Genomic DNA, 56335 nt, shown 5'->3' on the forward strand with positions numbered 1-56335 from the left:
CCGCACCGGCGCAAGGAGATCGGCGGTCTGATGCTGTCGGTGGCGCTGACCTCGTTCGTGACGGGCATCACCGAGCCGCTCGAGTACTCCTTCCTCTTCATCGCGCCCCTCCTCTACGCGGTGCACGCGCTGCTCACGGGCGTGTCGATGGCGGTGACCTGGGGGCTGGGCGTGCACGACGGGTTCAGTTTCTCGGCCGGGCTCATCGACTACGTCATCAACTGGAACCTGGCGACGCGGCCTTGGGCCATCGTCCCGATCGGCCTGTGCTTCGCGGCCGTCTACTACGTGATCTTCCGCTTCGCCATCACGAGGTTCGATCTGAAGACCCCGGGCAGGGAGCCGGAGGACGAGGTGGAGGACGTCACCAAAGCGTAGTTCTCCGGTTGCGGAATTGACGGGTTCCTTATAACGCCCCCATCGTGTACAACAGGTCTACACCACTGAGTGGTGTAGACCACCACCGATGGAGGAAGTATGACAACCGCCACCACAACGGCGGCTCCCACAAAGAAGTGGGGATCCGGTCTGTTCCAGGGCCTGCAGAAGATCGGCCGCAGCCTCCAGCTCCCGATCGCCGTACTTCCGGCCGCTGGGCTCCTGATGCGCCTCGGCCAGCCTGACGTCCAGGCGAAGCTCCATCTTCCGACCGACGTCGCAAAGGTCTTCGCCGGCGCCGGCGGCATCCTCTTCGACGGCTCGTTCGGGCTGCCCCTGCTGTTCTGCATAGGGGTGGCCATTGGCTTCGCGAAGAAGGCCGACGGCTCGACGGCGCTCGCGGCCCTGGTCAGCTTCCTCACCTACTACGCGGTGATCCACCAGTTCCCGATCAAGGACGGACACGACGGGGCCACCTACACGTCGGTCGCCCCCTTCGGCGGCTTCTGGCAGAAGGGACACGAGGCCGCGACGGCCGCGACCTTCCAGAACCCGGGCGTACTCGGCGGCATCATCATCGGCCTGCTGACCGCCGTACTGTGGCAGCGCTACCACCGCAAGAAGCTCGTGGACTGGCTCGGCTTCTTCAACGGCCGCCGGCTGGTGCCCATCATCACGGCCGTCGTCGGTGCGGTCCTCGGTGTCCTGGTCGTCCTCGGCTGGCAGCCCATCGGTGACGTCATCACCAGCTTCGGCGAATGGATGACCGGGCTCGGTGCCTTCGGCGCGGCGCTCTTCGGTCTCATCAACCGCGCGCTGATCCCCATCGGCATGCACCAGTTCGTCAACTCCGTGGCCTGGTTCCAGATCGGCGACTACACCAACTCCGCCGGCACCGTCTTCCACGGCGACCTGCCGCGCTTCTTCGCCGGCGACCCGAGCGCCGGTATGTTCATGACCGGCTTCTTCCCGATCATGATGTTCGGCCTGCCCGCCGCCGCCCTCGCCATCGCGCACACTGCCCGGCCCGAGCGCCGTCAAGCCGTGATGGGCATGATGATGTCGCTGGCGCTGACCTCGTTCGTCACGGGTGTGACCGAGCCCATCGAGTTCTCGTTCATGTTCATCGCCCCGCTGCTGTACGCGATCCACGCGGTGCTCACCGCCCTGTCGATGGCCGTGACCTGGGCCCTGGGCATGCACATGGGCTTCAGCTTCTCGGCCGGTCTGACCGACGTGTTCATCAACTGGGGTATCTCCACGAAGCCCTGGTTGCTGATCCCCGTCGGCCTCGCCTTCGGCGCGATCTACTACTTCGTCTTCCGCTTCGCCATCGTCCGCTTCAACCTCCCCACCCCGGGCCGTGAGCCCGAGGAGGAGGTCGAGGACCTCACGAAGGCGTGAGGCTCCTCCCGTGACGCGCATGACGAAGGCCCCCCGCAGCCCGGCGGCTGCGGGGGGCCTTTGGCGTACTTACAGGCCTGAACCCTGGAAGTACGGCGGTCAGATCTCGTACGTCACCCTCGGCGCCGCGAGATCGACCGGGCCGTCGAAGACCTCGCGGGCGTCGGCGAGGTTGACGGCGGGGTCGGTCCACGGCGGGATGTGGGTGAGGAGGAGCCGGCCGGCGCTGGCGCGGGCGGCCGTCTCACCGGCCTCGCGACCGTTGAGGTGGAGGTCCGGGATGTTCTCCTTGCCGTGCGTGAAGGCGGCCTCGCACAGGAACAGGTCGGTGTCCCGGGCCAGGTCCTCGAGCGCGTCCGTGACCCCGGTGTCGCCCGAGTACGTCAGGGACTTCCCGGCGTGTTCGATCCGGATGCCGTACGCCTCCACGGGATGGCGGACCCGCTCGGTGTGGACCGTGAAGGGCCCGAGGTCGAACGTGGACGGCTTGACCGTGTGGAAGTCGAAGACCTCGCTCATCGAGGAGGCGGTGGGGGTGTCGGCGTAGGCCGTGGTGAGGCGGTGTTCGGTGCCCTCGGGGCCGTAGACCGGGATCGGGGGGCACGGGCCGCCGTCGTGGCGGTAGTAGCGCGCCACGAAGTAGGCGCACATGTCGATGCAGTGGTCGGCGTGCAGATGGCTCAGGAAGATCGCGTCGAGGTCGTAGAGACCGCAGTGGCGCTGCAGCTCGCCCAGGGCGCCGTTGCCCATGTCGAGGAGCAGCCGGAAGCCGTCGGCCTCTACGAGGTAGCTCGAGCAGGCCGATTCCGCGGACGGGAACGACCCCGAGCAGCCGACGACGGTGAGCTTCATGAAGCAGAAACCTCCGTTGGCGGAAACCCAGATGCGCTGGGAACTGGAGTCGGGAAAAAGGGCATGACGGGGGTCGTGCGGTTTGTCGAGCGTAAGGCGCAAAAGGGCCGGTCGCTCCTCCGCCAGGGGCCGTTGTGGGCGAACTCACCTGTGGTGTCACCGGTTCGGCTGGACCGGGGGCGCAGAAGGATTGCGCAAGGGCGCGCGGCGATTATCTCGCGCCGGTAACGTCGTCGTATGGACACGTCATGGTGGCTCGCGCTCGCGGCAGTCGTCCTGCTGGCGCTGGTCGCCACGCTCGTGGACGGGTGGGGCAGGGGACACCGTCCGCGCGGGCACCGGACGCGTCCGCCGGGGCATCCGCGCGCCACGCGTGAGCAGGTCGGACGGCCCCATCCGGGGGACATCTGGTGGGCCAACGTGCCCTACGAGGACGGTCCCGGCGCCAAGGACCGGCCCTGTCTGGTGCTGGCGGTGCGCGGGAACCGGGCCACCGTCGCCAAGATCACCAGCAAGTACCACGACGAGCGGGCCGGGGTGATCCCGCTGCCGCCGGGCTCGGTCGGGGACGCCCAGGGCCGGCCGAGCTTCCTGGAGACGGACGAGCTGCGCGAGCTCGCGGTGTGGGACTTCCGGCGCCGGGTGGGCGTGGTCGACCCGGTGCTGTGGGACCAGGTGCGGCACCTGGCCGGCTGACGGTCAGCTCACCCGTACGGTGACGTGCCACTCCTCGATCGCCTTGCAGGAGACCTGGCCGGGCGCGGTGGGCTGGGCGCACAGCGGGCGGGAGGAGCTGAGGGTGGCGGTGCCCGCGGCGACCGCGTCGTAGGCGGCGGAGGCGTCGCCCGGCTGGAGCACGATCCCGGAGTTCGTCGCCTTCAGCGCGGAGCCGGTGGCGGTGACGGCCTTCCAGGGGCGCTGCTCGCTGCCGTCGAGGCCGAGCCGGAGCTGTCCGCCGACCGCGAGGCAGACGGTACGGCCGTTGTCGGCGGCGGTGAGCTGACCGGTGCCGCTGTCACAGCCGGTGGAGGCGCTGGGCGAGGCCGTGTCCGGCGAGGACGCGCTGGGCGAGGACGCGGTCGGCGAGGGGGACACCGCGCCGCTGCCCTTGTCGCCGCCCCCGCTCTGCGAGCCGCAGCCCGCCAGCAGCAGGAGCGTGGCCGCGGCGAGCGACGCGTGGTGGAACGTCGTACGGCGCATGGGGTGTCCGCCTTTCCGTCGGGGAACGGACCCTTGGTGCCGATGTGACGTATCCCCGGGTCGTACGGATCCCGCACCCGGACGGCTTCCGGGGGCGGGATCCGGTCACTTCACGGGACGGCTCAGCCGGTCGTGACGGCGGTGTCGTCGACGACGAAGCTGGTCTGCAGCGAGGAGTCCTCGACACCGCTGAACTTCAGGGTGACGGTGGAGCCCGCGTAGGACCCGAGGCTGAAGGACTTCTGCACGTAGCCGGAGGCCGCGTTGAGGTTGGAGTACGTGGCCAGGGTGGTCGAACCGGCGGTCACCGTCAGCTTGTCGTACTGGGTGCTGGTGGTGGTCTCGGCGGTGTCGATGTGCAGGTAGAAGGTGAACGTGGTGTTGGTGCAGCCGCTCGGGATCGTCACCGACTGGGACAGCGTGTCGGTGTGGGTCGATCCGTAGCCGTCGAGCCAGGCGTAGTAGGAACCGGCGTGGGCGGACTCACTGCTGGAGTTGGTGATGACACCGCTGGACGCGGTCCAGGTGGTGTTGCCGGACTCGAAGCCCGCGTTGCCCAGCAGCTGGGACGAGGTGCAGGTGCCGCTGGAGGAGCCGACGGTCCAGGTGAAGGAGGCCGAGCCGGAGGCGCCGGTGGAGTCGGTCGCGGTGACGGTGACGCTGTAGGTGCCCGCGGTGGACGCCGTGCCGGAGATCAGACCGGTCGAGCTGGAGATGGACAGGCCGGTGGGCAGGCCGCTCGCGCTGTAGGTGAGGGTGGCGCTCGCGCTGTCGGTCGCCGAGATCTGGAGGCTGACCGAGGAGCCGGTGGTGGTGGACTGGCTGCCCGGGTTGGTGACGGTCACCGTGTTGCCGGTGGTGGTGCCGGAGGTGAAGGCGGTGGTGCCGTTCGGGGTGCCCCAGCCGGTCGGGCCGTCGTAGCCGGTCTCGGCGGTGCAGAAGTAGGCGGTCGAGCAGGAGCCGTTGTTGCCGCTGGTGACGTCGTACAGGTTGCTGGTGTGCGAGTACGGGTACTTCGCCGGGTAGTCGCTGGTGCCCGGGGTGCCCGCGAGGGCGTAGACGCCGGCGATGATCGGCGAGGAGGCACTCGTACCGCCGTAGACCGCCCAGCCGGAGCCGCCGTAGGTGTCGTAGACCGCCACGCCGGTGGCCGGGTCGGCGACCGCGGAGACGTCGGACTCCATGCGCTTGGTGCAGCCGGTGTCGGTCTGCCAGCTCGGCTTCGCGTCGTAGGAGGAGCAGCCGGAGCCGGTGCCCTCGGAGGAGCTGGTCTTCCACACGGACTCGGTCCAGCCGCGGGTGGAGGAGGAGGTGGAGAGCGCGGTGCCGCCGACGGCGGTCACGTACTGGGAGGTCGCCGGGTACTCGGCGCCGTAGTCCTCGTCACCGGCGGAGACGGTGATCGCGACACCCGGGTGCTTGAAGTACGAGGTGTCCTCGCTGGTCTGCGAGGAGGACTCGGAGCCGCCCCAGCTGTTGGAGACGAACTTGGCGCCGAGCGCGACGGCCTCGTTCTCGGCGGTGCCGAGGTCGGAGTCGGTGGCCGAACTGGCCTCGACGAGGATGATGTTGCAGTTCGGGCAGACCGCGCTGACCATGTCGATGTCGAGCGCTTCCTCGCCGGCCCAGCCGGAGTCGTTCGAGGGCAGCGAGGTCGTCGAACCGGTCTGGCTGACCTGCTTGAAGCAGCCGTTGGCGACCGTGCACGCCGACAGGCCGTACTGGGAACGGTAAGTGGCCAGGTCGGAGGCCGCGTTGGGGTCGTTGTAGGCGTCGACCACGGCAACGGTCAGACCGGAGCCGCCCGTTGAGGGCAGGTTGTAGGCGCTGTGCAGGTTGGTCGGGCTCAGGCCGGAGGGGGCGGCCGCGAGCGCCGAGGACAGCTGCTGCTTGATGTCGGTGCGGCGCTGCGCGAAGCAGTTGACCTCACCGGGCTTGGAGACGGTGGCGCACAGGTGCTTGGTCGGCACCTTCTGGCCGGCCTTGCCGGTGCTGTGCACGGCCTGCCGGGCCGGGTCGGTGAGCGCCTTGGAGTTCTGGGTGACCCGTGAGGTCTGCGCGGTGTGGGCGGTCGGGGCCGCGGCGGTCTGCGCCTGCGCGGTCGGTGCCGCGACGAATCCGGAGACGGTGAGGGCGAGGGCGGGGAAGGCGAAGGCAATGAGTCTTCGCAGGCTCCGTCGTGATTCACGCATGGGGTACTGCCTCCATCAGTGGGGTTACAAGGCAGGCCCGTGACGCGCGTAGCGGCGGCAGAGTGCGCAGTCATGAGCATGACATTTTGAACACCCTGCGACACCGAGGTGCGTGGCATGACAGGACGGTGCAGAACCTAACGGGATCCGGTCGCGGACGGCTCCCCCGGACGAAGATCTTTGCCCCGGCATAGAGAGCGCTTAGCCCCCTCATAGGAGGGGGTTGGCGCGTACATGATGAGGACTATGCCCAGAGCTGACCCTGGAGGGTCGCGATGGCTTCCTCGGTGGTGGTGGCGGTGTAGACGCCCGTCGACAGGTACTTCCAGCCGCCGTCGGCGACCACGAACACGATGTCCGCGCTCTCCCCGGCCTGTACGGCCTTCTTCCCGACGCCGATCGCGGCGTGCAGCGCGGCACCGGTGGAGATGCCCGCGAAGATGCCCTCCTGCTGGAGCAGCTCCCGGGTCCGGGTCACGGCGTCCGCCGAGCCGACCGAGTAGCGGGTGGTGAGCACGGAGGCGTCGTAGAGCTCGGGCACGAAGCCCTCGTCGAGGTTGCGCAGCCCGTAGACCAGGTCGTCGTACCGCGGCTCGGCGGCGACGATCTTCACGTCCGGCTTCTGCTCGCGCAGGTACCGGCCGACGCCCATGAGCGTGCCCGTGGTGCCGAGTCCGGCGACGAAGTGCGTGACGGACGGCAGATCGGCGAGGATCTCCGGACCGGTCGTCGCGTAGTGCGCGCCCGCGTTGTCCGGGTTGCCGTACTGGTAGAGCATCACCCAGTCGGGGTGCTCGGCGGAGAGCTCCTTGGCCACGCGCACGGCGGTGTTGGAACCGCCGGCGGCCGGGCTGGAGATGATCTCCGCGCCCCACATGCCCAGCAGGTCCCGGCGCTCCTGCGAGGTGTTCTCGGGCATCACGCAGACCATGCGGTAGCCCTTGAGCTTGGCGGCCATCGCGAGCGAGATGCCGGTGTTGCCGGAGGTCGGCTCCAGGATGGTGCAGCCCGGGGTGAGCCGGCCGTCCTTCTCCGCCTGCTCGATCATGTGCAGGGCCGGGCGGTCCTTGACCGAGCCGGTCGGGTTGCGGTCCTCCAGCTTCGCCCAGATCCGGACGTCGGCGGACGGCGAGAGCCGCGGCAGGCACACCAGGGGGGTGTTGCCCACCGCGGCCAACGGGGAGTCGTAGCGCATGCCGATCTCAGGCCATGCCACCGGCGACCGCCGGCAGGATCGTCACGGTGTCGCCGTCGGTGAGCTTGGTGTTGATGCCGTCGACGAAACGGACGTCCTCGTCGTTCAGGTACACGTTGACGAAGCGGCGCAGCTTGCCGTCGTCCACGATGCGGGCGTGGATGCCGGCGTGCCGGGTCTCGAGGTCGTTGAAGAGGTCGGCGATGGTGTCACCGCTGCCCTCCACCGCCTTCTGACCGTCGGTGTACTGGCGGAGGATGGTCGGGATGCGGACCTCGATGGCCATGGTTGCGGGCTCCTGTCGGGAAGTCTGGGTGGTTGGGCGCGCACAGCAGCACGCCGCGGCTCATGGCCGTACGGCGGCAGGGAAACGTCAACAGATGGCGCTGTTCAGCCTGCACAGGTCGACGTGCAGCCGCGCCACGAGCATGCTGCCCGGCGCCTTCTCGCTCACGTCGTTCAGAACCATGGGGTCATCGTATCGATTCCCGGCCGATGTCCTGGAGTGTGATCCCACATACCGGACGCATTCCGGCCGAGGGGTGAGATGACTTACCCAGGGGACCGCGGACCTAGTACGACCCCACCACCACGACCTCCTCCTCCGTCACCTCGCCGTCCACGATCCGGTACGAGCGGAACTGGAAGTCGCCGAGGCCGTCGGTGTCGGCCGTCGAGACGAGGACGTAGTGGGCGCCGGGCTCGTTGGCGTAGGAGATGTCCGTCCGGGACGGGTACGCCTCGGTCGCCGTGTGGGAGTGGTAGATCACCACCGGCTCCTCGTCGCGGTCGTCCATCTCGCGGTAGAGCTTGAGCAGGTCGCCGGAGTCGAACTCGTAGAACGTGGGGGACATCGCCGCGTTCAGCATCGGGATGAACCGCTCGGGGCGGTCCGAGCCCGCCGGGCCCGCGACGACGCCGCACGCCTCGTCGGGGTGGTCCTTGCGCGCGTGGGCGACGATCTGGTCGACGAGGGCCTGGGTGATGGTCAGCATGTTCGCCAGGATAAGCAAAGGGCCGCCCCGTACCGGTGGGTGGTACGGGACGGCCCGGATGCCGGACGCCCTGAGCGGCTGCCGCGGGGGGCGCCACGAGTGCTCCCCGCGGCGGGCGTCCCGGAGGGGTTGGTCAGTTCGCCTTCTCCAGCGGCGCCGTCTCGCGCCGCGCGGCGACCTCGGGGTCGCGGTTCTTCAGGACCAGCCAGCCGACGCCGAGCGCGGCGGCCCAGCCGGCCATCACGTAGAGGCAGACGCGGGAGTCGGCGTCGTAGGCGATCAGGCAGGTCACGAAGAGCAGGAACGCGATGGCGATCCAGCTGCACACCGCGCCGCCCGGGGCCGGGAAGGAGGAGGCCGGCAGCCGGCCCGCCTCGACCGCGCGGCGGTACAGCACGTGGCTGATCAGGATCATCAGCCAGGTCCAGATGCCGGCCGCGGTGGCGACGGAGGTGACGTAGCCGAAGGCCTTCTCCGGGACGACGTAGTTGAGGACCACGCCGATGCCCATGAAGAGGACCGAGACGGTGATGCCGAACGCCGGGGTCTTCGACGCGGACAGCCTGCGGAAGACGGCCGGGGCCTCGCCGCTGTCGGCCAGGTTCCGCAGCATGCGGCCCGTGGAGTACATGCCGGAGTTGCAGGAGGAGAGGGCCGCGGTGAGGACGACGAAGTTGACGATACCGGCGCCGGCCGGGATGCCGATCTTCGCGAAGGCCGCGACGAAGGGCGAGACGCCCGGGGCGAACTCGGTCCACTTCACGACGCAGAGGATCACCGTGAGCGCGCCGACGTAGAAGAGGGCGATGCGCCAGGGCAGGGTGTTGATCGCCTTGGGGAGGGTCTTCTCGGGGTTCTCCGACTCGCCGGCGGTGACGCCGACCAGTTCGACCGCGAGGTAGGCGAACATGACGCCCTGCAGGGTCATCAGGGAGGAGCCGACGCCCTTGGGGAAGAAGCCGTCGAACTGGTAGAGGTTCGCGACCGACGCGGTGTCGCCGGCGCTGCTGAAGCCGAAGGTCAGGACGCCCAGGCCGATCACGATCATGCCGATCAGGGCGGTGACCTTGACCATGGAGAACCAGAACTCCAGCTCTCCGAACACCTTCACGGAGATCAGGTTGACCCCGAAGAGGATCACCAGGAAGACCAGCGCGGTCACCCACTGGGGGACGGAGGGGAACCAGTAGTTGACGTAGATCGCGGCGGCCGTCAGCTCGGCCATGCCGGTGACGACCCACATCAGCCAGTACGTCCAGCCGGTGAAGTAGCCGAAGAACGGGCCGAGGAACTCCCGGGAGTACTCGGCGAAGGAGCCGGAGACCGGGCGGTAGAGCAGCAGCTCGCCGAGGGCCCGCATGATGAAGAAGACGATGGCGCCGGCGAGGGCGTACATCAGGATGAGGCTGGGTCCGGCCTTGGCGATGTTCGCCCCGGCACCCAGGAAGAGCCCGACGCCGATGGCGCCGCCGATCGCGATCATCTGGACCTGGCGGCTGCCGAGCCCGCGCTCGTACCCCTCTTCGGAGGCTTCGGAGGACCCGGTGGCCTTCCCGGAGTCCTTCTCCGACGTGTCGACCTGAGCGGAGGTCATGTGTGGTGTGCGCCTTTCTCCATGCCGAACCGGGCCTCTCGTCGGCCTCGGATCGGGTTTCGATCCCCCCGGATGATGGAGCGGTGCCTGACCGGTGGTGGCCGGTTCGGTGGCGCACCCGGACGTACACATGGGTGGTGTGCGCGCCGGGCGGTCGTGAAGATTTATCACGGCCGCAACACTGATCACCGGGGTCCGCCGAGCGGGATTGTGGCGCAGACCACGGGAAGAAGCGGACAAAGCGCTGCCGAAGAGGGCATACATGGCCGCATCGGTGACTGGATCGTTATCCGGATTTGAGCGTCCTCTGAGCGAACGCTTTTCCCGGGCGAATTACGGCATAAGGGTGGCGACCAGGGTCTCCTGGAGGCCGCCGAGCCACAGGTACGCCATCACCATCGGCTTGCGCGGGTCCTCGTCCGGGAGCCGGTAGAGCAGGTCGGTGTCGTCCTCGTCGGTGATGTCGAGCCGGGAGCCGATGGCCAGGCGCAGGTCGTTGAGGGCGCCGAGCCACTGCCGGGACTCCTCCTGGGACAGCTTGAGGACCGTGCCGGACTCCTCCACGGGGGCGAGGGCGTCCAGGGAGCGGATCACCGCCAGGGCGCTCTCCCGCTTGCCGGCCCGCAGGTCGTTCTCGGTGTAGCGGCGGAACTCGGCCGAGTGGTCCCGCCGCTCCGCCGCCTCCTGCTCCGAGTCCGGGAGCTTCTCCGGGTCGCAGTAGGCGTCCGGGAAGAGCCGGCGCAGCACCGGGTCGGTGGGCGCCTCGCTGGGGCCCTCCGCGAACAGCTCGGCGAGCGGGTCGCCGGAGGCGTCCTCGGCGGGACCGGGGCCGATGAGCTCCAGGAGCTGGACGGCCAGCGTCCGGATGATCGAGATCTCTACGTCGTCGAGGGCGACGGCCGCGCCGCCGCCGGGGAGCGGTTCGAAGATTCCTGGCATGGAGGGGGTTCGCTGCTTCCGGTCCTGGTCGAGGAGTCTGGCTGCTTCCGGTCCGGCTATTTCCGGTCCTGCTGGAGGGTGGCCCACAGTCCGTAGCCGTGCATCGCCTGCACGTCGCGCTCCATCTCCTCGCGGGTACCGCTGGAGACGACCGCCCGGCCCTTGTGGTGCACGTCCAGCATGAGCTTGTGGGCCTTGTCCTTGGGATAGCCGAAGTACGTCTGGAAGACGTACGTCACATAGCTCATGAGGTTGACCGGGTCGTTGTGCACGAGCGTGATCCACGGGACGTCGGGCTCGGGTACGGCGAAGGTCTCCTCCGCCGATTCGGTGCGTTCGATCTCTACGGGAGCGGGTGACGTCACATGGCCCATGCTGCCACGGCCGCCAAAAATCGTCACACTGACGAAATGGGGGTAGCATCTGTTGCCATGAACACTGCGGACCTTGGGCTGCCGGTGGATGTTCCGTCGACGGCGCTCTTCACCGACCAGTACGAGCTGACGATGCTGCAGGCCGCCCTGAAGGCGGGTACGGCCGAGCGGCGGAGCGTCTTCGAGGTCTTCACCCGGCGGCTGCCGGAGGGTCGCCGCTACGGCGTCGTGGCGGGCACCGGACGCGTCCTGGACGCGGTCGAGAACTTCCGGTTCGACGACGACGTCCTCGGCTTCCTGGCGGAGCGGTCCATAGTCGACGGGCCGACCCTGGAGTGGCTGGCCGGCTACCGCTTCAGCGGGGACGTCTGGGGCTACCCCGAGGGCGAGGTCTACTTCCCGGGGTCGCCGATCGTACGGGTGGAGGGCTCCTTCGCCGAGTGCGTGCTCCTGGAGACCGTGATCCTCTCGATCCTCAACCACGACTCGGCGATCGCGGCCGCCGCCTCCCGGATGTCCTCGGCCGCCGGGGACCGCCCGCTGATCGAGATGGGCGCCCGCCGCACCCATGAGCTGGCCGCCGTGGCCGCCTCCCGCGCCGCCTACGTCGGCGGCTTCGCCACCACCTCCGACCTCGCCGCCGGCTTCCGCTACGGCATCCCGACGGTGGGCACCAGCGCCCACGCCTTCACCCTGCTCCACGACCACGAGCGCGACGCCTTCCGGGCCCAGGTGGACTCGCTCGGCCGGGGCACCACCCTGCTGGTGGACACCTACGACGTCGCCGAGGCGGTCCGAATGGCCGTGGAGGTGGCCGGGCCCGAGCTGGGCGCGGTCCGCATCGACTCCGGCGACCTGCTGCTCGTCGCCCACCGGGTGCGCCAGCAGCTGGACGAGCTGGGCGCCGTGAACACCCGGATCATCGTCACCTCGGACCTCGACGAGTACGCCATCGCCTCGCTGGCCGCCGCCCCCGTGGACGCGTACGGCGTCGGCACCCAGCTGGTCACCGGCTCCGGGCACCCCACCTGCTCCATGGTCTACAAGCTGGTCGCCCGCGCCGAGTCCGCCGACCCGAAGGCGCCGCTGGTGCCGGTGGCGAAGAAGTCGTCGGGCGGCAAGACGTCCGTCGGCGGCCGCAAGTGGGCGGCGCGGCGGCTGGACGCCGACGGGGTGGCGGAGGCCGAGGTCGTCGGCACCGGCGAGGTCCCGGCCGGCCTGGTCGACCAGCAGCTCCTGATCGAACTGGTGAAGTCCGGGGAGGTCGTCGCCCGCGAGCCCCTGGACGCGGCCCGTGGGCGGCACGCGGCGGCCAGGGCCAATCTGCCCCTCTCCGCGACCCAGCTCTCCCGTGGGGAACCGGTCATTCCGACGGAGTACGTACGGGGGCGCTCGGGTAGCTAGAGCGGGTGCCCGCGTACGCGCCCCGCAAAGCCCCCTCCCCTACGCCCCCGTAAGTCTCTACGCTCGGAGGTTCAGGCCGGGCCCGCACCCCACTTTTCCGCGTCTCCCCCGTCGACGGACCCGATACCGAAAGCGAAGGACACCGACCATGCGCCGCGCCTTGATCGTCGTTGATGTGCAGAACGACTTCTGCGAGGGGGGCAGCCTCGCGGTGGCCGGAGGTGCCGATGTGGCCGCCGCGATCACGGAGCTGATCGGGCAGGCCCCGGCCGGCTACCGCCACGTGGTGGCGACCCGCGACCACCACATCGCGCCGGGCGGCCACTTCGCCGACAACCCCGACTACGTCCACAGCTGGCCGGCGCACTGTGTCGCCGGCACGGAGGGGGTGGGCTTCCATCCCAACTTCGCCCCGGCGGTCGCCTCCGGCGCGGTGGACGCGGTGTTCAGCAAGGGCGCGTACGCGGCGGCGTACAGCGGCTTCGAGGGCACCGACGAGAACGGGGTCGGGCTCGGCGAGTGGCTGCGCGAGCGGAAGATCGACGAGGTGGACGTCGTCGGCATCGCGACCGACCACTGCGTACGGGCCACCGCCCTGGACGCCGTGCACGAGGGCTTCCGCACACAGGTGCTGCTCGCCCTCACGGCGGGCGTCGCCGAGGAGACGACGGAACGCGCGCTGGAGGAGCTGCGGGAGGCGGGCGTGGAGCTTACGGGCAAGCCGGTGGTCTGACCTTGCTCCGGTAGTGGGCGGCTGCGGGCCGGTGGGGGCTGGTCGCGCAGTTCCCCGCGCCCCTTGGTCGGCTGCCCAGCCGTGCGTTATGCAGCTGTGGGTCTGCGGAGGAGGGATCTGATCGGTCTCCAGAGTTCGGTGGCGGTGACACCGTTGTCAGGGGCCGTTCGCCATATGAGGCCGTCGGGGTGGTGGAGGACGGCTGTGATCTCGTCCGGGGTGGGTGGGGCGGCGTTGCCGCGCAGGTAGACGGCGCGCATGCCCAGGTTGCGGAGCCTCGTCAGGGCCCGGGCGCGGTTCTGGGCGTGGACGAGTACGCGGACGGCGGAGCAGCCGTCCGCGGTGGCGGGGCTGGGCAGGTTCAGCGCCACCACCACTCTGCCGTTCGGCAGCTTGCAGAAGCCTCCTGCGGCCATGCGGTCACACCCCCGTGCGTCTCGGTGTCAATAAGAAAGCCACAGGACGCACCTAAACACGATCGGCGGCGACCCGCCAAGGGGGTCACCGCCGAAACATGTCTGACCTGCGAAGACGCGAATTACTTCACCGCGGGGCCGACCCGGAGGGAGATCGTCGAGCCGTCCCGGGCCTCCTTCTCGATGCTGATCTTCGTGTTGGTGTCAGTGATCTTGACGCCGCCGGCCGGGTTCGACGCGTCGTAGTAGTCGCTCTTGTGGTCGTTGAAGACCGACACCCCGGACGACTTCCTGATCTTGGTCGCCACGTCCGCCTTGTGCAGCGTGATGCCGTCCGTCGCGTAGAGGCTGAACGGCGAGTCGTAGCCCTGGACGCGGTTGCGCATCAGCGTGCCGTCGGACCACTTCAGCGCCGTCGGGTGGGAGTCGATCGGGAGGATCAGACCGGTACCGGGGTGGACACTGGTGTTGTTGTCCGCCTCGGAGGTGTCCCACTTCCAGATCAACAGGCCGTTCTGGTACGGGTAGTGCTCCACCCAGTCCGGACGGGTCGTCGAGAAGCCGAAGTTGTACGGGCCGACCTTGAGGGTCTTGTCGTACGACACGTACTGGCGGTTCTCCGCGATGTAGTACTGCGCGTAGTCCTTGGTGAAGGACGCGCCGATGCGGGAGAAGCCGGAGGCGGTCCAAGCCGCGTCCGCGGACTCCGCGTTGTCGGAGAAGACGGCCGCGCCGTCCGCGGTCAGCGTGATCTCGTCGGCCGCGAAGCCCTTCAGGGCGACCCCGCCGTCGGTCTGGTAGCGGAAGCGGAGCTGGATCTTCTGGCCCGCGTAGGCGTCCAGCGGGTACGACAGCTTGGTGTACGCGTCGACCGAACCGGTGAGCGCCGGCTTGTCGCTGCCGTCGCGCGGGATGGCGGCGCCGTTCACCGTGCCGTCCAGGGCGGTCCAGTTGGCGCCGCCGTCGGTGGACACCTCGGTGTAGAGGTAGTCGTAGTTCGCCTCGATGTCGTACCAGCCGTCGAGCGAGAGGGTCGCGGACGACTTGCCGGTGAGGTCGACGTCACGGGTCAGCGTGTTCTTGAGGTTGTCGCCGCTGCCGCTCCACCACTGGGCCGAACCCTCGGCCGGGGTGACCACGGTGGTGGTGACCGCCTTGTCGGGCAGCGAGACCACGAGGGCCTGCTTGTTCTTCGTGTTGTACTCGGCGACGCCCAGCTTGTGGCTGGACCTGGTGTCGGCCTTGGCCACGTCGTAGTTGAGCCAGCCGAGCTGGAGCTTGTCCCAGGCGTTCATGTCGCCCGGCAGGTCGCCGATGGCCTCCTTGCCGGTGCCCAGCCAGGAGCCGGAGGACATCAGGGTCCAGAAACCGGTGGAGTTCTCGCCGCCGTTGGTGTCGTACTCGTCCGGCAGGCCGAGGTCGTGGCCGTACTCGTGGGCGTAGACGCCGAGTCCGCCGTTCTCCGGCTGCATGGTGTAGTCGCCGACCCAGATGCCGGTGTCGCCGACCTGGGTGCCGCCGAGCTTGTTGTCGTCCGGGCCGGTGGCGCCGGCGTCGGTACCGAAGGCGTACCAGCGGTGCGCCCAGATCGCGTCGGTGCCCTGGGCTCCGCCGCCCGCGGACTCGTCCTCGCCGGCGTGCACGATCTGGAAGTGGTCGACGTAGCCGTCGGGCTCGTTGAAGTTCCCGTCGCCGTCGTAGTCGTAGCGGTCCCACTGGTCGTACTGGGCGAGGTCGGCCTTGATGGCGGCGTCGGACTCGCCGGCCGCCTTCTGCTCGGCGACCCAGGAGGTCAGGCCGTCGCGCACCAGGTTCCAGACGCTGGAGCAGGTGGTCGAGCCGCAGGCGTTGTTGCCGTAACGCGCCTCGTTGTAGGGGACCTTGACCCAGTCGGTGACCTCACCGTCGACCGAGTAGCGGCCCGAGGACTGCTTCTCGTAGTACTTCTTCAGCGACTCGGTGTTCTTGCCGGTGCCGAAGTAGAGGTCCTGGAAGTGGGCCTGGTTGTAGTCCGCCTGCCACGCCGTGGAGTTGTCCTTGGTGCGGTCCGGCTCGGCTATCTGGTTGTGCAGCGGGCCGGCCGTGCCGTTGTAGCGGGGGTCGGTCTGGTCGCCGAACTCCACCAGGATCGTGAAGATCCTGTCCGTCTTCTCACGGCCGAGTTCGACGTACTTGCTGTCGCCCTTCTTGCCCTTGAGCTGGACGACCTTGGATCCGTCGCGGTCCTTGACCTGGGCCTTGCCGGATATGACCTGGTCGAGGGCCTCCTGGCGCTGGGCCTCCTGGGTCTTGCTCAGGGGGCCGTCGAGGTCGTGCTCCTCCTGCTTCGCCGACGGGTCGTGCCGGTCGACGGTGCCGGTGGCCGCCGCCGGGGTCGCGGCCTCCGCGACCGCGAAGGTGGCGAAGCCTACGGAGGCGGTCGCGAGCGTCACGCCGACGGCGAGTGCTCTGAACGTCCAGGGTCTGCTGGTCACTTGAGTTCCTCCCCCGCGCCGCGCGCACGGCAAGGAGGACCGGGTGATGGTTGGGGGTCCGTGCGCGCACGTTCAACGCGTCGATTCAAGTGACGACATTTGACTACTGGTTTACGAGAAAAGACAGACCTTGACTCGGAGCGTTCAACTGCACTATGCGGAGAGGAAGTTCGCTTTACGGACGCCGAGGGTGCGCGCTGCCCACGGCGGAGCCCCCTCAACCGGCGCGCATATGCCTGCGGTTGCCGTATGCCATGCGACCGTGCGCCCCCTGTGCACCGGTACCGTGGGTTAGGTCACGCTTACCGGACGTTCCGCTCGGGCATGCACGCGAATAGAGTCGAACGGTGGAACGCCCGGAAACCGGTGAAAACAAGGCCGGTTCCCCGTCTCACCCCCAAATCTTCCGAGGACACGATTGCCATGCCTCGTCCGACCCCGGCACAGCTCGTCTACGGTTCGTGCACCGTGATCTGCTCGACGCTCGCCATGCTGCTGCTGTCACAGACGAGTTCGGGCATCGGGATCGCGGTCATCGCGCTCGCGGCGCTCGGTCTGGGACTGCTGGTCGCCATGACGGTCCCGCTCCCCCGGCCGCGCACGGTCGCACAGTCCCTGCCCACCCCGACCGCACTGCCCGAGGTGCGGGTCCCCGTGCACCGGGAGACCGTGGCCGCCGCCGCGGCCGAACCCGTCCGGGAGCCCACCGCGCCCTGACGCACCCCCACCAGTCAAGCCGAAGTCGGCGGGTCCGTGAGACTGACGGACCCGCCGACTGCTGTGGTGCCCCCCTGCCTCCCCGCCCCGCTCAGGTGGTGACGACGACCGTCTTCGCGGCCTTGTCGTGCAGCCCCTGCTTGTACGGCTTGTCGAAGTAGCTCCAGCCGCCGCAGATCACGGTCCAGACGCAGGCGCAGCAGAAGGCGAACGGGATCCACAGCACCAGGGCGCGCAGCAGTGAGGTCTGGGCGGAGGGCGTGGCACCGTCGTTCAGGTTGGCGACCCGCATGCCGAGCCACTTCTTGCCGAGGGTGCGGCCCGACTTGGCGATCATCAGGGTGTCGTAGGCGACGAAGAGGACGGCGGCGATCAGCGACTGCGCGAAGGACCGGCCGGCCGAGATCTTGTCCCCGTCCATCTGGTACTCGCTCACCCCGAACGCCCAGGTGAGCAGCACCACCACGATGCCCACCAGGATCATGTCGATGATGCGCGCGAGGGTGCGCTTGCCGCTGTCGGCGAGCGGGGGCATCCCGGCGAGCGGGTCCTCGGGTCCGCCCTGGCCGCCGTCCGCGCCGTAGGGGCCGCCGCCGTAGGAGGGCGGCGGGGGCTGCGCGCCGCCGTACGGAGCGTCGTACGGCGAGCCCGTCCCCTGGCCCTCGCCCGGGCCTGACGGGGGTTGCTTCCTGAACGGGTCGTCGTCCGGCGGCTGTCCGGAGCCCGGGGGCGGAGGCGGTTCGGTGCTCATGGCCCGAGTGGACCGCGCGGCGGCCCGGTCCGCATCCGGCGCGCGGCCGTACGGGGTACGGGTCGTATGGGGTACGGGTCGTACGGGGTACGGGTCGTACGGGGTACGGCCGCCGCCTGGTCAGTCCGCGACGAAGGTGTGCGCCGCCTTGTCGTGCCAGCACTGGTGCCAGGGCCGGTCGAACAGGCACCAGGCGACACCGATGATCCCGACGCCGAGCAGACCGGGCACGGTGTACACCAGCCAGCGGCGCAGCGCGGCGCCGAAGGCCGGGGGCTCGTGGCCCTCGATGTCCCGTACCTCCAGGCCGAACAGCTTCTTGCCGAGGGTGCGGCCCCACTTGGCGGTGGGCAGCACCTCGTAGAGGACGCCGACGACGAGCAGCGCGCCGAGCACGATCCCGAGGTACAGGCCGGTCGTGCCGTCGAGCAGCCAGACGGTCTCGGTACGGCCGGACAGCTTGGCCGCGTCGATCTTGTCCTGGACGTGGTCGGCGGCCCGGGTGCCGAACGGTACGGCGGCCACGGCGGTCACCGCGCCGACGACCAGGCTGTCGACGAGCCGCGCCGCGAACCGCTTGCCGAGCCCCGCGGGACGGGCCGCCGACTGCCGCCGGGCGGCCGCCTGGAAGACGTCGTCCACCGGCGGCTTCCACGGCGTCACCGGCTGGTCCCCGGCGAGCTGGTGCACCTGCTGCGCCCAGGACGACTGCCCGCCGCCGGCGCCCGGGGCCATGGGGGTACCGGACGCCATCGGGGACGGGGCCGCGGCGGACTGCTGCGGGGGTACGGCGGGGGCGACGGCCTGGGAGGCGGCGGGGGCCGCCCCCTGCGCGGGCTGGGCCTGCGCGGGCGGGGCGGGCGGCGACTGGGCGGCCGCCGCCCGGGCCGCGGCCGCCTTGCCGGCGCCGAAGCCGGGACGACCGGTACCTGGCCCGGCGGCTCCGGCCTCTCCGACAGCTCCGACAGCTCCGGCAGCTCCTGCGGATCCGGCGCCTGGCGCGCCCACCGGACCCTGCGCACCGAAACCACCCGCGCCACTGGCCCCGGCCGCACCCTGGCCACCGGACCCCGGCGCCCCGAACCCGCCCGAACCCGCCGCGCCGAACCCGCCCGCGCCCGGACCCGGGGACGGTGTGCCCTCGCCGCGGATCGGGCGGAACGTCATCGTGCCGTCGTCCAGGGGGGGTTGGGCCGTGGGCGGGGTGCCCGCAGGGCCGAGTGTCGGCCTGCGGAAGATGAACGTGCCGCCGGAGTCGAGGTCCCCCTGGTCGGCCGGCGGGATCGTGGCCGTGCCGTCGGTGCGGGAGGCGTGTCCGTCCGGCCGGGGCGGGGAGCCCGCCGCCCGGGGGTCGGTACCCCAGGCGCCGCCCTCCGCGGTCCAGCCGGCGGCCGGGCCCGGCTGCGGGTCCTCGTCGAAGAAGTGCGGGCCGGTCTCCTCGACTCCGGAGGGCACGGGGGACGCGGAGGGCGCCGGGCCGGAGCCGGGCGGCGGAGCGAGCGGTTCGCCGTCGGACGGGGCCGGGCGGCTGGTGCCCGGCACCCACGCGGCACCGTTCCAGTAACGGACGTAGCCGGGGATGGACGGGTCCGGGTAGTAGCCCTCGCGGGGCCGTTCGTCACCGGGTGCCGGGGTTGGGGCGCTCATGTCCGTCGTCCCGTATCTGCTCGGGGGTCGTGTGGGAGCCTCCACATCTATCAGACCCGGGTGCCCGCCACCGCCAGTCCCGCAGGACCCGCCCCTTTCCGGGCGGCCCTGTGCACCCCCTTCACCGCACCCGAAAAAAATTTCCCGGAACCCGCGTAATGCTCGCGGCCCCAGCCCCTCTCCACACGTACGGGCCCACGCGCAGGCGCCCGCACGACTGATCGAGAGAGGAAACGGACGTCATGCATCACACCGTGGTGGAACGCGAACTGGAGCTGCGGCTCATCCTGTCCCCCGAGCGGAGCATCCCGGTCCCGGCCCGGCTCAGCTACCGCTCCGACGACCCGTACGCCGTCCACGTCAGCTTCCACGTCAACTCCGAGTCCCCGGTCCACTGGACCTTCGCCCGCGATCTGCTCGTGGAGGGAGTGTTCCGGCCGAGCGGACAGGGGGACGTGCGGGTGTGGCCGACGAAGTCGGAGGGCCGCAGCGTCGTGCTGATGGCGCTGAGCTCACCCGACGGCGACGCTCTCCTCGAGGCACCGATCCCCCAGGTGTCCGCCTGGCTGGAGCGGACGCTGCGGGTGGTGCCCCCGGGGACCGAGGGCGGGCAGCTGGGGATCGATGACGCGCTCGATCAGCTGCTCGCCCAGTGAGGCCGGTGAGGTCTTCGACGGATGGGATCAGAACAGCTTGCCGGGATTGAGGATGCCCAGCGGGTCGAAGACGTTCTTGACGGCCCGCTGCATCTCCACGCCCACCGGCCCGATCTCCCGGGCCAGCCACTCCTTCTTCAGGACGCCGACGCCGTGTTCGCCGGTGATCGTGCCGCCGAGTTCCAGCCCGAGGCCCATGATCTCGTCGAAGGACTCGCGGGCCCGGCGGCACTCGTCGGCGTCCTGGGCGTCGAAGCAGACGGTGGGGTGCGTGTTGCCGTCGCCCGCGTGGGCGACGACCCCGATGGTCAGCCGGTGCTTGTCCGCGATGCGTTCGACCCCTTCGATCAGGTCGCCGAGCCGGGAGCGGGGCACGCACACGTCGTCGATCATCGTGGTGCCCTTGACGGCCTCCAGGGCGACCAGCGAGGACCGGCGGGCCTGGAGCAGGAGTTCGGACTCGGCGGCGTCGTCGGCCGGGACCACCTGGGTGGCGCCCGCGGCCTCGCAGAGCTCGCCGACGGCGGCGAGATCGGCGGCCGGGTCCGTGGTGTCGAAGGCCGCGAGCAGCAGCGCCTCGGTGGACTCCGGCAGGCCCATGTGGGTGAGTTCGTTGACCGCCTTGACGGTCGTACGGTCCATCAGTTCGAGCAGGGACGGCACATGGCCTCCCTCCATGATCCGGCACACCGCGTCGCAGGCGGCGGCCGCGGAGCCGAACTCGGCGGCCAGCACCAGCTGCCCGGGCGGCTTGGGCTTCAGCGCGAGGACCGCCCGTACGACGACACCGAGCGAGCCCTCGGAGCCGACGAAGAGCCGGGTCAGGTCGTACCCGGCGACACCCTTCGCGGTACGCCGGCCGGTGGACATCAGCCGTCCGTCGGCGAGGACGACGTCCAGGCCCAGCACGTACTCGGCGGTCACCCCGTACTTCACGCAGCACAGCCCGCCCGAGGCGGTGCCGATGTTGCCGCCGATCGTGCACATCTCCCAGCTGGAGGGGTCCGGCGGGTAGGAGAGGCCGAGCTCCTCGACGGCGCGGGAGAGGGTGGCGTTGACGACGCCGGGTTCGACGACGGCGATCCGGTCGACCGGCGAGATCTCCAGGATGCGGTCCATCTTGGTCAGCGAGAGCACGATGCAGCCGTCGGTGGCGTTGGCGCCGCCGGACAGGCCGGTGCGGGCGCCCTGCGGTACGACCGGGACGCGCAGTTCGGTGGCGACGCGCAGGACGTGCTGGACCTGCTCGACCGTGCGCGGCAGCACGACCACGGCCGGGGTGCCGGCCGGGCAGAAGCTCGCCATGTCGTTGGCGTAGGAGGCGGTCACGTCCGGGTCGACGAGGACCGCGTCGGCCGGCAGGCCCGCGAGGAGCCGGTCGGTGAGGTTTCCGGTGGTCTCGTCCCGAGGCGCTTCGATACGGCTCATGATCACAGCGTCGCACCCGGGGCCATCGGTGTGAACCCCACAGGGTCCGTCCTTGGGCCGCACGGATGTGGTGGTCGTATTGACGCACAGTGTCCGGCATGTGCGCGCTCGACAACCGACCGTCCGGACCTGCCACCTCGCTGCTCACGGAGCCGGGGCCGCCACGCCGGCGGCGCCGGGTGCTGCGGCGGCTGCTGGTCGTCGCGCTGGCGGGCGGGGCGGCGGCCGGCGGGGCGCTGCTGCTGTGGCATCCGCACGAACCGCGCCGCTCGCCGCGGCCCCCGGCGGCCGGGCCCCAGGTGAACCGGCAGGCGTCGGCGCAGCTGCTGACGGCGGTCGTCAACGGACTGCCCGCCGCGCTGCCCGACCTCACGGCCCTGATCGGTGAGCGGGAGGCCCGGGTGCGGGAGCGGCCGAGGGACGCGCACGCCTGGGCGGTGCTGGGGGCCGCGTACGTGGAGCGGGCCCGCCGGACCGCCGACACCGCCGACTTCCCCAAGGCCGAGAACGCGCTGCAGACCTCGCTGGAGGTGTCCGCCCGGGGCAACTCCGAGGCGCTGGGCGCGCTCGCCGCGCTGGAGAACGCGCGCCGGGACTTCCCCGAGGCCAAGCGGTTCGGCGAGGAGGCGGTGAAGGCGGCGCCGAAGCGGTGGTCGACGTATCCGGCGCTGATCGACGCCTACAACGGGCTCGGCGACTACAAGGCGGCCAGGTCCGCGCTGGACAAGCTGACGGCGCTGAAGGTCGGGGCGGACGTGAAGCCGGCCGTGATGGCGCGGGCCTCGGCCGTGTACCGGGACCGGGGCTGGCGCGAGGACGCGGCGGCGCAGGTGACGGACGCGGCGGCGGCCGCGCGGACGCCCGCCGAGCAGGCCGCGTATCTGTGCCAGGCCGGGCAGCTGGCCTGGGAGCGGGGCGACCGCGACGACGCGCTCCGGCACTTCAAGGCGGCCGTGGCCCTCGACCCCGACCAGTCCGCGGCGCGCGCCGGGCAGGGGCGGGCGCTGGCCGCGCTGGGCCGGACGCAGGAGGCGGTGACCGCGTACCAGGGGGCTCTCGCCCATCGGCCGGCCCCTCAGGTCGCGCTGGAGCTGGGCGAGTTGTACGAGTCGCTGGGGCTGGGGCGGGAGGCCGAGGCGCAGTACGGGCTGTTGCGGGCGCAGGTCCAGCGGGAGCTGGACGCCGGGATCGACGACGACCTGGTCATCGGCCAGTACGAGGCGGACCACGGGGACGTCCAGGAGGCGGTGCAGCACCTGGAGGCCGAGTGGGACCGCCAGCCCGGCATCGAGGTCGCGGACGCCCTCGGCTGGGCCCTGCACCGCTCCGGCGAGGACCAGGAAGCCCTGCGCTACGCCTCCATCTCAACCGACTCCACCAAGGGCGGCGGCATCCGCAGCGCCCTCTACGCCTTCCACCGCGGCATGATCGAACGCGACCTCGACCTCGACGCCCCCGCCCGCCGCCACCTCCAGGACGCCCTCCGCATCAACCCCTACTTCTCCCCCCTCCAAGTACCGGTCGCAAAAACAACCCTGACCGCCCTCGGCCAGGAGCCCCCGGAGGAACCCCTGCCGGGGTGACGCCGGCGAGGGCAACGCCCCAGGGGCGCGGGGAACCCACCGGCCGAACCCGACCGCGCACAGAGGCCGAACACCGAACGCCGGCGGGCGCAGCCGACCAAGGGGCGCGGGGAACTGCGCGACCAGCCCCCACCGCCCCGCACCCACCCACCGGCCGCACCCACCCGTCGGCTCACAGATTCCCGCGTCGCTCCTGCTCCCGCTCGATCGCCTCGAAGAGGGCCTTGAAGTTGCCCTTGCCGAAGCCCATCGACCCATGCCGTTCGATGATCTCGAAGAAGACCGTCGGCCGGTCCTGGACCGGCTTGGTGAAGATCTGCAGCAGGTAGCCGTCCTCGTCCCGGTCGGCGAGGATCCTCAGCTCGCGCAGGGTGTCGATCGGCACCCGGGTGTCGCCGACCCACTCGCCGAGGGTGTCGTAGTAGGAGTCCGGCGTGTCGAGGAACTGCACACCGGCCGCGCGCATGGTCCGTACCGTCCCGACGATGTCGTTCGTGTTGAGCGCGATGTGCTGGACGCCCGCGCCGCCGTAGAACTCCAGGTACTCGTCGATCTGGGACTTCTTCTTGGCGATGGCGGGTTCGTTGATCGGGAACTTGACCTTCAGCGTGCCGTCGGCGACCACCTTGGACATCAGCGCGCTGTACTCGGTGGCGATGTCGTCGCCCACGAACTCCTTCATGTTCGAGAAGCCCATGACCTGGTGGTAGAAGCCGACCCACTCGTTCATCCGGCCGAGTTCGACGTTGCCGACGCAGTGGTCGACGGCCTGGAAGGTGCGGCGGGCGGGCGGGGCGACGATCGGCGACGCGGCGACGAACCCGGGGAGGTAGGGGCCGTCGTAGCCGACCCGCTCGACGAGGGTGTGCCGGGTCTCCCCGTACGTGGCGATCTCGGCCAGCACCACCGTCCCGTGCTCGTCCTTCAGCTCGTACGGCTCGGCCAGCGACCGCGCCCCGTGCTCGACCGCGTAGGCGTACGCGGCGCGGGCGTCCGGCACCTCGATGGCGAGGTCGACGACCCCGTCGCCGTGCTCGGCGACATGGCGGGCCAGGAAGCGGCCCCAGTCGGTGTCCGGCTTGATGACGGAGGTGAACACGAACCGGGCCGAGCCGTTCTCCAGGACGTAGCTCGCGGTCTCACGGCTGCCGTTCTCCGGTCCGGAGTACGCGACCAGCCGCATGCCGAAGGCGGTGGAGTAGTAGTGCGCCGCCTGCTTGGCGTTGCCCACGGCGAAGACGACCGCGTCCATTCCCTTGACCGGGAAGGGGTCGGCCTGCCGGACGGTCGTGTCGGGAGTGTGCTGTGTGGTCTGCGTCATGGTCGAAGGGTGAACCCGGCGGGCAAGGTGTGCAATAGTTCGCGTTTCTGCTGGGCAATCTGTTCAGCGATACGCCGGTGTCGGCGGACTTTCTGTACAGGATGACCATCCGGAGGCGGGCATGGCGATCGATCATCTGGACGGGCGGATCCTGGTGCTGCTGGCCCGGGAGCCGCGCGTCGGCGTGCTGGAGATGTCCCGCAGGCTGGGCGTGGCCCGGGGGACCGTGCAGGCCCGTCTCGACCGGCTTCAGTCGAATGGAGTGATCCAGGGATTCGGCCCCCAGGTCGATCCGGCGGCCCTCGGCTACCCGGTCACCGCCTTCGCCACCCTCCAGATCCGGCAGGGCCAAGGCCCGGACGTCCGGGCGCACTTGACGACCGTGCCGGAGGTGCTGGAACTGCTCACCACCACCGGCAGCGGGGACATGCTGTGCCGGCTGGTGGCCCGCTCCAACGCCGATCTCCAGCGGGTGATCGACCGGGTCGTCGGTTTTGATGGCATTGTCCGGGCCTCCACGGCGATCGTCATGGAGAACCCCGTTCCGCTGCGGATCATCCCGCTGGTGGAACAGGCCGCGGCAGACAGCGAAGGGACCTGACCGACTCGGGACCCGAGACTCGGGGTGAGCGCACGTGAGCTTCTGGGAGTACCTGCACACCCGCTACCAGCAACTGCTCACGGACGCCTACCAGCACGCGAGCGTGGTCTTCCAGTGCATGGTCGTGGCGACCGCGCTGGGGGTGCTGATCGGGGTGGTGACCTACCGCAGCGAGTGGGCGGGCAGCCTCGCCACCACCGCGACCGCCACCTTCCTCACCATTCCCTCCCTCGCCATGATCGGCCTGCTGATCCCGATCGTCGGCCTCGGCGTCCCCCCGACGGTCATCTCCCTCACCCTGTACGGGCTGCTGCCGATCGTGCGGAACGCGGTGGTGGGCCTGCGCGGGGTCGACCCGACGCTGGTGGACGCGGCCCGGGGCATCGGCATGTCCCGGGTGGCCCGGCTGGTGCACGTGGAGCTGCCGCTGGCCTGGCCGCCGATCCTGACCGGCATCCGGATCTCCACCCAGATGCTGATGGGCATCGCCGCCATCGCCGCGTACGCCTCCGGCCCCGGCCTGGGCAACGAGATCTTCCGCGGCCTGGCCTCCCTGGGCAGCAAGAACGCGCTGAACCAGGTGCTGGCGGGCACGGTCGGGATCATCATCCTGGCCCTGCTGTTCGACGCCGCGTACGTCCTCATCGGGCGGCTGACCATTCCGAGGGGGATCCGTGCCTGACACCGCGTCCCGTGCGTCCGCGTCCCACGCGTCCGAGTCCCACGGCGCCTCCATCGAGCTGGAGAACCTGACCAAGCGGTACCCGGGCGGCTCCCAGCCCGCCGTCGACAACGTGACCATGGAGATCAGGGCGGGCGAGACGGTGATCTTCGTCGGCCCGTCCGGCTGCGGCAAGTCGACCACCCTGAAGATGATCAACCGGCTGATCGAGCCGAGCGGCGGCCGGATCCGGATCAACGGCGAGGACGTCACCGACATCGACCCGGTGAAGCTGCGCCGCAAGGTCGGGTACGCCATCCAGTCGGCCGGCCTGTTCCCGCACATGACGGTCGCCCAGAACATCTCCCTGGTCCCGAAGATGCTCGGCTGGCCCAAGGCCCGGATCCGCGCCCGGGTCGAGGAGCTGCTGGACCTGGTCGGCCTGGACCCCGGCGAGTTCCACGGCCGCTATCCGCGCCAGCTCTCCGGCGGCCAGCAGCAGCGGGTCGGCGTGGCCCGGGCGCTGGCGGCCGATCCGCCCGTGCTGCTGATGGACGAACCGTTCGGGGCGGTCGACCCCATCACCCGCGACCACCTCCAGGACGAGCTGATCCGGCTCCAGCACGAGCTGCACAAGACGATCGTCTTCGTCACCCACGACTTCGACGAGGCGATCAAGCTCGGTGACCGGATCGCCGTGCTCCGCGAGCGCTCGCACATCGCCCAGTTCGACACCCCGGAGGCGATCCTCACCAACCCGGCGGACGACTTCGTCTCGGGTTTCGTCGGCGCGGGCGCGGCCCTGAAACGGCTGAACCTCAGCCGGGTCAGGGACGTCGAGGTCACCGACTACCCCACGGTCACCGTGGACACCCCGCTCCAGCAGATCTTCACCAGGCTGCGCGGCGGCGGCACGAACGAGATCCTCCTGCTCGACCGGCGCGGCCGCCCCTACAAGTGGCTGCGGCGCGGCGACCTGATGCGGGCGCGGGGCTCCCTGGCCCGCGCCGGGACGCTGGTCCACGACACGGTGACGCTGGACGCGACCCTGCGGGACGCGCTGGAGGCGGTGCTGACGGACAACGCGGGGCGGGTGGCCGTGACCGGGCGGCGCGGGGAGTACATCGGGGTCGTGGACATGGAGACGCTGATGAACTCCGTGCACGAGCTGCTGGAGGCCGACCGGCTGGACGCGATGGAGCACCAGCACGAACTCCAGGAGGCCCGGGCCGACCGGACCCACGCCGAACAGGAGGGCGAGGAAGGGGAGCACAAGGCGTGAACATCTCCTCCGGCCGCCACTCGGAGGGCGGGCACGAGGTCACGGACCCCGCCCTGGACGACGAGGGCGGGTACGCGTACGAGGGCGAGGCGGAAGAGGAGGCCCCGCCGCCCCCGCGCCGGCCGGCCCGCCGCCGGCTGACCTGGCAGAAGCTCACCTTCCTGCCGGCGTTCCTGGTCGCGCTGCTCCTGGCCACCTGGCTCTGGTTCCAGCAGGCCACCCTGGACACCATCTCCCAGAACGCCCTCGCCCACGGCCAGGTCTCCCAGTGCCTGTGGCAGCACATCCGGCTGACGGCGATCTCGACCTTCTTCGTCCTGGTCATCGCGATCCCGCTGGGCATCCTGCTGACCCGCCGCACCTTCCGCAGGTTCACCCCGATCGCCATGACCTTCGCCAACATGGGCCAGGCCACCCCGGCGATCGGCCTGCTCGCCCTCCTCGTCATCTGGCTGGGCGTCGGCGAGAAGGCAGCCCTGATCGGCATCATCGTCTACGCCATCCTCCCCGTCCTCTCCAACACCATCGCGGGCCTGCGCGCCAACGACCCGACCCTCCTGGAGGCGGCGCGCGGTATCGGCATGTCCCCGCTGGGCGTGCTGTCCCGCGTCGAACTCCCGCTCGCCGTCCCGCTGATCCTCGCGGGCGTCCGCACGGCCCTGGTCCTCAACGTCGGTACGGCGACCCTCGCCACCTTCGGCGGAGGCGGCGGCCTGGGCGTCCTGATCACCACCGGCATCACCAACCAGCGCATGCCGGTCCTCGTCCTCGGCTCGGTCCTCACGGTGGCCCTGGCCCTGCTGGTGGACTGGCTGGCCTCCCTGGCGGAGGTGCTCCTACGACCCCGGGGCCTGGAGGCGGGCCGATGAGACGCGTACGCCTGCCCCTGGCCCTGGCGCTGCTCCTCGCCACCGGCTGCGGCCTGACCAGCGGCTCCCCCATGGTCGACGACGTGCGGCCCGGCTCGATCGGCGCGGGCGAACCGCTCAAGGGCGCCCATCTCACCGTCACGTCCAAGGAGTTCACGGAACAGCTGATCCTCGGCGCGATCATGGGCATCGCCTTCCAGGCGGCGGGCGCGCAGGTCCTGGACCGCACCGGCATCCAGGGCTCGATCGGCGCCCGCGAGGCGGTCAGGTCCGGGGCCGCGGACGGGATGTACGAGTACACGGGCACGGCCTGGATCACCTACCTGGGCAACAGCCACCCCGTCCCGGACCCGCAGAAACAGTGGCAGGCGGTGCACGACGCCGACCTCCGCAACGGCCTGACCTGGCTCCCCCCGTCGCGCCTCGACAACACCTACGCACTCGCCATGAACCAGGCCAACTTCAAGAAGTACGGCACGAGGACACTGTCGGAGGTGGCCGCGCTCGCCAAATCGGACCCGGGGGCCGTGACCCTCTGCGTCGAGGGCGAGTTCGCCAACCGGGCCGACGGCCTGCCGGGCCTGGAGAAGGCGTACGGCATGAACGTACCGGCGAAGAACGTCACCCAGATGGACACCGGGATCATCTACACCCAGGTCCAGAAGGGCAGTTGCACCTACGGCGAGGTCTTCACGACCGACGGCCGCATCAGGTCCATGAACCTGGTGGTGATGGCCGACGACAAGAAGTTCTTCCCCAACTACAACGCGGCCCCCGTGATCAACACCAAGTCCCTGAAGAAGTGGCCGGCCATCGCGACGGTCCTGGACCCGGTGACCGCCAAGCTCGACAACACGGTGGCCCAGTCCCTGAACGCCAAGGTGGACGTCGACGGCGAGGACCCGCACCAGGTGGCGCTGGACTGGATGAAGGAGCAGGGGTTCGTGAAGTAGGCCCACTCCGGGGGGAGTTCCAAAGAAGTACTTGCAAAGAACCACTTGCAACGACTTCTTTGCAACGCTACCTTTGTAGTCATGCAGGAGCACGAGGAACGCAAGCACCGCCGCCTGGACGCCCGCTCGCTGCGGGGGCTCGCCCACCCGCTGCGGATGCAGCTGCTGGAAGCCCTACGGCACAACGGCCCGGCCACCGCCTCCCAACTGGCCTCCCGGCTCGGCGAGTCCAGCGGCGCCACCAGCTACCACCTGCGCCAGCTCGCCGCCCACGGCTTCGTCGAGGACGCCCCCGGGCACGGCAAGGGCCGGGAGCGGTGGTGGCAGGCGGTGGACCAGGGGATCATCTTCGACACCGAGGAGTTCGAGGGCGCCGGCCCCGAGGTTCGGGGCCTGGCTGAGGTGTTCCTGCACGAGGTGGCGAGCAACCACGCCCGGGAGCTGTCCACCTGGTTGGGCACCCGGGACAACTGGGCCGAGCCCTGGTCCCGTTCCAGCGACATGAGCGACATGACGATGCGGCTTACGCCGGAACTGGCGCGCGAGCTGATCGGCAGGATGCACGACCTGATCGACGACTACCGCAATCGAGTCCCCGACAAGGACACCCCCGACTCCGAGCAAGTACGCATCCACACGCACCTGTTCCCCATCGAGACGGACTGAGAGGCACCCCATGCACACCCAGACCCAGCTCGCCCAGCACCGGATGACAGAACTGCACACCGAGGCCCACACCCACCGTTTGGCGAAGCAGGCCAAGCCGGAGAAGGAACTCCGCAAGCGGATCGGCTGGACCTTGGTGGAAGTAGGCCTCCGCCTGGCAGCTCCGGCCCCGGCATCAGCGCCCCTCTAGGGGCGCGGGGAACTGCGCGACCAGCCCCCACCCACCGCCAGACGCAACTCAACAGCTGGGAACGCTCTTCCCCTTCTCCAACGCCACCAGATCAGACACCGCCCCCTTGAGGCTGGTCACCGGCACCAACCTCAACCCCTTCGGCAGCTCGGCCTTCGCATCGGCGCACTCGTCCCGAGGCACCAGAAACACCGTCGCCCCGTCCCGCCGGGCCGCCTGCGTCTTCAGGGCCACCCCGCCCACCGCCCCCACGGTCCCGTCCGCACTGATCGTGCCCGTACCGGCGATGTTCTTCCCCGCGGTGAGGTCTCCCCCGCTCCCGTTCCCGTCGAGCTTGTCGATGATCCCGAGCGAGAACAGCAGCCCCGCGCTCGGCCCGCCCACATCCGCCAGCTTCAGGGTCACCTTGACCTTGCCGGCGCTCAGATCGAGGTACTTCAGCGCCGCCTGGGTCGCCGCGTCCTGCGACTGCTCCATCTGCTCGGTGTTGTGCTGCTCGACCTCCTTGACGCTGTTGCCGCTCGGGTACACCGCGTCGCGCGGCATCACCGCCCGGTCCGTCCGGAACCAGTTGCCGATGACATCGCCCAGCGACACCCGCGCGTCCGGCCCGGTCGCCTCGATCGTCGTCATTCGCAGCTGACCGCTGGTCGTCCGGGTGGGCGCCCCGGCGATGGTGATCACCGGGGTGCCCTGGTTGTCGCCGAGCACGTTCGCCGTCATCCCGGGCTGGGCCACCGAGAACGGCAACGGCGCGAAGACGGCCGTACCGATCAGAGCCACGACGGGAATCGCACAGACGGCGATGGCCTGGAGACGCGTGAGACGTGAGAGCACGGAGTCAATCTAACGCGACGACCTGTTCAGGCCACCGCCCCGGCACCTCCCCCGCACCACCCCGACCCCGCCCCGACCCCGCCCCGACCCCGCCCCGGTCAGCGCGGCAGCAGCTCGCGGCGTGCACGGGTGAACCGGCGCAGCGCGTCCGGCAGCGGCTCGATCCCGATCCCGGGACCGGTCGGCACCGGGAGATGGCCGTCGTCCAGGACGAACGGCTCGGTGATGTCCTCGGCGAAGTACCGGCTGGACGCCGACGTGTCGCCCGGCAGCGTGAACCCCGGCAGCGCCGCCAGCGCCAGGTTGGGCGCCCGCCCGATCCCGGTCTCCAGCATGCCGCCGCACCACACCGGCACCCCGTGCGCCCGGGCCACGTCGTGGATCCGGCGGGCCTCCAGGTAGCCGCCGACCCGCGCGGGCTTGACGTTCACCACCCGGCACGCGTCCATGGCGATCGCCGCCGCCGTGTCGCGTGCGCTGTGCAGGGACTCGTCGAGGCAGACCGGCGTCGCGATCCGCCGCTGCAGCTGGGCGTGGCCGTAGAGGTTGTCCTCCTCCAGCGGCTCCTCGATCAGCAGCAGCCCGAACTCGTCCAGCCGCCGCAGGTGCTCCGCGTCGGCGAGGCCGTACGCCGTGTTCGCGTCGACCTGGAGCGGCAGCGCGTCCCCGAACCGCTCGCGCACCGCCCGTACCGGCTCGACGTCCCAGCCGGGCTCGATCTTCAGCTTGATCCGGACGTACCCCTCGGCGAGATACCGCTCGACGTCGTCCAGCAACTCGCCGACCGAGTCCTTGATGCCGACCGAGACACCGGCCGGCACCCGGTCCCGCACCGACCCCAGGAACACCGACAGCGGCATCCCGTAGGTCCGCAGCTCCGCGTCGAGCACCGCCGTCTCCAGCGTGGCCTTCGCCAGCTCGTGCCCCTTGATCTTCGCGGTCGCCGGGCCGACGGCGGCGGCGGTGAGGTCCCGCAGCGCCGCCACCCGCGGCACCAGGAAGTCCCGCAGCACGATCTCCGCGCCGGCGACGAACTCCGAGCAGTACAGCGGCTCGGGGTCGGCGGCGAACTCCGACCAGCCCTCGGCGGTGTCGGTGACGACGTGGAGGAGGAAGGTGTCCTTGGCCGTCATGGTCCCGAAGGACGTACGGAAGGGCGTGACCAGCGGGATCGCGACATGCACGATCTCCACGCGCTCCAGCTTCATACGGTCGTTCCCTCCGTCGTGCGGGCGAGCGTGTACCAGCCGTCCCGGGACATCCCCACGGCCCGGAAGCCCTCGGCGAAGGCCGCCGTGAACACCTCGCGGACGGCGTACCGCCAGCGCAGCGCGAGCGCCGGGTCGGCGGCCCGCAGCTGTACGACGTCCTCCGGCACCCGGCACCACACGGCCCGGTCGCCGGGGTCGCGGCGGGCGAGGACCTCGCCGTCGGGGCCGTGGTGGCTGACCGGGGCGTCACCCGGCACGAGGGGGGCACCGGACGGCACGGGGTCCGCCGTCAGGTCCCAGGTCACGGTCAGCCGGTCGCTCTCGTCGCCGTCGTTCACGCCGTCGGCCATCGGGCCGTAGAAGTCGACGAGGTACTCGGTGCCGGTGGCGCCCAGCTTGGCCAGGTTGAAGCGGGCGTTGCGGCCGACCAGCGGGTCGAAGGTCCAGCGCATGGTGGTGGCGCCGCGCTCCAGGGCCCAGGCGCGCTGGGCCCGCTTCACGGCGTACCCGAGGCCCTGGTCGGCGGCGGCGACGAGGGAGTAGGTGTCGTGGTCCGGGCCGAACACGGCGACGGCCGCCCCGGCCAGCCGGGTGCCGTCGTAGGCGGCGTGCACGGCGCCGCCCGCGTGGACCAGGCTGTGCAGGACCTCGGCCGGGTAGGGCGGGGCGGTGCGGGGCGTCTGCCAGACGTCGCTGAAGTAGTCGGTCACGGCCGCGAGCCCGGCGACGTCGTGGACGGTACGGATGCCGACTCCGGTCTCGGTCAGGGTCATGATCCGAGTCTCGGAGCCGACCCCCCTCTCGCGTGTTGTGCGGACGGACAAGGAATGCCTATCTTCGTGAGGAGATCGGCCAAGCATCCCCTGTTTCCCGTTTCCCTGAGGACTCCCATGGACGCCTGCACCCTCGGCGACCTGCTCGACATCGTCGGCGGTCCCTCCGTCCGGCTGCACACGGCCCCCGCCGGGCTGGCCGTGCCGGTGACCGAGGCGCTGCTGTACGACGCCCACGCCCCGCTGCCCCGGCGGCCGGGCGCGCTGCTGCTGGCGGTCGGGGTGCGCGCGGCGGCGGCCGGGCCGCTGGTGCGGGCGGCGGCCGAGGCGGGGCTGACCGGAGTGGTGGTGCGGGGCGCGGACGGGCCGGTCGGGGAGGCGGAGACGCACGGGATCGCGCTGCTGTCGGTCGACGAGGACGCCGCCTGGCACCACGTCCATCTGCTGCTGGCCTCCGCGATCGGCGCCCGCCCGGCGGCCCCCGGGAGCGGGCTCGGCGACCTGTTCGCGCTGGCCGACGCGATCGCGGCCGGGGCCGGCGGGGCCACCGCCATCGAGGACCCGCGGCAGCGGCTCCTCGCCTACTCCACGGTCGCCGGGCAGCCGGTCGACGAGGACCGCCGGCAGGGCATCCTGGGCCTCCAGGTGCCGGCCAGCGCCGAGAACACCGAGCAGTACCGGACCCTGTTCGCCGCCGAACGGCCGGTCAGACTCCCCGCGTTGACGGACTCCGACCTGCCCCGGCTGGCGATGGCGGTGCGGGCCGGCGGCGAGACGCTCGGCTCGGTCTGGGTGATCGACGGCGGCACGCTCGCGCCGGACGCCGAGGAGACCCTCGCCCAGGGCGCCGCCACCGCCGCCCTGCTCCTGCTGCGCGCCCGCGCGGCCCAGGAACTGGCCCGGCACCAGAGCGGCGACCTGCTGCGCCGCCTCCTCGACGGCACGGCGGACGCCCCGGCCGCCGCGGTCCGGCTGGGGGTCGAGGGCGAGGTGCGGGTGGTCGCGTTCGCGCTCGACACCGCCACCAGCGTGCCGGACGCCGAACGCACCGCGCTGCGCCTGCTGGACGTCGTACGGCTGCAGTGCGAGGCGCGCTACGGGCGGCACGCGTGTGTGCTGGTCGACGGGGTGGTGTACGCGCTGCTGCCCGGTCCGGGGGCCCGGCACCGGCCGCTGGCCGAGGACATCGTGCGGCGGGCCGGGCAGGCGCTGCGGGTGCCGGTGCGGGCGGGTCTCGGCGAGCTGGTCCCGGACGTGGGCGAGGTGGTCGGCTCCCGGGCGGACGCGGATCTGGTGCTGCGGGTGCTGGACCCGGAGCGCCCGGTGGCCACGGTGGACGAGGTGCGCCCCCGGGTCACCCTGCTGCGGCTGGCCGAAGTCCTCGGCGAGCGGCGGGAGTTGACCGCGGGGGCGTGGCAGCGGGTGCTGGCGTACGACGCCGGGCACGGCACCGAGTACGCCCGCACCCTGGTCTGCTGGTTCGACGCGGGCTGCGACATGGCGGGCGCGGCCGAACTGCTCGCCGTCCACCCCAACACCTGCCGCTACCGGCTGCGCCAGGTCCGCCAACATGTCGGGATCGACCTGGCCGACCCCGACGAACGGCTGGTCCTGTGGCTGCAGTTGCGGGTGCTGGCCGGGCTCAGCGCCGCCCGAGCCACGCCCTGAGGCTCGCCTCGCAGGCGCGCAACTGCCCGACCGGCACGTACTCCCCCGCCGTGTGCGCCAGCGAGGGGTCCCCGGGGCCGTAGTTGAGCGCGGGCACGTCGAGCGCCGCGAACCGCGCCACATCGGTCCACCCCAACTTGGGCCGGGGCACGGCCCCGAGCGCCTCGACGAGCCCGGCGACCCGGTCCAGCCGGGGCGGCGCACCGCCGACCACCTCGGTGACCCGCACCTCGTACTCCGGGAACAGCCCTCGTACGTACGCCTCCGCGTCCGCCTCCGAACGACTGGGCGCGAAGCGGTAGTTGACGGTGACGACGCACTCGTCGGGTACGACGTTCCCGGCGACCCCCGCCCGCACGGCGACCGCGCTCAGCCCCTCCCGGTACTCAAGACCGTCGATGACGACCCGCTCGGCGGTGTGGTCGTCGAGCCGCTGCAGCACCCGGGCGGCCTTGTGCGCGGCGTTGACGCCCTGCCAGGCGCGGGCGGTGTGCGCGCGCCGGCCGGGCACGACGATGTCGGCGGCGAGATACCCCTGGCAGCCGGCCTCGACCCCGGCGTCGGAGGGCTCCATGAGGATGGCGAGGTCGGCGGCGAGAAGCTCGGGGGGCAGGTGGTTCAGGCCGTTGCGCTCCCCCTCCACCTCCTCGCACTCGTAGAGGACGAAGGTGAGGTCGGCGGCCGGGTCCGGGACGGTGGCGGCCAGCCGCAGCGCGACCGCCACCCCGCCCTTCATGTCACAGGCGCCGAGTCCGTGCACGCAGCCGTCGGCGAGCCGGGAGGGCAGGTTCCCGGCGGCCGGGACGGTGTCCAGGTGGCCGGCGATCAGGACCCGCCGGTCCCGGCCGAGGGCGGTGCGGGCGACGACGGTGTTGCCGACCCGGTCGACCTTGAGGTGCCCGAGGCCGCGCAGGGCGTGCTCCACGGCGTCGGCGATCCCGGCCTCCGCCCCGCTCTCGGAGGGGAGGTCGACGAGGGCCCGGGTGAGGTCGACGACGTCGGCGGTGAGGTCGAGGGCGGTCATACCAGGTCCCGGGTGGCGAGCTTGGAGTGGCGGATGCCGTAGCAGCCGTAGAGGACGAGGCCGACGGCCATCCACACCCCGAAGGCGATCCAGGTGTCGGCGCCGAGGCTGAACAGCATGTAGCCGCAGAAGCCGACGCCGAGGACGGGTACGACCGGGGAGAACGGCACCCGGAAGGAGCGGGGCGTGTCCGGGCTGCGCCGCCGCAGGATCACCACAGCCAGGTTGACCAGCATGAACGCGAAGAGCGTGCCGATGCTGGTGGCGTCGGCGAGGCTGCCGAGCGGCACCAGGGCGGCGAGGACCGCGATGAAGGAGGAGACGATCACGGTGTTGGCGCGGGGCACCCCGGTACGCGGGTGGACCTTCGCGAACAGCGGCGGTACGAGCCCGTCCCGGGACATCGCGAACAGGATCCGGATCTGCCCGTACTGCACGGTGAGCACGACGCTGGTGGTGGCGACCACGGCGCCGATGGAGAGCAGGATCGGCCACAGGTTCCCGCCGCCGACGGACCGCACCAGCACCTCGCTGAGCGTCGCCTCGGTCCCCGCGAACTCCTTCCACGGCATCGCGCCGAGCGCGGCGACCGCGACCAGCACGTACAGGGCCGTGACCAGGACGAGGGAGAGGATGATCGCCCGCGGCAGGTCGCGCTGCGGGTTGCGGGCCTCCTCGCCCGCGGTGGAGGCGGCGTCGAAGCCGATGTAGGAGAAGAACAGCGAGGCCGCCCCTGCGCTCATCCCGGCGGCCCCGAGCGGGAACAGCGGCTGGAAGTTCCCGGCGTGGAACGCGGTGAACGCGACGGCGCAGAAGAGGACGAGCGCCGCGATCTTCACGCCGACCATGATGACGTTGGCGACGGCGCTCTCCCTGGCTCCGCGCAACAGCACGACCATCGCGAGGACGACGATGAGCGCGGCCGGGATGTTGAGCGTGCCGCCGGCGCCGGGCGGGGCGCTGAGCGAGTCCGGCAGGGTGACGCCGAAGGCGAGATGGAGCAGTTCGTTGACGTACTGCCCCCAGCCGACGGCGACGGCGGCCACCGAGACGCCGTACTCCAGGATCAGACACCACCCGCACACCCAGGCGACGAGTTCGCCGAGGGTGGCGTAGGCGTAGCTGTACGACGATCCCGAACCGGGGATCATGCCGGCCAGCTCGGCGTACGACAGGGCCGAGAACAGGGCGGTCACGCCGGCCAGCACGAAGGAGACGACGATCGCCGGGCCGGCCTCGGGCACGGCCTGCCCGAGCACCACGAAGATGCCGGTGCCGAGGGTCGCGCCGACACTCAGCAGGGTGAGCTGGGTGACGCCCATCGTGCGCGTGAGCGGGCTGGCGCCGGCCTCGCCCACGAGGGTGTCGACGGACTGTCGCCGGGTGAGCCGACTCGCGGTACGGCCCGGTCCCCCTGGCCGGGGCCGTGTCCCAACCGTCTCCATGTTCCGGCTCCCTCCGCCGTGGGCACTTTGTCTGGCCCTGATGATGCGGAGGGGGCGGGGTCGGGATGGTGGGGGAATCGGCCAGAGGGTGGGGCACGGGATTGGCGGATCGGCCAATGCGGGTGGGCGGGCGAAACAAAGGGGGGCCGGAGGACCGTGGGTGGGTGCGGGTGCGTGGGGGCTCGTCGCGCCCACGCGGCGGAGCCGCACATCGACACAGCCCCGCGCCCCTTACGGGGCGCTGGAGTCACGCCAGTCACATGGCTGCGGGCATGCGTGCCGCTAGGGGCGGCACGGGTGGGCGCAGCGGCACCCGGCCGGCGCCGGTGAGCGAAACCCCCGCTCCCAGCCCCCACCGCCCCGCACCCGCCCCCTACCTCAGCGCGTCCGCGACCTCCCGGGCCGCGTCCATGACCCGCGTCCCCACCCGCTCCGGCACGGCGTCGGCCAGCATCACGACCCCGACGCTGCCCTCGACCCCGGTCACCCCGAGCAGCGGGGCGGCCGCCCCGCTCGCGCCGGCCTCCAGTTCGCCGTGGGTCAGGGTGTACCCGGGGTCGGCCCTCGGCGAGTGCCGGGCGGACAGGATCGCCTTCCCGGCGGCCCCGCGGTCCAGCGGATGCCGGAACCCGGCCCGGTAGGCCACGTGGTAGTCCGTCCAGGTCGGCTCGACGACCGCGACGGCGAGCGCCTCGGTCCCGTCGACCAGCGTCAGATGCGCCGTCGCCCCGATGTCCTCGGCGAGCGAACGAAGCGCCGGCAGGGCTGCTTCCCGTACGAGCGGATGAACCTGCCGGCCAAGGCGCAGCACGCCCAGCCCGACCCGGGCTCGCCCGCCCAGGTCACGCCGTACCAGCGCATGCTGCTCCAGCGTGGCGAGCAACCGGTACACCACGGTCCGGTTCACGCCCAGTTTGTTGGAAAGCTCGGTGACGGTCAGCCCGTGGTCCGTGTCGGCCAGCAGTTTGAGGACCCGTAGTCCCCGGTCGAGCGTCTGAGAGGTCTCCGCGGTCACGACGCCCACTCCTTAAGTGGTGAGGTCGGCAACCTCCGACGCGGCGGATGCGTCGCCGAGTCCCGTCAGCGACGCGCTTCAGAGGCCGCCGATCGGCATGGCGGCCCGGCGGCTCCGGGCCCAGTCGCTTCACGGCTGCGCTCCGCGGCGGCGCTGCCACGGGGCGTGTGCGTAGGCGGACAGTAGCGGTGCGGGTTCGCTGAGCGGAAGTCTCCGTCCAGAATCCGGTCACACACCGGTATGGACTACTTCGGTTTGTATGGGTATGCGTCCACCTGTCGCGCCCCAAAGGGGCGCGGGGCTCTGTCGATATGCGGCTCCGCCGCGTGGGCGCGACCAGCCCCCACCCACCCGCACCGGACCGACTACCGCATCCGCGTAGCCCACTCCTGCACCTTGGCAATACGCTGCCGCAACTGCCCCGCCGTCGCCTCCGCACTCGGCGGCCCCCCGCAAACGCGCCGCAGCTCCGTATGAATCACCCCATGCGGCTTCCCGCTCTGATGCACATACGCGCTGACCATCGTGTTCAGCTGCTTCCGCAGCTCCATCATCTCCTTGTGGGAGACGACGGGCCGCCGCTCCGCGGGCAGCTCCAGCAGGTCCGCCTCGGTGTCCGGCTTCTTGCGGCTGTGCGCGATCTGCCGGGCCTGCCGCTTCTGCAACAGCATCTGCACCTGGTCGGGTTCAAGGAGACCCGGGATACCGAGGTAGTCCTGCTCCTCCTCGCTCCCCGGGTGGGCCTGCATGCCGAACTCGGCGCCGTCGTAGAGCACCCGGTCGAAGACGGCCTCGGACTCCAGCGCCTCGAAGGCGAACTGCTCCTGCTCGCCGGTGTCCTCGTCCTGCTCCTTGTTCGCCTCCTCCATCTCCTTCTCGGACTCGGCGTACGGGTCCTCCTCGCCGTCCTTCTTCGGCTTGTCGAGGGCGTGGTCGCGCTCGACCTCCATCTCGTTGGCGAAGGTGAGGAGATCGGGGACGGTCGGCAGGAACACGGACGCGGTCTCGCCGCGCCGCCGGGACCGCACGAACCGCCCGACGGCCTGGGCGAAGAAGAGCGGCGTCGAGATGGTGGTGGCGTACACCCCCACCGCGAGCCGCGGCACGTCGACACCCTCCGACACCATCCGCACCGCGACCATCCACCGGTCGTCACTCGCGCTGAAGTCGTCGATCCGCTTGGAGGCACCGGTGTCGTCGGAGAGGACCAGGGTCGCTTTCGTCCCCGTGATCTCACGGATCAACTTGGCGTAGGCGCGCGCCGATTCCTGGTCGGAGGCGATGACCAGGGCTCCGGCGTCCGGGATGGCCTTGCGTACCTCGGTCAGCCGCTGGTCGGCGGCGCGCAGCACGGCCGGCATCCACTCGCCGCGCGCGTCGAGGGCCGTACGCCAGGCCTGGCTGACGGCGTCCTTGGTCATGGGCTCGCCGAGCCGGGCGGCGATCTCGTCACCGGCCTTGGTCCGCCAGCGCATGTTGCCGCTGTAGGAGAGGAAGATGACCGGGCGCACGACGTGGTCGGCGAGCGCGTTGCCGTATCCGTAGGTGTAGTCGGCGGACGACCGCCGGATCCCGTCCTGCCCTTCCTCGTACGTCACGAAGGGGATGGGGTTGGTGTCGGACCGGAAGGGCGTACCGGTCAGGGCCAGCCGCCGGGTGGCCGGCTCGAACGCCTCCAGGCAGGCCTCGCCCCAGGACTTGGAGTCACCGGCGTGGTGGATCTCGTCGAGGATGACGAGCGTCTTGCGCTGCTCGGAGCGGTTGCGGTGCAGCATGGGCCGCACGCCGACACCGGCGTACGTCACGGCGACCCCGTCGTACTCCCGGCTGAGGGGGCCCGCGCTGTACTCCGGGTCGAGCTTGATCCCTATCCGGGCCGCGGCCTCCGCCCACTGCTTCTTCAGGTGCTCGGTGGGGGCGACGACGGTGACCTGCTGCACGACATGGTGGTGCAGCAGCCAGGAGGCGAGCGTCAGCGCGAAGGTCGTCTTCCCGGCGCCGGGCGTGGCCACGGCCAGGAAGTCGCGTGGCTGCTCCTGGACGTACTTCTCCATGGCCCCCTGCTGCCAGGCCCGCAGCTTGCTGGCGGTACCCCAGGGCGCCCGGCCCGGGAAGGCCGGCGAGAGATGGTGAGCGGAGGAGGAGGCGGTGGTAGTCACGATCTCCGTAGCAAGGTCGGGTATGACAACCGGGCCACCCTACCGGCGCCGTACCGCTGTCAACGCGCGGACAAGGCCGGGTCACCCCCGGGTGGGACTCACGTCACAGATCACGAAGCCGCGCGGTCGTGGGGGTCCCGGAGCCGGGTCGCCACCCAGGCCCCGACGAGCGCCACGCCCGCCATCGGCAGGAACACGACGGCGAACGCGCCGGGGTGGGAACCGGAACCGGCCGTCCCCGTCATGCTGCCGCCGCCCAGGGCGGCGAAGGCCGCGCCGGTCGCTGCGAGCAGCACCACGTTGGACAGGGCGTCGGAGATCTGCAGGGCGGCGGAGTTGGCGCCGGCCTCCTCGGGGGCGGAGAGCCGGAGCATCAGGACGCTGGCCGAGGCGATCACCAGCCCCATCCCGAAACAGCCGAAACTCCAGGCGACGGCGACGGTCCACACCGGCACGGCGGGCAGCAGCACGCTGGGGGCGGTCGCGACCGCCGCGGCGACCAGCACCATGCCGAGGGTCATCAGCCGTTCCCGGTACGGCTGCATGCCCGGCCGCGCCTGCACCCACGAGCCCACCGCCCAGGTCACCCCGCCCGCCGCCAGCGAGAACCCGGCGAGCGTGGGGGACAGCCCGCGCTGGGTGACGAGCATCAACGGCACGAAGGACTCGGCGGAGATGAAGGAACCGGCGGCGATCCCGCGCAGCAGCACGACCGACGGCAGGCCGCGCACCGCGCGGTACGTCCCGCGGGGCAGCAGCCCGAGCACGGACGGTACGAGCAGCGCGGCACCGGCGGCCCCGGGCAGCAGGGACACCCATCGCGGGTCCTGGGCCGCGTACTGGAGCAGCCCCGCGCCCAGGGAGATGCCGAGGGCGAGCCGGATCCGCCGCCGGTCGAAGGCCTTCGGGCCGCCGCCCGGCACGGGACCGCCGGCCCGCCGCCGTATCTGCGGCAGCGCGAGCGCCAGCGGCAGGAGCACGAGCACCGGTATCCCGAGGAACACCCATCGCCACCCGAGCTGCTCGGTGACGGTCCCGGCGGCGAGCGGTCCGACGATGGACGGCACCACCCACCCGGCGGCGAACCCGGCCAGGATCGAGGGCCGCAACCGCTCCGGGTACGCCCGCCCCACGACCACGTACAGCGCGACGATGACCAGCCCGCCGCCGAACCCCTGCACGGCCCGGCCCAGGATGAACACCCACATGCCCTGCGCCGTCCCGGCGACCACGAGCCCGGCGGCGAACGCCCCGATCCCCGTCGTCAGCGCCCCGAGCGGCCCCTTCCGGTCCGACCACTGCCCGGCCAGCACCATCCCGAACAGGCTGGTCGTGAAGTACCCGGAGAAGGCGAACGCGTACAGCGACAGCCCGTCCAGCTCCCGGGCCGCGACCGGCATCGCCGTCCCCACGGCCGTCGCCTCGAACGCGATCAGCAGCACCACGGACACGATCCCGACACTCAGCGCCCGGTACGACCGCCCCAGCACACCCTCGTCATCAACTCTGTCAGCGGTCTCATCTGCGACAACGGCGTCGCTCGGCTCAAGGGCGGTCATGCAGACCACGGTAAGGCCCAAGCACCACTTTGGCCCCTGTCGAGAGCCGTACCCCACCTAGGCCCTTGGTCGTAGACCCCCTCCCCCCTCCCGTTTCATGAACGCCGTATGGCAGTCCCATTGCACCCCCGCCGATCCCCTTGTCCCCCTCCCCCGCACCCCCATACCTTCATCTCACCGACACGGCCGTGTGCCCGAGTGGCTTAGGGACTCGCCTGCAAAGCGAGGTACGTGGGTTCAATTCCCGCCACGGCCTCCACCTGCCCCGACCAGGCAGAACGAGAAGGGCGGCACCCCACATGGGGTGCCGCCCTCTCCGGTTCCGGTCACCAGTCGACGGCGACCAGGAGCCACTGGGGGCTGGCGAAGCTCGGTCAAGGACGCGGTGGCTGGCCTGCCCTGGGACAGCAGCTGGTCGGCGGCGTGCGCGGGTGCGTGGCGCCGGACGGGGGTCTGCGGGTGGGCACGCTGACGGAACTCCGCATGCGGGTCTCCTCAAGCCGGTACGGCATGTGTGGGGATGGAGCAACAGCAGACGTGAGAGCGCTCCCTCGGGTTGTAGACCCGCAGATGGCCGCCGTCAACAACTGAAGCCGAAATCAACGTGGTTGCGGGGGCTCGGACGGTACGACGCTGGTCCGGGCGGTCGTTGCGCCTGCGAGGTGTCCGTCGTATTCGGGTTCCGACCGCTCGGACGGCTCGAAGGCGGGCCATTTCTACAAGCCTTGACATATCCGGTACGGACCAAGGCGCTCTGTCCCCCGTGGGAGCTACGCGCAGGTGTCCACCGAGCGGTGACGATTCCTGGGCGGCCGGTCCATAGCGTTCTGACCAGTCGCGGCGCCTGGGCCGCGCATCCCTGGGAGGAAGTCATCATGAGGGTGGTCTGGCAGCTCCTGGCCGTCGCGGCCGTCTCCTTCGCCGGCGGGCAGGCGCTCGCGGCGGTGGACGGAAACTGGTTTCTCACACTGCTCCTCGGCCTGCTGACGGCCGTGGCCGCGGTGCCCGTCTACGGGTGGGTGGTACGACGGACCGAGCACCGGCCGACGCCCGAGGTGGGGCGGGACGGCGCCCGGCCGGCGTTCGGGCGCGGGGCGCTGATCGGCGCGGCGGCGTTCGCCGGGGTCATCGTGAACATCGCCCTCCTCGGCGACTACACGGTGCACGGTCTGGGCTCGGTGACGAGCGCGGTGGGGCTGATCGGGTTCATGGCCGCCGCCGCGGTCACGGAGGAACTGCTGTTCCGGGGCGTGCTGTTGCGGATCGTCGAGGAGCGCTTCGGGACCTGGATCGCGCTCACGTCGACCGGTGCGCTGTTCGGGACGATGCACCTGCTCAACAAGGACGCCACCGTGTGGGGCGCCCTCGCCATCGCGATCGAGGCCGGCGGCATGCTCGGCGCCGCGTACGTCGCCACCCGCACCCTGTGGCTCCCCATCGGCCTGCACTTCGGCTGGAACTTCGCCGAGTCCGGCGTCTTCGGCACCGAGGTCTCCGGCAGCGGATCGCAGAAGGGCCTGCTGGACGCCACCACCTCGGGCGCGCAGCTGATCACCGGCGGCGAGTTCGGGCCGGAGGCCAGCATCTACTCGGTACTGCTCGGGGTACTCGTGACGGTCGCGTTCCTGCGACTGGCCCGCCGACGGGGACATCTGATGCCCCGTCGCCGCCCGGGCACCACGGCCGACTCCGTCGCTACACTGCAGCGGTGATCAGTCCTCGGCAGGCGTCCGGGTGGTGGCACCGGCTCGACATCACGGTCCGGGATCTGCCGCTCGGGCTGCTGCTCCTGGCCGGGTCGTTCCTGCCGGCGCTGCACGGCAAGGGGACGCAGGTCGGGGATCTGCCGAACCGTCCGTTCGACGCGCTCGCCCTGCTGATGCTCGGGCTGGAGTGCCTGCCGCTGGCCGTGCGCCGGCGGTGGCCCGCCGTCTGTCTCGCCCTGGTGTCGGCCGGCTTCGCCATCGACCAACTGCGCGGCTACCACTCGGTCGCGGGCACCGCGCTGCCCCTCGCGCTGATCAGCACCGGGGCCCATCTGGAACGGCGCCGGCGGGCTTCGGCGCTCGTGTTCTCCGTGGCCTATGTGCCGATGGCGGTCGCGCTGTACCGGCTGGGGTCGGGCGGCGAGACGGTCACCGGGTTCGTGACGTTCTACCTGGTGCTGGTCCTCGCCTGGGGCGCCGGGGCCTGGCTGCGCGCCAACCGGGTCGCGGAGGCGGAACGCCGGCTGCGGGTCGCCGAGGACACCCGGACCGCCGAGCGGACCCGGATCGCCCGCGAGCTGCACGACGTGGTGACCCACCATGTGACGGCGATGGTCGTGCAGGCGGAGGCGGCCCGCTATCTGACCGCCGCGCCCGACCGTCTCGACCAGACCCTCACCGCCGTCACGGACACCGGCCGCCGGGCCATCTCCGACCTGCGCCATCTGCTCGACCTGCTCAACCCGGACCACGGCACCGGTGTCGGCGCCGACAACGGCACTCGCCACGGCAGCCGTCACGGCACTGGCACCGACGGCCGGACGCCGCCGGCCGGCCGGCTGCGCACGCTCGTGGAGCAGACGCGCCGGGCCGGGCAGCCGGTGGAGTTCACCGAGGAGGGCACGCCGACGGAGTCGGCCGGCAGCGCCGACCTGGTGGCCTACCGGGTGGTGCAGGAGTCCCTGACGAACGCCCTCAAGTACGCCCACGGCAGCCGCACTTCGGTACGGGTCCGGCACAGCGAGAAGGAGATCACCGTGGAGGTCGGCACGGACGGGCCAGGCGGCTCCGGCGGGCCCGGCGCGTCCGACGGGTCCGGCACGTCCGGCAGGCCCAGCGCGTCCGGCAGGTCCGGCACGTCCGGCAGGCCCAGCGCGTCCGGCAGGTCCGGCGCGTCCGACGGCCCCAAGGGCTCTGGCGGTTACGACAGCCCAGGCGGCTCTGGCGGCTCTGGCGGCTCTGGCGGCTCTGGCGGCTCTGGCGGCCCAGATGGCCCCGGCGGTTCCGGTGGCCCCCGCCGTCCCGGCCGGCCGGTCACATCCCCCGGCGGCAGTGGGCGCGGCCTCGCCGGTCTCCGTGAGCGCGTCGCTGTCCTGGGCGGCGAGTTCAGCGCGGGTCCGCGGGCGGACGGCGGGTTCCTCGTGCGGGCCCGGATACCCGCGGGGAGCCCCTCGTGACCGCCGCGGACGGGGCGCCGCTGCGGGTCCTGGTCTGTGACGACCAGGTGCTGGTCCGCACCGGTCTGGCGACGATCATCGGCGCGCAGCCCGACCTGGAGGTGGCGGCCGAGTGCGGGGACGGGCAGGCCGCGGTCGACCTGGCCGACCGGCTGCGCCCGGACGTGGTGGTGATGGACGTCCGGATGCCGGTCCTCGACGGTATCGAGGCCACCCGGCTGCTGGCCGGCGCCGGGGTGCCGCATCCGGTGAAGGTGCTCGTGGTGACGACGTTCAACCTGGACGAGTACGTCTACGAGGCGCTGCGCGCGGGCGCGAGCGGCTTCCTCCTGAAGGACGCGCCGCCGGACCGGCTGCTGCACGGTATCCGGACCGTGGCCACCGGCGCGGCCCTGCTGGACCCCGAGGTGACCCGGCAGCTCGTGGGCCGCTACGCCGCCCGGATCCGCCCCGCCGACGGAGGCACCCCGCAGGACATCCCGCTGACCCCGCGCGAGCTGGAGGTGCTGCGGCTGATCGCGGACGGCCTCTCCAACGGCGAGATCGCCGCGACCCTCGTGATCAGCCCGGAGACCGTCAAGACCTTCGTCTCCCGCATCCTCACCAAGCTCGACCTGCGCGACCGCGTCCAGGCCGTCGTCTACGCCTACCGGCGAGGCCTGGTGGCCTGAGCCCGTCCGATCCCGATCCCGGCCCCGGCCTCGGTCCTGATCCCCGCCCCAGTCCCGGCCCCGATCCCCGTGCCAGTCCCCGCCCCAGCCCGGATCCCGGCCCCAGTCCCCTTCCCCGTCCCGGTCCTACCCCCTTAAAGCACCCCGCCCGCCTCGTCCTGGAACACCTCTGTCCAGTAGTGCCAGTCGGCGTCCGTCGTCACGGGGGTGGGGTCGATGGTCGCGAGGGTGTGGAGCATGGTCGCGGCGAGCTGGTCGTAGGCCTCGGTGGTGAGTTCGTGGCCCAGGTGCTCGTCGATGGTGCGCTCGTGGTGGAGGAGCCAGAGGGTGTAGGCGAGGGTGGAGATGTCCGTGTTGAGGGGGTAGAGGGTCGCCTCGGGCTGGGAGAAGTTGAGGATCGCGCCCGTGGTGCCGTCCACGACCAGGCTGTTGTCCTCGGCCAGGTGGCCGAGGCGTATGAGCCGGTCGGCGTGGGCGGGGAGGTCGTCCAGGGGGAAGCCGCCGGGGTGGACGTCCGTGAAGTACTCCCGGAGGGTGGGCAGCGGGGCGTCCGGGTCGAGGTGGAAGAGGACCGCGTCCTCCGGCAGACCCGTCTCGCGCAGGAAGCGGCGGGTGGGCTCGTGGGTGAGCGTGGGCGGGAAGTCGACCTCTTCGAAGCGGGCCACCCGGCCCTGCCCGAACTCCTGGTCCAGGAGCCGCGCCGGCAGGTCGACGGCGAGCCCGGAACCGGTGCCGGGGCCCGCGACCAGGCTGAGGGGGCGGATCAGCGCCGTCGCCTTCCAGTACGGCGGGACCCGGCCGGCCGTGCCCTCCTCGAAGAGCTCCAGGAGCTTGCGGGACGCCTCGGTCGCCGCCTTGCTGCCGTAGGTCCCGGCGAGGGAGGCGAACCGGCCGCGCAGGCCGGTCAGTTCCTCGGTGACCGCGGCGAACCGGAGCAGCGTCTCCAGCGAGGGTGCCAGCGGGCGCGGGTCGGTGGGGTCGAGCAGGTAGGCGGTGGTGATCTCGCCGGTGCCGCCGTCGAGGAGGATCGACTCGGTGTCCAGGCCGGCCGGGGCCAGCAACTCCCCTATCACCAGCCGGTCCCGGAGCTCCTCGGCCAGCCGGGAGGGGCCGTCGGTGAGGTCGGCCAGCGTGCGCAGGCCGGTGGTGCGCAGCGGTTCGAAGGTCAGCAGGCCGCCGCTGTCGGGCAGTCCGGGGCCGGAGAGCCACATGCGGGTCGGTTCGTGTGTGATGTATCGGTCCAGTTCTGCCTCGGTCAGCGTGATCGCCGCCGCACCGCTGCCGGTCGTGCTGGTCGTGCTCATCGCCGCCCCCGCGATCAAAGAGTTGAACAAGTTCACGTCGTATGAGAAGTCTGATGGAAAGCCGGAGAGAAAGTCTGATGGTAAGTCTGACGGAAAGTCCGGTGGACGGGTGTCCCACTGCCCAGAACACTACGCCGCGCCACTGACAACGCCCCGCAGAAGAGACGTCAGACGACCCTCGCCCGTTCCGTCCCGGTGAGAATCGCCTCCACCGTCTGTTCCACCGTCAGCTCGGAGGTGTCCAGCCACAGGCCCAGCGGGGCGGTGTCCCGCCGCAGTCCGGCGTCCAGATCGGCCACCGTCCAGGCCCCGTAGCCGGTCTTGGACCGCCCCGCCTCGCGCGCCGCCACCGTCTCGGGGCTTGGGGCCAGGACCACGACGTACCGGGGGCGGGTCCGGATCAGTTCGACGTACGACGCCAACTCGGGTCCCAGCAGCACGTCCTGGACGATCGCCGTGAAGCCCGCGTCGGCGTACGCGTCCGCGGTGGCCGCCGACAGGCGGTGGCGGAGGCGGAGTTGGGCCGCGGCCTGCGCCGACGCGCCCGGGGTGTAGTCCTCCCGGCCGGAGACGATCATGCGGCGGAACAGGTCGCCGCGGACGTGCGCGGCCCGTGGCAGGGCCTCGGCCAGCGCCTGCGCGACCGTCGACTTCCCGGCCGCCATGACTCCGGTGACGACCACGACCCCGGACAGGCTCACTGACCGGTGACCACCGCGGCCTGCGGGCGGATCGGGAGGCGGTTGACCGGGCGGCCGGTGGCCGCGCGGACGGCGGAGGCGATGGCCGCGGGGGAGGTCACGACCGGTACCGCGCTGACCGACTTGGCGCCGAAGGGGGCGACCACGTCCCGCTCCTCGACCAGCTTGACGATCCGGATGTCGGGCGCGTCGAGGGCGGTCGGCAGGGCGTACCCGGTGAGGTCGGGGTGGCGGATCAGCCCGCGCGGGGTGCGCAGGTTCTCGGTCAGGGCGATGCCCACGCCCTGGGTGACACCGGCCTCGATCCGGGCGTTGAGCTGCGCCGGGTTGAGGATCCGGCCGACGTCCTGGGCGACGGCCAGCTCCACGACCCGTACCGAGCCCAGTTCGATGTCGACGTCGACGACCGCGCGGATCGCGCAGAAGGCGAGGCCGACGAAGGCGTCGCCCTGGCCCTCGGCGTTCAGCGGCTCGGTCGGATGCGGGCGGCACTGCGCGGTGGCCCACAGCTCCTTGCCGTCCAGCGCCTCGGTGACGGTGGTCGACAGCACACCGTCGTACGAGGTGATCTTGCCGTCGGTGATCTGGAGCAGCTCGGTGGACATGCCGAACTTGTGCGCGAGGGGCTGCAGGAGCTGGGTGCGGACCATCTTCGCGGCGCGTTCGACGGCCCCGCCGGAGACCCAGGTGTGGCGGCCGCGGCAGCCGGGGCCGGCCGGCGGCTGGTCGGTGTCGACGGGGGCGACGTGGACCTCGTCGATGCCGAGGGTCTCCTGGACGATCTGGCGGGCCAGGGTGGTGAAGCCCTGGCCGGACTCGACGGCCGCGCAGAGCACGGTCGCGATGCCGTCGTGGACCTTGACGGTGGCGGTGGAGACCTCGTCGGCGCCCTCGGCGCCGAGCATGTGGACCATGCCGAGGCCGTAGCCGACGCCCCGGCGCACCGCGCCCGGTTCGCCCGCGCCCTCGGGGCCGCCGGGCAGCAGCCACTCGTCCTCGGGGGTGTCCTTGGGGAGCTGCGGGAGCGGGAAGTCCCGGACCGTCTGGAGGAGTTCGGCGACGGGGGCCGGGCAGGTCACCGTCTGGCCGATGGGCAGGACGTCGCCGGTGGCGAGGGCGTTGCGCAGCCGGATCTCGGCCGGGTCGATGCCGAGCTTCTTCGCCAGCTTGTCCATCTGCGCCTCGTAGGCGGCGCACACCTGCATGGCGCCCTCGCCGCGGACGTGGCCGGAGGGCGGGTTGTTGGTGCGCACGGCCCAGCCCTCGATGAAGGCGTTCGGGACGACGTAGGGGCCGCAGGCGAAGGAGACGGCGGCGGCGAGGGACTCGGCGGAGGTGTCGGCGTAGGCGCCCGCGTCGAGCAGGACCTGGGCCTCGACCTTGACCAGTTTGCCCTCGGCGTCGGCGTGGTGCCGGTAGCGGAGCAGGGTGGGGTGGCGGTGGGCGTGGCCGAGGAAGGACTCCTCGCGCGTGGCGGTGAGTTTGACCGGGCAGCCGGTCTTCAGGGCGAGCAGGCCGAGCGGCAGCTGGAAGCCCTGGTCCTCGCGGTCGGCGGTGGCGCCCGGCACGCCGGTGACGACGATCTTCACCTGTTCGAGCGACAGGCCGTAGCAGGCGGCGGCCGTGTTGCGGTCGGTGTGCGGGTCGGTGGAGGCCAGGTACAGCTCGACCCCGCCGTCCGGGCGGGGCACGGCGAGGCCGGCCTCGGCGCCGATGGGGGCGGGGTCGGCGCGTCCGATGCGGTACTGGCCCTCGACCACGATGTCGCCGGTCGCGTCCGGGTCGCCGTGCTGCAGCGGGATGTGCCGGATCAGGTTGCCGTCGGGGTGCAGCGGTTCGGCCTCGAAGGACTGCTCGGGGTCGATGACCGGGTCGAGCACCTCGTACTCGACGATGACGGCGGCGGCGGCCATCCGCGCGGTGTCGGGGTGGTCGGCGGCGACGGCCGCGATGGGCTCGCCGTGGTGCCGTACGACCTCGGAGGCGAAGACCGGGCGGTCCGGGGTGCCGCGGCCGTGCCGGGGGGTGCCGGGCACGTCCTCGTGGGTGATCACGGCGCGGACGCCGGGCATCTCGCGCGCGTGGCTGGTGTCGATCGACACGATGCGCGCGTGCGGGTGCGGGGAGCGCAGCACGGCGGCCCACAGCAGGCCCTCGGCCCACAGGTCGGCCGCGTACGGGAAGGTGCCCTCGGTCTTGGCACCCGCGTCGGCGGCCGGCAGCGACACGCCGAGGCCGTGCGGGGGCTCCGGGGCGGAGGCGGCGGCGGTCTCCGTGGCGGTGGTCGTGGTGACGGTCTCGTTGGTCACGCCTGGCCTCCGTCCGGGCCGTAGGGCTGGTCGCCGTAGGGCTGATCGTCGTAGTTCTGGCTCTGGTCGGCGAAGTTCTGACCCTGGCCGCCGTACGTCTGACTCTGATCGCCGTACGTCTGGCCCTGATCGCCGTAGGTCTGACTCTGATCGCCGTAGGACTGGTCGTACGACTGCTCGTGCGGGACCCGGATGCCGGCGCCGAAGGTGCCCGGGGAGTCGAACGCCGAGGCGTTGACGCCGCCGGCGCCGGGGCCCGCCTGATGCGGAATACGGGCCTCGTCGCCGTCCGTCTCAGCGTCCGCGGCGGCATGTGCCTCGCGTTCGGCGACGACCTCCTGGACGGCGTCCAGGACGCCCCGGTAGCCGGAGCAGCGGCAGAGGTTGCCGCACAGCGCCTGGCGGGTCTCCAGCTCGGTCGGGGCCGGGTTGCCCTCAAGGAGGTCGTGGACGGTCATCGCCATGCCGGGGACGCAGAAGCCGCACTGGACGGCTCCGCAGCGGGCCAGGGCGCGCTGGACGTCGGAGGGCCGGCCGTCCTGGGCCAGGCCCTCGACGGTGCGGACCTCGCTGCCGGCCGCGGTGACCGCCGGGACCAGGCAGGAAGCGACCAGCCGGCCGTCCACCTGGACGTTGCAGGCGCCGCATTCGCCCTGGGAGCAGCCGTCCTTGGCGCCGGCCAGGCCGAGGCGCTCGCGCAGGACGTACAGCAGGGACTCGCCGATCCAGGCGTCGGTGACGGGGCGGTCGGCGCCGTTGACGCGCAGGACGTAGGAGGCGAGGGGGTGGTCGTCGATCGCCCCGGTCTCGGGCTCCCCGTCCGCGGCGTCCGTGCCGGTGTCGTCGTCGGGGGCGATCGCCCCGTGCTCCGCGGACTCGCCGTCGGCGGCCCGCGGGTCGGGCGCGGGGTCCGGGTGCGACGCGCCGTGGGGTTCGTCGGATTCGGCCCGGCCGGGTACGCCGCCCGCGGGTCGGCCCGTATCGGCCGGTTCGCCCGCTTCGCCCGGCGTGGCCACGTCGGCAGCGTCGGCCACAGGTGCCCCACCGGCAGCCGCGGAGCCGGTACCGGCGGCCGGAGTGTCGCCGGGCCCCGACGGAGCCTCAGGAGGCGCTCCAGGGCCCTCCTCGGGGTGCTCCCAGGCCTGGACCTCCATCGCCCAGGGCGCGGCCGCTCCGCCGGGCAGGGTGGACGGCGGCGTGCCGCCCCACTGCTCCATGAGCGCGGATGTGGTGAACTCGCCGGATTCGTCCGGAACATCACCCCTGGCGACCGGGATGGACCACTGGCCGGTCACATCGTGACCGGGCGCGGGCGGGGGTTCTTCGTACGTCCACTGCTGGGTCGAGGCGGGGTTGTACGTGAACCGGTCGTCGACGGGCTGTTCCTGGGGGACCGCGTTCGGGTCGGGCCACTGGGCGCCGTCGGCCGGCGCGCCCCAGGTCTCGGTGCCGGGGGCGACCGCTATCTGCGGCGGCACATAGCCGTGGCCGGGCGCGGCCAGGGGGCTGTCGCCGGACAGCAGGGCCTCGATGCCGCCCTCGGGGAGCTTCACGAAGGCGGTCGCGCCGTCGTCGTAGTCACCCTGGGGCAGCGGGTCCCAGCGGCTGCCGCCGGTCGCGGGCGCGCCCTCTCCGCGCTGGTCGTCGGTCATGACAGCGCCCTCCCCAGAGCTCGTCGGGCCAGCGCGGCGACGGTGCGCCGCAGGTGCAGTACGGCGGGCGGAAGCGCCGGCACCGAGCCGTCGGGCTCGGGGGCCGGGTCCGGGATGCAGGCGGCGGCGACGTACTCGCCGAAGGCGGCCAGCGCCTCCGGGACGAGCGCGCGGTCGTTGTCCCAGTCGATCAGCCGGGCCACCCACTGCTCGGCGTCCAGGGGCCTGAGCGGCATCGGCGCTATGGCCCCGACGGCGCATCTCACCCCGCGCCGCGCGGGGTCGAGGACGAGCGCCACGGAGGCCACCGAGCGGCCGGGTCCGGTGCGTCCTGTCGCCTTCAGGAAGACCTGCGGGGCGTGCAGCAGCGGCACCCGCACGAAGCCGATCAGTTCGCCCGCGCGGAGCATCTCCACGCCGGCCAGCAGGTGCGACACCGGGATCTCGCGACGGGATCCGCCCGGCCCCGCGATGATCAGCGTCGCCTCCAGGGCGGCGAGCACCGGCAGCGCGTCGCCGGTCGGCGCGGCGGTCGCGATGTTGCCGCCCAGGGTGCCGGCGTTGCGGATGTGCGGCGGACCGGCGGCCCGCGCGGCGGCGGCGAGCGCCGGGATCAGGGCGGCGAAGTCGGGGCGGCCCATGCGCGCGTGCGTGAGTCCGGCGCCGAGCAGCGCGTTGCCGTCCTGGTACTGCCAGCCGCGGATCTCGCTGATCCGGCCGAGCCCGACCAGGGCGGCGGGCCTGAGCTGCCCGGAGTTGACGGCGGCCATCAGGTCGGTGCCGCCGGCCACGGGGACGGCGGTGGGCATGGCGGTGAGGGCCGCCACCGCCTCGTTCAGCGTCGTGGGCAGCGTGACGGACTGCGCCGCCTGCGGTGCGTGCGTGGTCAAAACCGGCTGCCCCTTCCCGCTGCCCCACCTGGTCCCACCTGTGTGGCCGTACGGTACGTGCTCACAGGGCGGACGTGGCAACTCTGGCACATCTTCGCAAGCCTCGAACGCACGGGTCCGCTAGGAGGCATTCGCCCACCTCACCCGCAAGATGGTCCGTTTTCATACGGCATCACCCGTGCATGGCGAATGACACTCTTCGGTGACCCTTGGGGTCTTTTTCCATTACGCGTTCGGAACCGGGAGATGGCCGGAGGGGATCCGGGGAGGATCCGAGGGGCAGCCGGAGGAGAGCCGGAGGGCAGCCGGTGAAGACCTAACGGTTCGGGGGCGGGCCGTCGATCGGGCGGCCCCGCACCCCCGGACGGCGCTGCCAGGGCAGCGGTCCGGACGGCGGCCGGTAGGCCACGCCGAGCGCGTCGAGCCGCCCGTAGTGGGCGGTCATCCGCCGCTCGAAGTCGGCGAAGTCCCGCTCCCCCGGGGCCGGCAGGGCACTCCAGGCGACCTCGGCGAAGGCGGCGAGCCGGGGGAAGGCCTGGTAGTCCACGCGCGCGAGGTCCTCCATCACCTCGGTCCAGACGTTGGCCTGGGTGCCCATGATCCGCTCCGCCTGGGACGCGTCGAGCCCCGGTGGAACGGGCTCGAACCGGTACACGTCCTCCAGGGTGCGCACATACCCGATCGGTACGGGCTCGTCCGCGCCGTCCGCCTGACGGTGATCCAGATACACGTACTGCTCGGGGCACATGACGACGTCGTGTCCGGCCCGCGCGGCGGCGATCCCGCCGCCGTACCCGCGCCACGACGAGACGGCCGCGCCCTCGGCGATCCCGCCCTCCAGGATCTCGTCCCAGCCGATCAGCCGGCGCCCGCGCGCGGAAAGCCACTTCGCGAAGTGGCCGATGAACCACGCCTGCAACTCGTCCTCGTCGGCCAGCCCGAGTTCCGCGATGCGCGCCTTGGCGGCCGGCGAGGCACGCCACTGCTCCTTGGGGCATTCGTCGCCGCCGACGTGAATGAACTCCGACGGGAACAGCTCCAGCACTTCCTCGAACACCCCCTCGTAGAACCGCAGGGTGTTGTCAGTGGGGGCGAGTACGTTCGGAGAGATCCCCCAGGTGTCCCAGACGGTCAGGGAGGCGGTGTCGATGACGTCGGTGTTGCCGAGTTCCGGATACGCGGCGATGGCGGCCTGCGAGTGCCCGGGTACGTCGATTTCGGGGACGACCGTGATATGCCGCTCGGCCGCGTAGGCGACGATCTCCCGGATGTCGTCCCGGGAGTAGTGGCCGCCGTGCGGCTTCTCCTCCCACAGCGGTGAGGCGCGGTGACCGAATTTCGTCCGCGCCCGCCAGGATCCGACCTCGGTGAGCCGGGGGTGGCGCTCGATCGCGATGCGCCAGCCCTGGTCGTCCGTCAGGTGGAAGTGGAAGACGTTGAGTTTGTGCGCCGCCATGAGATCGAGGTAGCGCAGCACGCCTTCCTTGGGCGTGAAGTGCCGGGCCACGTCGAGCATGAGGCCGCGCCAGCGGAATCGGGGGGCGTCCTCGACGGTGATCCGCGGCAGCGCCCACTCCGCGGCCGATGACACCGGCGCCCGGCGAAAGGCGCCGGGGCCGAGGAGTTGCCGGAAGGTCTGCGCTCCCCAGAACACACCGGCCGCGTCACCGCCCTGAATCAGGTACGGCCCGTCGTCGCCGACAAGGCGGTAGCCCTCCGGGGGCAGGTCCGGTTCGATACTGAGCACGACGCGGTTCGCACCCTCGCCCGCCTCGGGAAAGGGCAGTCCCGTCGCCGCGCCGACCGTGGCCCGCAGCCAGCGCGCGACGCCCTCGGTGCCCGGCCGCGCGTCCAGTGCCGTGGCCCGGTCCAGAAACTTGTGGCCATCGGTGTTCCGGGCGGCACGCACCGGTGCCGGAATCAGATCGGTCTCTGAAGTCACGTCAGTCCTTAACCGCTCCGCCCAGTCCGGAGACCAGCCGTCGCTGTACGAGTACGAAGAACACCAGCACCGGAATCGTCATCACCGTGGACGCCGCCATGACCCCGCCCCAGTCCGGGTCGTCCGGCTTGAAGAACACCAGCAGCGCCATCGGCAGCGTGGACTGCGAAGTGTCACTGATGATGAAGGACTTGGCGAAGAGGAAGTCGTTCCAGGCGGAGATGAAGGAAAACACGCTCGTGGCCACCAGGCCCGGCAGGACGAGCGGGAAAAGGATCTGCCAGAGAAAGCGCGACCGGCTCGCGCCGTCGATGTACGCGGCCTCCTCCAGGGCCTCCGGCACCCCTTTCACGAACCCCCGGAGCATCCAGATCGCGAAGGGCAGCGAGAAGGCGATGTGGGGCAGGATCAGCGAGCCCAGCGTGTTCAGCAGACCGAAGCCCCGCATCTGGAAGAACAGCGGGATGGTGAGGGCCTCCACGGGCACCATCTGGGCCACCAGAAACATGATCAGCAGGGTGGTCCGGAAGCGGAACCGGAATCGGGTCACGGCGGTCGCCGCGAGAAAGGCGACGAGCGCCGAGACGATGACGACACTGCCCGCGACGACGAGGCTGTTGACGAAGTAACGACCGAATTCCTGCTGTCCGAACACCCGCCGGAAGGAGTCCAGCGAGGGCGAGAGCGTCCACGGCCGGGGCCGGTCGGACTCGATCTCGCCGGCCGGTTTGAAGGCCCCCAGCACCATCCAGTACAGCGGGAAGGCGACCACGACGGCGATCGCCAGCGCCGCTCCCTCGGCCGCCAGCCGCCCCGGCCGCCGTACGAACCCGCGCACAAGATTCACGACGGTCACAGCTCCTCTCCCTGCCGGCGCAGCAGCCGCAGGTACACCAGGGTCACGGCGAGCAGGACCAGCAGCGTGACGACTCCGATGGCGGCGCCCAGCCCGTACTGCGAGGAGGCGAAGGCCTGCTGGTAGGCGTACACGTTCAGCACCAGGTTCTGTCCGGCGATCCCGCCCCCGCCGGTCATCACGTAGATCTGCGTGAAGACCTTGAAGTCCCAGATCACCGACTGGATGGTGACGATCATCAGGATCGGCCGCAGCATCGGCGCCAGCACCGACCGCCAGATCCGCCACTGCGAGGCCCCGTCGAGCGCGGCGGCCTCCAGCACCTCGGACGGCACGGCCCGGATCCCCGCGTACACGGTGACCATGACGAACGGGAAGGAGCACCACACCACTTCCAGCAGCACCAGGAAGAAGGCGCTGTACCGCCCGTACGTCCACGAGTGGTCCCCCAGGCCCAGCAGCCGGTCCACCGGCCCGAAGTCCGGGTCGAAGAGGAACAGCCAGACCGTCGACCCGGTCACCGCCGGAGTCGCCCACGCCCCGAGCGCCGCCAGCATCAGCACCAGCCGCGGCAGCGCCCGCACCCGCGTCAGCAACACCGCCAGCGCACACCCGACGGCCAGCGTCGACACGACACAGGCGGCGGCGAAGAGGACCGTGGCCAGCAGGACCGACCAGAACTGGTCGTCGGAGAAGACGTCCGAGTAGTTCCCCAGTCCGACGAAGGCGGTGGGTTCACCACCACTCACCTGAGCCTGCGTATACCGGAAGACCGAGATCAGCCCGAGCTGATAGATGGGGTAGAGAAGCAACCCCCCGAGGATCACGAGGGCGGGGGCAAGGTACAGCCAAGGGTGCCACCCAGCGCCCCGCCAGGGGCGCGGGGAACTGCGCGACAAGCCCCCACCCACCCGCACCCGCGCACGAACCGCGACCCCCGAGTCATTGGGCGTCATCCGGCGGAGCCGAACGCCGCGTCCATCTTCTTCGCCGCTTCCTCCGAAGCCGCCCCCACACTCTTCTTGCCGCTGACGACCTCCTGGAACATCGTCGGCAGCACCAGCGACGAGTCGATCTGCGACCACCCCGCCGAAGCCGGCACGAACTTCGTCCCCGCACCCAACGTGGCGACGAACGGCTTCACGAACGGCTCCTTCGCCGCCGCCTGGTCACGGACGTCCTTGAACGTCGGCAGGAACCCCATCGCGTCGAACATCGCCGCCTGCGTCCGCTTCGAGGTCAGCGCCTCCATCAGGTCGACGGCCAGCGTCCGGTGCGTCGTGCTCTTCAGCACGCCGATGTTGTTGCCGCCCGCGAAGGCCGGCGCGACGGACCCGGCCGTCACCCCGGGCAGCGGCACCACCGCGTACTTGCCCTTGACCACCCCCGCCTCCACGGCCGTATGGCTGAAGTCGCCCCCGATCGCCATGCCCGCCTTGCCCGCGGCGAACGCGGTGATCGTGTCGTTGCCACCGAAGCCGGCGCACTTGGCGGCCGGGCAGTTGTCGTCGCCGAACAGCGACGTGTACTCCGTGATGCCCTTCCGGGCGGCGGCGCTGTCGATCGCCGAGGCGTACGAGTCCCCCTTGGCCGTGGCGAGTTCGCCGCCGTTGGCCCAGATGAAGGGCATCGCGCCGTAGGTGTAGGCGCCGCCGACGACGAGGCCGTACAGGCCGGGTTC

At 71.4% G+C, this 56335-nt stretch carries 52 protein-coding genes and 1 tRNA gene (2 of these 53 running past the window's edge); 20 read left to right on the plus strand and 33 right to left on the minus strand.

Features of this window, described 5'->3' with window-relative positions; genetic code table 11:
- Positions 1-378, plus strand: the 3' end of a protein-coding gene (locus ACGFZS_RS35535) for a PTS transporter subunit EIIC (RefSeq protein ID WP_365692960.1). The gene continues 921 nt to the left of window position 1, outside the view; only the last 378 of its 1299 coding nucleotides appear in the window; its start codon lies beyond the left edge, outside the window; the stop codon is at positions 376-378.
- Between the two features lie 99 nt (positions 379-477).
- The gene (locus tag ACGFZS_RS35540; RefSeq protein WP_393798543.1) at positions 478-1782 is read left to right on the plus strand and encodes a PTS transporter subunit EIIC; all 1305 of its coding nucleotides are present in this window, start codon (positions 478-480) and stop codon (positions 1780-1782) included.
- Positions 1783-1881: 99 nt separating this feature from the next.
- Here the strand turns inward: ACGFZS_RS35540 and ACGFZS_RS35545 are convergent, their stop codons facing one another.
- Positions 1882-2634, minus strand: coding sequence for an MBL fold metallo-hydrolase (locus ACGFZS_RS35545; protein WP_393798544.1), 753 nt, complete (start codon positions 2632-2634; stop codon positions 1882-1884).
- Between the two features lie 237 nt (positions 2635-2871).
- Between ACGFZS_RS35545 and ACGFZS_RS35550 the strand changes: the two genes are divergently transcribed.
- Entirely contained in the window at positions 2872-3330 is a 459-nt protein-coding gene (locus ACGFZS_RS35550; protein WP_355711303.1) for a type II toxin-antitoxin system PemK/MazF family toxin, read from the plus strand.
- Positions 3331-3333: 3 nt separating this feature from the next.
- On the opposite strand, the gene ACGFZS_RS35555 is transcribed toward ACGFZS_RS35550, so the two are convergent.
- The 9 genes from ACGFZS_RS35555 to clpS all read right to left on the minus strand — a co-directional run bounded on the left by ACGFZS_RS35555 (position 3334) and on the right by clpS (position 11123).
- The gene (locus ACGFZS_RS35555) at positions 3334-3834 is read right to left on the minus strand and encodes a hypothetical protein (RefSeq protein WP_393798545.1); all 501 of its coding nucleotides are present in this window, start codon (positions 3832-3834) and stop codon (positions 3334-3336) included.
- A 122-nt stretch (positions 3835-3956) separates the two neighbouring features.
- Positions 3957-6026, minus strand: a complete 2070-nt coding sequence (locus ACGFZS_RS35560; RefSeq protein WP_393798546.1) for a putative Ig domain-containing protein — start codon at positions 6024-6026, stop codon at positions 3957-3959.
- Positions 6027-6270: 244 nt separating this feature from the next.
- Positions 6271-7221, minus strand: a complete 951-nt coding sequence (locus ACGFZS_RS35565) for a PLP-dependent cysteine synthase family protein (protein WP_393798655.1) — start codon at positions 7219-7221, stop codon at positions 6271-6273.
- 7 nt (positions 7222-7228) lie between these two features.
- The gene (locus ACGFZS_RS35570; protein ID WP_089106666.1) at positions 7229-7507 is read right to left on the minus strand and encodes a MoaD/ThiS family protein; all 279 of its coding nucleotides are present in this window, start codon (positions 7505-7507) and stop codon (positions 7229-7231) included.
- 87 nt (positions 7508-7594) lie between these two features.
- A complete protein-coding gene (locus tag ACGFZS_RS35575) occupies positions 7595-7690 on the minus strand; it encodes a putative leader peptide (RefSeq protein ID WP_355711299.1) in 96 nt (31 codons plus the stop codon).
- Positions 7691-7793: 103 nt separating this feature from the next.
- The gene (locus ACGFZS_RS35580; RefSeq protein ID WP_393798547.1) at positions 7794-8216 is read right to left on the minus strand and encodes a Mov34/MPN/PAD-1 family protein; all 423 of its coding nucleotides are present in this window, start codon (positions 8214-8216) and stop codon (positions 7794-7796) included.
- 133 nt (positions 8217-8349) lie between these two features.
- Positions 8350-9810 (minus strand): amino acid permease, encoded by a 1461-nt coding sequence (locus ACGFZS_RS35585; RefSeq protein ID WP_393798548.1) that lies wholly within the window; start codon positions 9808-9810, stop codon positions 8350-8352.
- Positions 9811-10143: 333 nt separating this feature from the next.
- Positions 10144-10749: a DUF2017 domain-containing protein gene (locus tag ACGFZS_RS35590; protein WP_393798549.1), complete on the minus strand. Its 606-nt coding sequence runs from the start codon at positions 10747-10749 to the stop codon at positions 10144-10146.
- Between the two features lie 56 nt (positions 10750-10805).
- Positions 10806-11123 carry an ATP-dependent Clp protease adapter ClpS gene (clpS, locus tag ACGFZS_RS35595; RefSeq protein WP_359226597.1) on the minus strand — a complete coding sequence of 106 codons (318 nt, stop codon included), beginning with the start codon at positions 11121-11123 and terminating at the stop codon, positions 10806-10808.
- Positions 11124-11180: 57 nt separating this feature from the next.
- Between clpS and ACGFZS_RS35600 the strand changes: the two genes are divergently transcribed.
- Together ACGFZS_RS35600 and ACGFZS_RS35605 are read left to right on the plus strand one after the other, a co-directional pair.
- Positions 11181-12527, plus strand: a complete 1347-nt coding sequence (locus tag ACGFZS_RS35600) for a nicotinate phosphoribosyltransferase (protein WP_355711295.1) — start codon at positions 11181-11183, stop codon at positions 12525-12527.
- A 148-nt stretch (positions 12528-12675) separates the two neighbouring features.
- The gene (locus ACGFZS_RS35605) at positions 12676-13260 is read left to right on the plus strand and encodes an isochorismatase family protein (RefSeq protein WP_355711294.1); all 585 of its coding nucleotides are present in this window, start codon (positions 12676-12678) and stop codon (positions 13258-13260) included.
- Positions 13261-13346: 86 nt separating this feature from the next.
- Here the strand turns inward: ACGFZS_RS35605 and ACGFZS_RS35610 are convergent, their stop codons facing one another.
- Both ACGFZS_RS35610 and ACGFZS_RS35615 read right to left on the minus strand, forming a co-directional pair.
- Complete coding sequence (locus tag ACGFZS_RS35610; RefSeq protein WP_390980449.1) at positions 13347-13676, minus strand: hypothetical protein; 330 nt, start codon at positions 13674-13676, stop codon at positions 13347-13349.
- Between the two features lie 122 nt (positions 13677-13798).
- Entirely contained in the window at positions 13799-16150 is a 2352-nt protein-coding gene (locus ACGFZS_RS35615) for an immune inhibitor A domain-containing protein (RefSeq protein ID WP_393798550.1), read from the minus strand.
- A gap of 423 nt (positions 16151-16573) precedes the next feature.
- Here ACGFZS_RS35615 and ACGFZS_RS35620 point away from each other — a divergent pair, with 423 nt between their 5' ends.
- Positions 16574-16867, plus strand: a complete 294-nt coding sequence (locus tag ACGFZS_RS35620; RefSeq protein WP_355711291.1) for a hypothetical protein — start codon at positions 16574-16576, stop codon at positions 16865-16867.
- A 91-nt stretch (positions 16868-16958) separates the two neighbouring features.
- On the opposite strand, the gene ACGFZS_RS35625 is transcribed toward ACGFZS_RS35620, so the two are convergent.
- Complete coding sequence (locus ACGFZS_RS35625) at positions 16959-17618, minus strand: RDD family protein (RefSeq protein ID WP_393798551.1); 660 nt, start codon at positions 17616-17618, stop codon at positions 16959-16961.
- Between the two features lie 120 nt (positions 17619-17738).
- On the minus strand, positions 17739-19265 hold the full coding sequence (locus ACGFZS_RS35630) for an RDD family protein (protein WP_393798552.1): 1527 nt from the start codon (positions 19263-19265) through the stop codon (positions 17739-17741).
- Between the two features lie 242 nt (positions 19266-19507).
- On the opposite strand from ACGFZS_RS35630, the gene ACGFZS_RS35635 reads away from it, so the two are divergent.
- Positions 19508-19921 carry an SsgA family sporulation/cell division regulator gene (locus ACGFZS_RS35635; protein ID WP_355711288.1) on the plus strand — a complete coding sequence of 138 codons (414 nt, stop codon included), beginning with the start codon at positions 19508-19510 and terminating at the stop codon, positions 19919-19921.
- A 27-nt stretch (positions 19922-19948) separates the two neighbouring features.
- Here ACGFZS_RS35635 and ACGFZS_RS35640 read toward each other — a convergent pair whose 3' ends face one another.
- Positions 19949-21355, minus strand: a complete 1407-nt coding sequence (locus ACGFZS_RS35640; protein WP_393798553.1) for an FAD-binding oxidoreductase — start codon at positions 21353-21355, stop codon at positions 19949-19951.
- A 92-nt stretch (positions 21356-21447) separates the two neighbouring features.
- Between ACGFZS_RS35640 and ACGFZS_RS35645 the strand changes: the two genes are divergently transcribed.
- A complete protein-coding gene (locus ACGFZS_RS35645; protein WP_393798554.1) occupies positions 21448-22932 on the plus strand; it encodes a tetratricopeptide repeat protein in 1485 nt (494 codons plus the stop codon).
- Between the two features lie 172 nt (positions 22933-23104).
- Here the strand turns inward: ACGFZS_RS35645 and hppD are convergent, their stop codons facing one another.
- Positions 23105-24253, minus strand: a complete 1149-nt coding sequence (gene hppD / locus ACGFZS_RS35650) for a 4-hydroxyphenylpyruvate dioxygenase (RefSeq protein ID WP_393798555.1) — start codon at positions 24251-24253, stop codon at positions 23105-23107.
- 121 nt (positions 24254-24374) lie between these two features.
- On the opposite strand from hppD, the gene ACGFZS_RS35655 reads away from it, so the two are divergent.
- From ACGFZS_RS35655 to ACGFZS_RS35685, 7 genes are all read left to right on the plus strand, one after another.
- Positions 24375-24854, plus strand: a complete 480-nt coding sequence (locus ACGFZS_RS35655) for an Lrp/AsnC family transcriptional regulator (RefSeq protein ID WP_365692926.1) — start codon at positions 24375-24377, stop codon at positions 24852-24854.
- Positions 24855-24888: 34 nt separating this feature from the next.
- Positions 24889-25536: an ABC transporter permease gene (locus ACGFZS_RS35660; protein ID WP_393798556.1), complete on the plus strand. Its 648-nt coding sequence runs from the start codon at positions 24889-24891 to the stop codon at positions 25534-25536.
- A complete protein-coding gene (locus ACGFZS_RS35665) occupies positions 25529-26797 on the plus strand; it encodes a betaine/proline/choline family ABC transporter ATP-binding protein (protein WP_393798557.1) in 1269 nt (422 codons plus the stop codon). Before ACGFZS_RS35660 ends, ACGFZS_RS35665 begins: the two co-directional genes overlap by 8 nt.
- Before the next feature lie 53 nt (positions 26798-26850).
- Positions 26851-27666: an ABC transporter permease gene (locus ACGFZS_RS35670; RefSeq protein ID WP_393798656.1), complete on the plus strand. Its 816-nt coding sequence runs from the start codon at positions 26851-26853 to the stop codon at positions 27664-27666.
- Positions 27663-28619 (plus strand): glycine betaine ABC transporter substrate-binding protein, encoded by a 957-nt coding sequence (locus ACGFZS_RS35675; protein WP_393798558.1) that lies wholly within the window; start codon positions 27663-27665, stop codon positions 28617-28619. Before ACGFZS_RS35670 ends, ACGFZS_RS35675 begins: the two co-directional genes overlap by 4 nt.
- A gap of 81 nt (positions 28620-28700) precedes the next feature.
- On the plus strand, positions 28701-29285 hold the full coding sequence (locus ACGFZS_RS35680; RefSeq protein WP_393798559.1) for an ArsR/SmtB family transcription factor: 585 nt from the start codon (positions 28701-28703) through the stop codon (positions 29283-29285).
- 10 nt (positions 29286-29295) lie between these two features.
- On the plus strand, positions 29296-29475 hold the full coding sequence (locus ACGFZS_RS35685) for a hypothetical protein (protein ID WP_393798560.1): 180 nt from the start codon (positions 29296-29298) through the stop codon (positions 29473-29475).
- 48 nt (positions 29476-29523) lie between these two features.
- Here the strand turns inward: ACGFZS_RS35685 and ACGFZS_RS35690 are convergent, their stop codons facing one another.
- The 3 genes from ACGFZS_RS35690 to ACGFZS_RS35700 all read right to left on the minus strand — a co-directional run bounded on the left by ACGFZS_RS35690 (position 29524) and on the right by ACGFZS_RS35700 (position 32296).
- Positions 29524-30312 (minus strand): PDZ domain-containing protein, encoded by a 789-nt coding sequence (locus tag ACGFZS_RS35690; RefSeq protein WP_393798561.1) that lies wholly within the window; start codon positions 30310-30312, stop codon positions 29524-29526.
- Positions 30313-30410: 98 nt separating this feature from the next.
- Positions 30411-31520 carry an o-succinylbenzoate synthase gene (gene menC / locus ACGFZS_RS35695; RefSeq protein WP_393798562.1) on the minus strand — a complete coding sequence of 370 codons (1110 nt, stop codon included), beginning with the start codon at positions 31518-31520 and terminating at the stop codon, positions 30411-30413.
- On the minus strand, positions 31517-32296 hold the full coding sequence (locus ACGFZS_RS35700; protein WP_393798563.1) for a chorismate synthase: 780 nt from the start codon (positions 32294-32296) through the stop codon (positions 31517-31519). The genes menC and ACGFZS_RS35700 overlap by 4 nt, the downstream gene beginning before the upstream one ends.
- A gap of 117 nt (positions 32297-32413) precedes the next feature.
- On the opposite strand from ACGFZS_RS35700, the gene ACGFZS_RS35705 reads away from it, so the two are divergent.
- Positions 32414-33964 (plus strand): PucR family transcriptional regulator, encoded by a 1551-nt coding sequence (locus ACGFZS_RS35705; RefSeq protein WP_393798564.1) that lies wholly within the window; start codon positions 32414-32416, stop codon positions 33962-33964.
- Here ACGFZS_RS35705 and dapE read toward each other — a convergent pair.
- The 5 genes from dapE to ACGFZS_RS35730 all read right to left on the minus strand — a co-directional run bounded on the left by dapE (position 33939) and on the right by ACGFZS_RS35730 (position 41166).
- On the minus strand, positions 33939-34988 hold the full coding sequence (gene dapE, locus ACGFZS_RS35710) for a succinyl-diaminopimelate desuccinylase (RefSeq protein WP_393798565.1): 1050 nt from the start codon (positions 34986-34988) through the stop codon (positions 33939-33941). The two genes, ACGFZS_RS35705 and dapE, sit on opposite strands and share 26 nt — an antisense overlap.
- Positions 34985-36433 (minus strand): amino acid permease, encoded by a 1449-nt coding sequence (locus ACGFZS_RS35715; protein ID WP_393660609.1) that lies wholly within the window; start codon positions 36431-36433, stop codon positions 34985-34987. Before ACGFZS_RS35715 ends, dapE begins: the two co-directional genes overlap by 4 nt.
- Before the next feature lie 373 nt (positions 36434-36806).
- Positions 36807-37448, minus strand: a complete 642-nt coding sequence (locus ACGFZS_RS35720; RefSeq protein ID WP_355711279.1) for a helix-turn-helix domain-containing protein — start codon at positions 37446-37448, stop codon at positions 36807-36809.
- 365 nt (positions 37449-37813) lie between these two features.
- Positions 37814-39610, minus strand: coding sequence for a DEAD/DEAH box helicase (locus tag ACGFZS_RS35725; protein WP_393798657.1), 1797 nt, complete (start codon positions 39608-39610; stop codon positions 37814-37816).
- A 107-nt stretch (positions 39611-39717) separates the two neighbouring features.
- A complete protein-coding gene (locus ACGFZS_RS35730) occupies positions 39718-41166 on the minus strand; it encodes an MFS transporter (RefSeq protein WP_393798566.1) in 1449 nt (482 codons plus the stop codon).
- Positions 41167-41350: 184 nt separating this feature from the next.
- Here ACGFZS_RS35730 and ACGFZS_RS35735 point away from each other — a divergent pair.
- The 4 genes from ACGFZS_RS35735 (at position 41351) to ACGFZS_RS35750 (ending at position 45000) form a co-directional block, all read left to right on the plus strand.
- Positions 41351-41425: transfer RNA gene (locus ACGFZS_RS35735), tRNA-Cys, on the plus strand.
- A gap of 616 nt (positions 41426-42041) precedes the next feature.
- Positions 42042-42878, plus strand: a complete 837-nt coding sequence (locus ACGFZS_RS35740) for a CPBP family intramembrane glutamic endopeptidase (protein ID WP_393798567.1) — start codon at positions 42042-42044, stop codon at positions 42876-42878.
- On the plus strand, positions 42875-44329 hold the full coding sequence (locus ACGFZS_RS35745) for a sensor histidine kinase (protein ID WP_393798568.1): 1455 nt from the start codon (positions 42875-42877) through the stop codon (positions 44327-44329). The genes ACGFZS_RS35740 and ACGFZS_RS35745 overlap by 4 nt, the downstream gene beginning before the upstream one ends.
- On the plus strand, positions 44326-45000 hold the full coding sequence (locus ACGFZS_RS35750) for a response regulator (RefSeq protein WP_393798569.1): 675 nt from the start codon (positions 44326-44328) through the stop codon (positions 44998-45000). The genes ACGFZS_RS35745 and ACGFZS_RS35750 overlap by 4 nt, the downstream gene beginning before the upstream one ends.
- A 134-nt stretch (positions 45001-45134) precedes the next feature.
- On the opposite strand, the gene ACGFZS_RS35755 is transcribed toward ACGFZS_RS35750, so the two are convergent.
- The 9 genes from ACGFZS_RS35755 to ACGFZS_RS35795 all read right to left on the minus strand — a co-directional run.
- Complete coding sequence (locus tag ACGFZS_RS35755) at positions 45135-46304, minus strand: SUKH-4 family immunity protein (RefSeq protein ID WP_393798570.1); 1170 nt, start codon at positions 46302-46304, stop codon at positions 45135-45137.
- 167 nt (positions 46305-46471) lie between these two features.
- Positions 46472-46999: an AAA family ATPase gene (locus ACGFZS_RS35760; protein ID WP_393798658.1), complete on the minus strand. Its 528-nt coding sequence runs from the start codon at positions 46997-46999 to the stop codon at positions 46472-46474.
- A gap of 2 nt (positions 47000-47001) precedes the next feature.
- Positions 47002-49314, minus strand: a complete 2313-nt coding sequence (locus ACGFZS_RS35765) for a xanthine dehydrogenase family protein molybdopterin-binding subunit (RefSeq protein WP_393798571.1) — start codon at positions 49312-49314, stop codon at positions 47002-47004.
- Entirely contained in the window at positions 49311-50966 is a 1656-nt protein-coding gene (locus ACGFZS_RS35770) for a 2Fe-2S iron-sulfur cluster-binding protein (RefSeq protein ID WP_393798572.1), read from the minus strand. Before ACGFZS_RS35770 ends, ACGFZS_RS35765 begins: the two co-directional genes overlap by 4 nt.
- Complete coding sequence (locus tag ACGFZS_RS35775; protein ID WP_393665706.1) at positions 50963-51856, minus strand: FAD binding domain-containing protein; 894 nt, start codon at positions 51854-51856, stop codon at positions 50963-50965. Before ACGFZS_RS35775 ends, ACGFZS_RS35770 begins: the two co-directional genes overlap by 4 nt.
- A 316-nt stretch (positions 51857-52172) precedes the next feature.
- Entirely contained in the window at positions 52173-53798 is a 1626-nt protein-coding gene (locus ACGFZS_RS35780; protein ID WP_393798573.1) for a beta-N-acetylhexosaminidase, read from the minus strand.
- Position 53799: 1 nt separating this feature from the next.
- Positions 53800-54645 carry a carbohydrate ABC transporter permease gene (locus tag ACGFZS_RS35785; protein ID WP_355717265.1) on the minus strand — a complete coding sequence of 282 codons (846 nt, stop codon included), beginning with the start codon at positions 54643-54645 and terminating at the stop codon, positions 53800-53802.
- 5 nt (positions 54646-54650) lie between these two features.
- Positions 54651-55610 (minus strand): carbohydrate ABC transporter permease, encoded by a 960-nt coding sequence (locus ACGFZS_RS35790; protein WP_393798574.1) that lies wholly within the window; start codon positions 55608-55610, stop codon positions 54651-54653.
- Positions 55607-56335 carry the 3' portion of an extracellular solute-binding protein gene (locus tag ACGFZS_RS35795; RefSeq protein ID WP_393798575.1) on the minus strand. 561 nt of this gene lie beyond the right edge of the window, so 729 of the gene's 1290 nt are visible here — the last part of the coding sequence; its start codon lies off the right edge, out of view; it ends in the stop codon at positions 55607-55609. The genes ACGFZS_RS35790 and ACGFZS_RS35795 overlap by 4 nt, the downstream gene beginning before the upstream one ends.

Origin of the sequence: Streptomyces sp. NPDC048288, assembly GCF_043201555.1 — a bacterium.
GTDB lineage: Bacteria > Actinomycetota > Actinomycetes > Streptomycetales > Streptomycetaceae > Streptomyces.

Excerpts from the sequence above, each read along its gene's own strand:
- ACGFZS_RS35540 (WP_393798543.1), top strand. The coding sequence starts at position 478 with ATGACAACCGCCACCACAACGGCGGCTCCCACAAAGAAGTGGGGATCC.
- ACGFZS_RS35545 (WP_393798544.1), bottom strand. The coding sequence starts at position 2,634 with ATGAAGCTCACCGTCGTCGGCTGCTCGGGGTCGTTCCCGTCCGCGGAA.
- ACGFZS_RS35550 (WP_355711303.1), top strand. The coding sequence starts at position 2,872 with ATGGACACGTCATGGTGGCTCGCGCTCGCGGCAGTCGTCCTGCTGGCG.
- ACGFZS_RS35555 (WP_393798545.1), bottom strand. The coding sequence starts at position 3,834 with ATGCGCCGTACGACGTTCCACCACGCGTCGCTCGCCGCGGCCACGCTC.
- ACGFZS_RS35560 (WP_393798546.1), bottom strand. The coding sequence starts at position 6,026 with ATGCGTGAATCACGACGGAGCCTGCGAAGACTCATTGCCTTCGCCTTC.
- ACGFZS_RS35565 (WP_393798655.1), bottom strand. The coding sequence starts at position 7,221 with ATGCGCTACGACTCCCCGTTGGCCGCGGTGGGCAACACCCCCCTGGTG.
- ACGFZS_RS35570 (WP_089106666.1), bottom strand. The coding sequence starts at position 7,507 with ATGGCCATCGAGGTCCGCATCCCGACCATCCTCCGCCAGTACACCGAC.
- ACGFZS_RS35575 (WP_355711299.1), bottom strand. The coding sequence starts at position 7,690 with ATGGTTCTGAACGACGTGAGCGAGAAGGCGCCGGGCAGCATGCTCGTG.
- ACGFZS_RS35580 (WP_393798547.1), bottom strand. The coding sequence starts at position 8,216 with ATGCTGACCATCACCCAGGCCCTCGTCGACCAGATCGTCGCCCACGCG.
- ACGFZS_RS35585 (WP_393798548.1), bottom strand. The coding sequence starts at position 9,810 with ATGACCTCCGCTCAGGTCGACACGTCGGAGAAGGACTCCGGGAAGGCC.
- ACGFZS_RS35590 (WP_393798549.1), bottom strand. The coding sequence starts at position 10,749 with ATGCCAGGAATCTTCGAACCGCTCCCCGGCGGCGGCGCGGCCGTCGCC.
- clpS (WP_359226597.1), bottom strand. The coding sequence starts at position 11,123 with ATGGGCCATGTGACGTCACCCGCTCCCGTAGAGATCGAACGCACCGAA.
- ACGFZS_RS35600 (WP_355711295.1), top strand. The coding sequence starts at position 11,181 with ATGAACACTGCGGACCTTGGGCTGCCGGTGGATGTTCCGTCGACGGCG.
- ACGFZS_RS35605 (WP_355711294.1), top strand. The coding sequence starts at position 12,676 with ATGCGCCGCGCCTTGATCGTCGTTGATGTGCAGAACGACTTCTGCGAG.
- ACGFZS_RS35610 (WP_390980449.1), bottom strand. The coding sequence starts at position 13,676 with ATGGCCGCAGGAGGCTTCTGCAAGCTGCCGAACGGCAGAGTGGTGGTG.
- ACGFZS_RS35620 (WP_355711291.1), top strand. The coding sequence starts at position 16,574 with ATGCCTCGTCCGACCCCGGCACAGCTCGTCTACGGTTCGTGCACCGTG.
- ACGFZS_RS35625 (WP_393798551.1), bottom strand. The coding sequence starts at position 17,618 with ATGAGCACCGAACCGCCTCCGCCCCCGGGCTCCGGACAGCCGCCGGAC.
- ACGFZS_RS35630 (WP_393798552.1), bottom strand. The coding sequence starts at position 19,265 with ATGAGCGCCCCAACCCCGGCACCCGGTGACGAACGGCCCCGCGAGGGC.
- ACGFZS_RS35635 (WP_355711288.1), top strand. The coding sequence starts at position 19,508 with ATGCATCACACCGTGGTGGAACGCGAACTGGAGCTGCGGCTCATCCTG.
- ACGFZS_RS35645 (WP_393798554.1), top strand. The coding sequence starts at position 21,448 with ATGTGCGCGCTCGACAACCGACCGTCCGGACCTGCCACCTCGCTGCTC.
- hppD (WP_393798555.1), bottom strand. The coding sequence starts at position 24,253 with ATGACGCAGACCACACAGCACACTCCCGACACGACCGTCCGGCAGGCC.
- ACGFZS_RS35655 (WP_365692926.1), top strand. The coding sequence starts at position 24,375 with ATGGCGATCGATCATCTGGACGGGCGGATCCTGGTGCTGCTGGCCCGG.
- ACGFZS_RS35675 (WP_393798558.1), top strand. The coding sequence starts at position 27,663 with ATGAGACGCGTACGCCTGCCCCTGGCCCTGGCGCTGCTCCTCGCCACC.
- ACGFZS_RS35680 (WP_393798559.1), top strand. The coding sequence starts at position 28,701 with ATGCAGGAGCACGAGGAACGCAAGCACCGCCGCCTGGACGCCCGCTCG.
- ACGFZS_RS35685 (WP_393798560.1), top strand. The coding sequence starts at position 29,296 with ATGCACACCCAGACCCAGCTCGCCCAGCACCGGATGACAGAACTGCAC.
- menC (WP_393798562.1), bottom strand. The coding sequence starts at position 31,520 with ATGAAGCTGGAGCGCGTGGAGATCGTGCATGTCGCGATCCCGCTGGTC.
- ACGFZS_RS35700 (WP_393798563.1), bottom strand. The coding sequence starts at position 32,296 with ATGACCCTGACCGAGACCGGAGTCGGCATCCGTACCGTCCACGACGTC.
- ACGFZS_RS35705 (WP_393798564.1), top strand. The coding sequence starts at position 32,414 with ATGGACGCCTGCACCCTCGGCGACCTGCTCGACATCGTCGGCGGTCCC.
- dapE (WP_393798565.1), bottom strand. The coding sequence starts at position 34,988 with ATGACCGCCCTCGACCTCACCGCCGACGTCGTCGACCTCACCCGGGCC.
- ACGFZS_RS35715 (WP_393660609.1), bottom strand. The coding sequence starts at position 36,433 with ATGGAGACGGTTGGGACACGGCCCCGGCCAGGGGGACCGGGCCGTACC.
- ACGFZS_RS35730 (WP_393798566.1), bottom strand. The coding sequence starts at position 41,166 with ATGACCGCCCTTGAGCCGAGCGACGCCGTTGTCGCAGATGAGACCGCT.
- ACGFZS_RS35740 (WP_393798567.1), top strand. The coding sequence starts at position 42,042 with ATGAGGGTGGTCTGGCAGCTCCTGGCCGTCGCGGCCGTCTCCTTCGCC.
- ACGFZS_RS35755 (WP_393798570.1), bottom strand. The coding sequence starts at position 46,304 with ATGAGCACGACCAGCACGACCGGCAGCGGTGCGGCGGCGATCACGCTG.
- ACGFZS_RS35770 (WP_393798572.1), bottom strand. The coding sequence starts at position 50,966 with ATGACCGACGACCAGCGCGGAGAGGGCGCGCCCGCGACCGGCGGCAGC.
- ACGFZS_RS35790 (WP_393798574.1), bottom strand. The coding sequence starts at position 55,610 with ATGACGCCCAATGACTCGGGGGTCGCGGTTCGTGCGCGGGTGCGGGTG.